Origin of the sequence: Tenacibaculum singaporense (assembly GCF_003867015.1) — a bacterium.
Taxonomy (GTDB): Bacteria; Bacteroidota; Bacteroidia; order Flavobacteriales; family Flavobacteriaceae; genus Polaribacter; species Polaribacter singaporensis.
This window is the reverse complement of the sequence record NZ_CP032548.1, coordinates 1,454,043-1,511,713: the sequence shown is the minus strand read 5'-3', so window position 1 is coordinate 1,511,713 and position 57,671 is coordinate 1,454,043. Positions and strand designations below refer to the sequence as shown.

Annotated in this window: 38 protein-coding genes and 3 tRNA genes (2 of these 41 cut by a window edge); 9 read left to right on the top strand and 32 right to left on the bottom strand. The window is 29.6% G+C overall.

Annotated elements, in window-relative coordinates:
- From D6T69_RS06910 to D6T69_RS06880, 7 genes are all read right to left on the bottom strand, one after another.
- Positions 1 to 7,486, bottom strand: the beginning of a protein-coding gene (locus D6T69_RS06910) for a non-ribosomal peptide synthetase (protein ID WP_164506699.1). It extends 7,676 nt beyond the left edge of the window; only the first 7,486 of its 15,162 coding nucleotides appear in the window; it begins with the start codon at positions 7,484 to 7,486; its stop codon lies off the left edge, out of view.
- 118 nt (positions 7,487 to 7,604) lie between these two features.
- A complete protein-coding gene (locus D6T69_RS06905) occupies positions 7,605 to 10,853 on the bottom strand; it encodes a condensation domain-containing protein (protein WP_125067046.1) in 3,249 nt (1,082 codons plus the stop codon).
- A gap of 28 nt (positions 10,854 to 10,881) precedes the next feature.
- Positions 10,882 to 12,198 (bottom strand): KamA family radical SAM protein, encoded by a 1,317-nt coding sequence (locus D6T69_RS06900; RefSeq protein ID WP_125067045.1) that lies wholly within the window; start codon positions 12,196 to 12,198, stop codon positions 10,882 to 10,884.
- A 46-nt stretch (positions 12,199 to 12,244) separates the two neighbouring features.
- Entirely contained in the window at positions 12,245 to 22,246 is a 10,002-nt protein-coding gene (locus D6T69_RS06895; protein ID WP_125067044.1) for a non-ribosomal peptide synthetase, read from the bottom strand.
- Between the two features lie 28 nt (positions 22,247 to 22,274).
- Positions 22,275 to 22,952: a 4'-phosphopantetheinyl transferase family protein gene (locus D6T69_RS06890; protein ID WP_125067043.1), complete on the bottom strand. Its 678-nt coding sequence runs from the start codon at positions 22,950 to 22,952 to the stop codon at positions 22,275 to 22,277.
- A 222-nt stretch (positions 22,953 to 23,174) separates the two neighbouring features.
- Entirely contained in the window at positions 23,175 to 23,684 is a 510-nt protein-coding gene (locus D6T69_RS06885; protein ID WP_240628384.1) for a UpxY family transcription antiterminator, read from the bottom strand.
- Positions 23,685 to 23,829: 145 nt separating this feature from the next.
- A complete protein-coding gene (locus D6T69_RS06880) occupies positions 23,830 to 24,435 on the bottom strand; it encodes a hypothetical protein (protein WP_125067042.1) in 606 nt (201 codons plus the stop codon).
- 179 nt (positions 24,436 to 24,614) lie between these two features.
- Here D6T69_RS06880 and D6T69_RS06875 point away from each other — a divergent pair, with 179 nt between their 5' ends.
- Positions 24,615 to 25,373, top strand: coding sequence for a response regulator transcription factor (locus tag D6T69_RS06875; RefSeq protein WP_125067041.1), 759 nt, complete (start codon positions 24,615 to 24,617; stop codon positions 25,371 to 25,373).
- 7 nt (positions 25,374 to 25,380) lie between these two features.
- On the opposite strand, the gene D6T69_RS06870 is transcribed toward D6T69_RS06875, so the two are convergent.
- The 5 genes from D6T69_RS06870 to D6T69_RS06850 form a co-directional block, all read right to left on the bottom strand.
- Positions 25,381 to 26,136 carry a ThiF family adenylyltransferase gene (locus D6T69_RS06870; protein WP_317125311.1) on the bottom strand — a complete coding sequence of 252 codons (756 nt, stop codon included), beginning with the start codon at positions 26,134 to 26,136 and terminating at the stop codon, positions 25,381 to 25,383.
- 511 nt (positions 26,137 to 26,647) lie between these two features.
- Positions 26,648 to 27,598: a hypothetical protein gene (locus D6T69_RS06865; RefSeq protein ID WP_125067040.1), complete on the bottom strand. Its 951-nt coding sequence runs from the start codon at positions 27,596 to 27,598 to the stop codon at positions 26,648 to 26,650.
- A 5-nt stretch (positions 27,599 to 27,603) separates the two neighbouring features.
- The gene (locus D6T69_RS06860; RefSeq protein ID WP_125067039.1) at positions 27,604 to 29,391 is read right to left on the bottom strand and encodes an ORC-CDC6 family AAA ATPase; all 1,788 of its coding nucleotides are present in this window, start codon (positions 29,389 to 29,391) and stop codon (positions 27,604 to 27,606) included.
- Positions 29,378 to 30,466, bottom strand: a complete 1,089-nt coding sequence (locus D6T69_RS06855) for an HD domain-containing protein (protein ID WP_125067038.1) — start codon at positions 30,464 to 30,466, stop codon at positions 29,378 to 29,380. The genes D6T69_RS06860 and D6T69_RS06855 overlap by 14 nt, the downstream gene beginning before the upstream one ends.
- Positions 30,467 to 30,468: 2 nt before the next feature.
- The gene (locus D6T69_RS06850) at positions 30,469 to 31,527 is read right to left on the bottom strand and encodes a DNA cytosine methyltransferase (protein ID WP_125067037.1); all 1,059 of its coding nucleotides are present in this window, start codon (positions 31,525 to 31,527) and stop codon (positions 30,469 to 30,471) included.
- A gap of 206 nt (positions 31,528 to 31,733) precedes the next feature.
- Between D6T69_RS06850 and D6T69_RS16165 the strand changes: the two genes are divergently transcribed.
- Positions 31,734 to 31,865 carry a hypothetical protein gene (locus D6T69_RS16165; protein WP_262706668.1) on the top strand — a complete coding sequence of 44 codons (132 nt, stop codon included), beginning with the start codon at positions 31,734 to 31,736 and terminating at the stop codon, positions 31,863 to 31,865.
- Positions 31,866 to 31,927: 62 nt separating this feature from the next.
- Here the strand turns inward: D6T69_RS16165 and D6T69_RS06845 are convergent, their stop codons facing one another.
- From D6T69_RS06845 to D6T69_RS06760, 18 genes are all read right to left on the bottom strand, one after another.
- Entirely contained in the window at positions 31,928 to 32,362 is a 435-nt protein-coding gene (locus tag D6T69_RS06845) for a GIY-YIG nuclease family protein (RefSeq protein WP_240628383.1), read from the bottom strand.
- On the bottom strand, positions 32,343 to 33,743 hold the full coding sequence (locus tag D6T69_RS06840; protein WP_125067036.1) for a primase-helicase family protein: 1,401 nt from the start codon (positions 33,741 to 33,743) through the stop codon (positions 32,343 to 32,345). Before D6T69_RS06840 ends, D6T69_RS06845 begins: the two co-directional genes overlap by 20 nt.
- A 170-nt stretch (positions 33,744 to 33,913) precedes the next feature.
- The gene (locus D6T69_RS06835) at positions 33,914 to 34,657 is read right to left on the bottom strand and encodes a hypothetical protein (RefSeq protein ID WP_125067035.1); all 744 of its coding nucleotides are present in this window, start codon (positions 34,655 to 34,657) and stop codon (positions 33,914 to 33,916) included.
- 148 nt (positions 34,658 to 34,805) lie between these two features.
- The gene (locus D6T69_RS06830; RefSeq protein ID WP_206197837.1) at positions 34,806 to 35,057 is read right to left on the bottom strand and encodes a hypothetical protein; all 252 of its coding nucleotides are present in this window, start codon (positions 35,055 to 35,057) and stop codon (positions 34,806 to 34,808) included.
- Positions 35,058 to 35,095: 38 nt separating this feature from the next.
- A complete protein-coding gene (locus D6T69_RS06825) occupies positions 35,096 to 36,094 on the bottom strand; it encodes a DUF3871 family protein (protein ID WP_125067034.1) in 999 nt (332 codons plus the stop codon).
- A complete protein-coding gene (locus D6T69_RS06820; protein ID WP_125067033.1) occupies positions 36,075 to 36,959 on the bottom strand; it encodes an AAA family ATPase in 885 nt (294 codons plus the stop codon). Before D6T69_RS06820 ends, D6T69_RS06825 begins: the two co-directional genes overlap by 20 nt.
- A 95-nt stretch (positions 36,960 to 37,054) precedes the next feature.
- On the bottom strand, positions 37,055 to 37,399 hold the full coding sequence (locus tag D6T69_RS06815; RefSeq protein WP_125067032.1) for a hypothetical protein: 345 nt from the start codon (positions 37,397 to 37,399) through the stop codon (positions 37,055 to 37,057).
- A 140-nt stretch (positions 37,400 to 37,539) separates the two neighbouring features.
- Positions 37,540 to 37,929: a lipocalin family protein gene (locus D6T69_RS06810; protein ID WP_125067031.1), complete on the bottom strand. Its 390-nt coding sequence runs from the start codon at positions 37,927 to 37,929 to the stop codon at positions 37,540 to 37,542.
- 19 nt (positions 37,930 to 37,948) lie between these two features.
- On the bottom strand, positions 37,949 to 38,425 hold the full coding sequence (locus tag D6T69_RS06805) for a hypothetical protein (protein ID WP_125067030.1): 477 nt from the start codon (positions 38,423 to 38,425) through the stop codon (positions 37,949 to 37,951).
- Positions 38,426 to 38,427: 2 nt separating this feature from the next.
- Positions 38,428 to 38,829, bottom strand: a complete 402-nt coding sequence (locus D6T69_RS06800; RefSeq protein WP_125067029.1) for a hypothetical protein — start codon at positions 38,827 to 38,829, stop codon at positions 38,428 to 38,430.
- A gap of 4 nt (positions 38,830 to 38,833) precedes the next feature.
- The gene (locus D6T69_RS06795; protein ID WP_125067028.1) at positions 38,834 to 39,127 is read right to left on the bottom strand and encodes a hypothetical protein; all 294 of its coding nucleotides are present in this window, start codon (positions 39,125 to 39,127) and stop codon (positions 38,834 to 38,836) included.
- A gap of 410 nt (positions 39,128 to 39,537) precedes the next feature.
- Positions 39,538 to 39,891 carry a hypothetical protein gene (locus tag D6T69_RS06790; protein WP_125067027.1) on the bottom strand — a complete coding sequence of 118 codons (354 nt, stop codon included), beginning with the start codon at positions 39,889 to 39,891 and terminating at the stop codon, positions 39,538 to 39,540.
- A 77-nt stretch (positions 39,892 to 39,968) separates the two neighbouring features.
- Positions 39,969 to 41,453 carry a hypothetical protein gene (locus tag D6T69_RS06785; RefSeq protein ID WP_125067026.1) on the bottom strand — a complete coding sequence of 495 codons (1,485 nt, stop codon included), beginning with the start codon at positions 41,451 to 41,453 and terminating at the stop codon, positions 39,969 to 39,971.
- 64 nt (positions 41,454 to 41,517) lie between these two features.
- On the bottom strand, positions 41,518 to 42,717 hold the full coding sequence (locus D6T69_RS06780) for a site-specific integrase (RefSeq protein WP_125067025.1): 1,200 nt from the start codon (positions 42,715 to 42,717) through the stop codon (positions 41,518 to 41,520).
- A gap of 190 nt (positions 42,718 to 42,907) precedes the next feature.
- Positions 42,908 to 42,981, bottom strand: a tRNA-Arg gene (locus D6T69_RS06775).
- A gap of 8 nt (positions 42,982 to 42,989) precedes the next feature.
- A tRNA-Pro gene (locus tag D6T69_RS06770) sits at positions 42,990 to 43,064 on the bottom strand.
- A gap of 24 nt (positions 43,065 to 43,088) precedes the next feature.
- Positions 43,089 to 43,170, bottom strand: a tRNA-Ser gene (locus D6T69_RS06765).
- A gap of 91 nt (positions 43,171 to 43,261) precedes the next feature.
- Complete coding sequence (locus tag D6T69_RS06760; protein WP_125067024.1) at positions 43,262 to 45,304, bottom strand: HD family phosphohydrolase; 2,043 nt, start codon at positions 45,302 to 45,304, stop codon at positions 43,262 to 43,264.
- Between the two features lie 208 nt (positions 45,305 to 45,512).
- Between D6T69_RS06760 and D6T69_RS06755 the strand changes: the two genes are divergently transcribed.
- Positions 45,513 to 46,688 carry an acetyl-CoA C-acyltransferase gene (locus D6T69_RS06755; RefSeq protein WP_125067023.1) on the top strand — a complete coding sequence of 392 codons (1,176 nt, stop codon included), beginning with the start codon at positions 45,513 to 45,515 and terminating at the stop codon, positions 46,686 to 46,688.
- Between the two features lie 24 nt (positions 46,689 to 46,712).
- The gene (locus D6T69_RS06750) at positions 46,713 to 47,486 is read left to right on the top strand and encodes a C40 family peptidase (RefSeq protein ID WP_125067022.1); all 774 of its coding nucleotides are present in this window, start codon (positions 46,713 to 46,715) and stop codon (positions 47,484 to 47,486) included.
- Positions 47,487 to 47,553: 67 nt separating this feature from the next.
- On the opposite strand, the gene D6T69_RS06745 is transcribed toward D6T69_RS06750, so the two are convergent.
- Together D6T69_RS06745 and gyrA are read right to left on the bottom strand one after the other, a co-directional pair.
- Positions 47,554 to 48,792, bottom strand: a complete 1,239-nt coding sequence (locus D6T69_RS06745) for a tetratricopeptide repeat protein (protein WP_125067021.1) — start codon at positions 48,790 to 48,792, stop codon at positions 47,554 to 47,556.
- 17 nt (positions 48,793 to 48,809) lie between these two features.
- The gene (gyrA, locus tag D6T69_RS06740) at positions 48,810 to 51,311 is read right to left on the bottom strand and encodes a DNA gyrase subunit A (protein ID WP_125067020.1); all 2,502 of its coding nucleotides are present in this window, start codon (positions 51,309 to 51,311) and stop codon (positions 48,810 to 48,812) included.
- A 307-nt stretch (positions 51,312 to 51,618) separates the two neighbouring features.
- Here gyrA and D6T69_RS06735 point away from each other — a divergent pair, with 307 nt between their 5' ends.
- The 5 genes from D6T69_RS06735 to D6T69_RS06715 form a co-directional block, all read left to right on the top strand.
- Positions 51,619 to 54,180, top strand: coding sequence for an ATP-dependent Clp protease ATP-binding subunit (locus tag D6T69_RS06735; protein WP_125067019.1), 2,562 nt, complete (start codon positions 51,619 to 51,621; stop codon positions 54,178 to 54,180).
- A gap of 141 nt (positions 54,181 to 54,321) precedes the next feature.
- Positions 54,322 to 55,359 (top strand): methyltransferase, encoded by a 1,038-nt coding sequence (locus D6T69_RS06730; protein ID WP_125067018.1) that lies wholly within the window; start codon positions 54,322 to 54,324, stop codon positions 55,357 to 55,359.
- 182 nt (positions 55,360 to 55,541) lie between these two features.
- Positions 55,542 to 56,516, top strand: coding sequence for an MBL fold metallo-hydrolase (locus D6T69_RS06725; RefSeq protein ID WP_125067017.1), 975 nt, complete (start codon positions 55,542 to 55,544; stop codon positions 56,514 to 56,516).
- Positions 56,517 to 56,567: 51 nt separating this feature from the next.
- A complete protein-coding gene (locus tag D6T69_RS06720; protein ID WP_125067016.1) occupies positions 56,568 to 57,128 on the top strand; it encodes a helix-turn-helix domain-containing protein in 561 nt (186 codons plus the stop codon).
- 86 nt (positions 57,129 to 57,214) lie between these two features.
- Positions 57,215 to 57,671 carry the 5' end (the start) of a heavy metal translocating P-type ATPase gene (locus D6T69_RS06715; protein ID WP_125067015.1) on the top strand. Its footprint extends 1,961 nt past the window's final position, so the window shows 457 of its 2,418 coding nt (coding positions 1-457); it begins with the start codon at positions 57,215 to 57,217; the stop codon falls past the right edge of the window.

The window sequence follows — 57,671 nt, the reverse complement described above, 5'->3', positions numbered from 1 at the left end:
GGGTTAAATGATGTCCTTCTGTTTCTTCTAATTGACTTATTAAATTCTTTAAACTTGATTCATAAGAGTCTACCAGCGCTTTTATCGTAGATTCCTCATATTGTAAAGAACTATAATGGACAGATAGCTGTAATTGCCCTGAAACTATTGCTCCTGAGATACGAAGTGGTATATTACTTGATTCTTCTGAAGAAACATCTTTGCCTAAACTTATATCACTAAAACTAAATAAACCTCCATCTTCCTTCTTAAATTCATTTCCAAATGTTCCTAAATAATTAAACTGAATTGTTGGGTGTATTTCTTGTAAAGTAGCTTCTGATAAATAGTGTAACATACCATAGCCCATACCATTGTTGGGTATGTTTCGTAAAGAGTCTTTTGTTGCTATTAAAACATTAGATAAATCTTCCGTTGAGTCTACATTTAATAAATAAGGATATAAACTTGTAAACCAACCTACTGTTCTTGTTACATCTACATCTTCTGTAAAAGACAACCTTCCATGTCCTTCTAATTCAAGTAACGTTTCTTTAACCCCAAATGTCTTGGATAAACTCACTCCTAAACATGCTAATAAAACGTCTTGAATATTGGTAGAATAGTGACTATGAATTTCTCCTTCTAGCAAGTTCGTATAAACTTCAGATAATCTAAAACCTTGCTTACTATCAATTACAATAGGTGTTTTTGTAGTATGATCTACTGGAAAAGTAGTTAATTCTTTTGCTAATAAATTCTCCCAATAAGATAACTCTTTTGCTACTAATGTCTCTTTACTGTACTTATACTGCTCCTTACTCCATTGCTGATAAGAACTTGTTTTTAAAGGCAATTCTTCTTTTATCCCTTTAACCAAATTGGTGTATAAACTTGATAAGTCTTCTAATAAAATTCGCCATGAAACACCATCTACAACCAAGTGATGGATAATGATACCCAAGTAATCTCCTTCTGATGTTGCTATATGAGCTACTTTTACTAAATCTCCTGTAAGGATATTTACACTACTTTGTAACTCTTCTCCTACACGCGTTATTTCTGAAGTTAAATCTTCTACTCCTGTTAAATCATAATATTGAACTATTGATGAATAGTCTAATTCCTCTCTATTATACTGACTCCATGAAGATTCTTTACTAAAAATCATACGTAAAGCATCATGATGAGTCAACAGTTTTGAAATACTCTCTCCTAAAAACTCTTTATCTATTGGTAATTTACTCTTTAGTAAAACTGATTGGTTATAATGGTTGGTATTAACGATACCTGAGTCTTTGAAAAAATGTTGTTGAATAGGTGATAAAACTACGTCTCCTTTTACAACCGATTGATCTTGAGATGTTACTTCTTTTTTTATGTATAATGATAAGTCTGATAAGACTGGATGTGATAAAATATCTGAAACTCCTAATTGATATCCCAATGCTTTTAATCGAGATACTACTTGAATTGATTTTATCGAATCGCCTCCTAAATTGTAAAAATTATCTAATACACTTATTCTTTCTCTTTGTAAAACCGATTCACAAACTTCTAGTAATACCTTTTCCTCTTCGTTTCGTGCTGATAAAAATTCTTCTCGAAGCATATCCGAATCACTCACCTCTGGTAATGATGATCGTGAAACCTTGCCATTTGAGGTTAACGGAATAACGTCTATAGAAACATAATAATGAGGAACCATATATGATGGCAATCGTGATTCCAACTCCTTACGTAAGGTAATTCCTTCTACTTCTCCTACAAAATAGGCTACTAATACATTCTCTCCTGATACTTCCTTAATCGATACTACACACGATTCTACTCCTGCTATATTATCTAACTCTCCTTCTATTTCCCCTAACTCTATACGATGTCCTCGTATTTTTACCTGATCGTCTACCCGTCCTACATATTCTAAAACTCCTCCTGGTAACCAGCGACAAACATCTCCTGTTTTATACAGTCGCTCTCCAGCTTTAAATGGATGTGGAATAAAACGCTCTGTTGTTAAATCTGGACGGTGTAAATATCCTCGTGATAATCCTGAACCTGATATATATAATTCTCCTAAAACTCCTTCTGCTACTAAACTCAACGAATCATCTAATACATAAACCGCTGTATTGCCTATGGGTTTTCCTATTAATATCTTTTCTTCTAAATTTATAGTATTCCAAACTACACATCCAACAGTAGCCTCAGTAGGACCATATTCATTAATAATCTTTGCTTTGGGATAATACTTTCGTAAAATATTTATATGACGATTTGTTAAAGCCTCCCCTCCAACAATTATTAATTCTTTTTTCCCTGGATTAAACTCCATACTTCCCAATAAAATGATATGGGCAGGAGTTAGCTTAATACAAGGTATATCACTTTCAAAATAATACTTTAATGAATCGGAAACTATTTCGTTGCCCGAAAACACATTTAAAGTAGCCCCTGAAATCAATGGCAAAAACAAACTAGTTATAGTAAGATCAAATGACAATGATGTAAATAAACCAAAATCTGTTTTCTCCTTTAATTCTTTCAAATAATAACCTTGTCCCCATTCTAAATAATTTAACAGAGCCCCATGCTCTATCATAACCCCTTTAGGTTTTCCTGTTGATCCTGAAGTATAAATAACGTAAGCTAAATCTGTCGCTAGGGGTTTAAGAAGTTGTTTTGATTCTGAAAAATTAGCTTTATTCTGATTAAATTCAACTAAAATAATTTCATCAACACTTAGTTTACATTTACTATTACTTTGAATATAATCTATTCTTGATTGAGGGTAATTCGAATCTAAAGGAAGATAAGCAGCTCCTATTTTTAAAATTCCTAAAATTACAACTATTGTATCTACACTTCTATCTATGTTTATTCCTACTAAATCTCCCCTTTTTATTTCATGATTATCAATTAAATAATGAGCAAACTTATTTGATAGAATATCTAACTCCCTATAATTTAATGATTTTCCATTAAAATCCTTTAAGGCTATGGCATCTGAATTTTCATTAACTTGTTTGGTAAACAAATCAATTACTGATGCGCTTTCTGAAAAATAAGCTTGAGTATTGTTATATGATTCTAATAACCTAGTTTCTTCCTCTTCAGAAAGGTATTCTATATTTTCAATTTCAATTTCAGGTTGAAAAATAACTATATCTAAAACCTGCTTAAAATGCTTTATTAATTGAGGTATTAATTCATTTTTATAAACATCTTTGTTGTAATTGATTTGAAACCATAATTGATCTTTTCTTTCCTGAAAAAATATTTCTAAATCAAACTTTGATATAATTTCTTCAGAGACTTCTATAGTTTCACTTAATACTTCTTTTTCTCTTGTTTCTTCCACTTCACTAGTATTTTGTAATACTAGCATTACATCAAACACAGGGCTTCTATCTAAACTTTTTTCTACATCTAGCTCGTCTATTAACCTATCAAATGGATACATTTGATTTTCAAGAGCTTCTAATGTATTTTCATCTATTTGCTGAAAAATGTCTTGATAGCTTTGTTTAGGATTAATATAATTTCTTAGTGCTATTGTGTTTACAAAAAAACCTATCTGATCCTTTAAATCTTCATGCTCTCTTCCTGCTACGGATGTTCCTATAACTATATCATTGTTCCCTGAATATTTATGAAGGATTAAATTCCAAACACTTACTAATCCAACAAACAATGTACTTTGATTCTTTTGAACAAATTCTTTTATTTTTTTTGTTTGTTCTAAATTCAAAGCTCCTTGATAAGCACCACCATTGTATGTTTTAATTTTAGGTCTGTTTTTTTGATATGGTAAATCAAGTAATGGTAATTCTCCTTTTAGTTTTTCTAACCAAAAATCTCTATACTTTTTGTAGTTTACTCCCCTTACTTGCTCCTGCTGCCACGACGCATAATCTTTATATTGGATTTTCAATGATGGTAAATCAAGCTCACTAGCTTTAGCCAAATTCTCGTAATATGCTAATACATCTCTTCTTAATATATCAATAGACCACCCATCACTAATTATGTGATGCATATTGTAATAAAAGACAGTTTTTTCATTAGAAAATTTAATAATACATCCTCTAAAAAGAGGCCCAGAACTTAAGTTAAATGGAGTATTCTTATCTTTTCTTATGAATTCTAAGAACTCTTCATAAGGATTATCAAAAGAACTAAAATCTTTGCGAGCTACTTTAAATTCAAAATCATCTTTTTTAAGTATCTTTTGTACTACTTCTCCTTTAGAATTTGTTTTAAAAACTGTCCTTAAAATTTCGTGTCTCTCTAAAACTAATTGAATAGCTTTTTCAAATTTTGACACATCATAATCACTATCTAATTCTAGATAAGACGCCATGTTATAAGCAACCGAACTCTCTTCAAATTGACTTAGAACCCATAATCTTTTCTGACCATCTGACACTGGATAAAACTCTTGCTGCTCTAATAGTTTTATTTCTGTAAAGTTATTTTTATCTGAAGCCTCAATCAATAAAGCCTGTTGTTCAAGAGTTGGATTTGCAAATATTTGCTTTAACTCTAATCTTACTTCAAACTCTTTATGAATGGCACTAATAAGCCTTGTTGCTTTTAAGCTATGCCCCCCTAGTTCGAAAAAATTATGCTCTATTCCAAATGACTCAGTATTCAGTACATTTTTCCAAATATTAAAAAGTTTAATTTGTACATCTGTAATTGGTTCTTTTATATCCTTTTCATTTTTTTCTATACTGTCAAATGGACTTGGTAAATTTACTTTATCAATTTTACCATTAGAGTTTATTGGAATTTGATCCATTTCAATAAAAAATGCAGGCACCATATATTCTGGCACTTTACTACCTAAATGAAGTTTTAAACTATTAATACTTTCATTTTTATCAAGAACCACATAAGCTGCTATTACTTTGTCTCCATCAGAAAGTTCTACTAAGGTAATTGCACTCTCCTTAATTCCTTTGTATGAATCAATTTGTTTTTTTATTTCGTCTAACTCAATTCTATACCCTCTAATTTTAACTTGGTCATCAATCCTACCCAAATATTCTAACTCTCCTGAAGGTAAAAATCTAGCTAAATCTCCAGTTCTATACATAGTACTGTATTCATCAAAAGGACAAGGTAAAAACTTCTCTTCTTGCTGATCTGGTCTATTTAAATATCCTCTCGCTACTCCATTCCCTGAAACATACAATTCACCAGGTCTTCCAAAAGGTACAATTTGACCATCTTGATCAACAATATAGCTATTCGCAAAAGATAAAGGCTTACCAATGTTACTTGTTGCTTTATCCATATCATCATTTGAAAGTTCTTTAAATGTAACATGTACAGTTGTTTCGGTTATTCCATACATATTTACTAAAGAAACTTCAGGATTTTCGTCCCTCCATTTTTTTAACTTGATAGGGTGTAAAGCTTCCCCTCCAAAAACTACATAGCGTAAAGTTGGCACTTTATAGTTTAATGCAATAAAATTATAGAATGCTGATGGTGTTTGACTAAAAACCGTAGAATTGTACTTATTCATTAATTTTACAAAGACCTCATGGTCTCTTACCTCATCATTATTTAAAATCAGCACGTTTGCCCCAGTAAGTAACGCCCCAAATATTTCCCAAATAGAAAAATCAAAACAATAAGAATGGAAAAAAGTCCAAGTGTCATTTTCTGAAAATTCAAATTTCTCATAACAAGAAGTCAACAAACTCAAAACATTCTTATGTTCTATCATTACTCCTTTAGGTTTTCCAGTTGTTCCTGAAGTGTAAATGATATATGCTAAATTTGAAGAACTTATTTGAGACTTTGATAGAACTATTGATTCTCGATTAATGTTCTCTTTGGTTTTATTAATAAAACTTTCATCTATTACTAATCTACATTCAGAATCTTCTATCATAAAGTTCTTTCGCTCATCAGGGTAATTAATATCTATAGGAACATAAGCTGCACCAGTTTTTAAAACACCTATAATTGCAACTATTAGTTCAATAGATTTAGGAATCATAATTGCTACTCGATCTTCAGGTAACACCTCACAACTATTAATCAAATAGTTCGCCAACTTAGTTGATTCATTATCTAAATCTTCATAGGTTACTTCTCCTAACGAACTACTAAGCGCTAACCTTGAACCAAACATTTTAACTTGTTTAGAAAATACATCTATTATTGAATCGGTTGAAACTTCCTGAATTGACGTACTTCCTACAGCCCTATTATATTCTTGTCCTGAAACAAGAGGTATTTCTTTTAAAATAACCTTATTATTTTTGACTATTCTATTTAGAATATCAATTGTTAAATTTAGTAATGAATTTGCAGTTTCTTCTTGAAAATATAGTTCATTATATGTTAGCCCTAAATGAAAAAAATCATTTCTTTCTGTAACTAAAAGGTTAAAATCATACTTACCAAAACCTTTATTTACTATACTTTCGGTAATAAAATTCCTTTCATAAGCTTCTTCTTTCTCATAGTTGAAAAATATATCAAACAATGCTGTTCTACTCATATCTTTCTTAGGGTTGAGCTCTAGAACCAATTTATCAAATGGCATTGTTTTATATTTTTCTGCTTCCTTTCTTCCTTCCTCGATTAAAAATAATAGCTCTTCTAAAGTTTTATTTTTATCAACTTTTGAACGTAAAACAACTAAGTTCTCTATAGGACCTACTAATTCTTTAATTTGGTCATTTCTCAAATCCATTAAAGTTCCTATAACAATATCGTTCAATCCTGTTAATTTTGCCAATGCCATTTTATAAGCACTTAAAAACAACGTTTCTGTATTTAGATTATGACTATGAGCAAATTGAGATATGTCTTGTCGATCTAGCAATCTTAAAGTTGACTTTGCTTTATAAATATGCACTTGCTCTCTTTCAAAATCTGTTGGATAATACAATACTTGTAAATCATTCAGTTTTGACCTCCAGTAAAATAACAGTGACTCTAAATCTTCCTTGCTTAAGTTATTTTGCCAATTAGAAAAATGTTGGAATTGAATTTTATTATCATCTTCTGAAGTAGAATTCTCTAAGATTGATATCAACTGATTTTTAATTAACCCAATACTTTTTCTATCAATTAATGCGTGATGAATTACAAAATAAATCAGGGTTTTATCTTTTAAATTTTCAAAATAACATTTTATTAGAAAATTATTATCGAAAGTAAAAGCTAACTCTTGTAAATCCTTTAGCTTAGATAACAAGTTTACTTCTTGTTTTAATATTTTATCTATTAAAACTTCATTTATGCTGTGAATTTCTTGAAAGATTGTTCCTTCAGACCTAGAAAAACTAGTTCTTAAAACTTCATTTTTTGATAATAGTTGATAAACAACTTTTTCAATATCTTCATATGACAGTTGTTTTTTAACACTAAATATTAATGGTATATTGTGATAAACTGGTCCATTAGGATATAAATCTCCTTTTTCAAAATAATCAATAAACCAAAGTCTTTGTTGATGGTAAGAACTTAATATTTTCATTTTTATTTTTTTACAACCATTCTTACCTAACATTTTAAATGTCAGGATAACGAAGGTGATAATATTGTATATGGATTTACAAGTACTACAGCAAAGAATAGTAACTTAGAATTGTTTTTTAAAAGCTAAAAGAAGGAATGGTCTCTTTATCTATTACATCAATTTTGCCAATCTTTTTATCTGGTGAGTAGGTAAACTCTTCTAGGCATTTAATAAATCGGTTGGCAATTTTTTCTATCTCTGTTTCACTAAATATACTTACTTGGTATTCTATTCTAAAGGAAATAGATTCCCCATAATTACTTATATAAAAACAGATAGGAAATTTACTTTTTTTGATTTTTCTAATCTCTGGATAAACTGTTAGATTTTCAATGTTTATATCAGAATCTTCATGATTGATGTAATTTACATAAACATCAATTCTATCAATTAAATTCTCTTTATACTGTTTTTCAAAATCATCTACAATTAAATCGAAAGGGTAAAAAGAATTGTCTATCATTTTTATCTGTTGTTGTAAAGTATCTTTTACTAAATCTTTAACAGAGTTTTCTTCTTTAATTGCTACATTTAATGGTAATAAGTTTAAATATAGCCCTACTTGGTTTAATAAATCAGGATGGTTTCTTAGATTTACTGGAACTCCAATAACTACATTTTTTTGAGAAGTAGTTTTATGAACTAATACTCCCAAAGCTGCTGACATTATTCCCATTAAATTATAATTATACTTTAAGCATAATTCTTTAATATCTACAACTAATTTTTCTGGTAATTGTCTTATAACATAGGCACCTTTGAAATTCTGTTCTTTAGAAATATTGTACCATTTAGATTGTCTCTTTATGTTTTTTAAACTACTACTCCAAAATTCCTTCTCCTTAATAAATTCATTTAATTGTATACGCTTCTTTATCCAACTAGCATAATCTTTATATTGAATTTTTAGAGGTGTTAAATCAATATTTTTGTTGTCTTTATAATTTATGTATAAACTAACAATTTCTTTAATTAGAATTTGATCCGAAGTATAATCACCTATAATGTGATGCATTACTGTACAAAGTTTAAACTTTGTTTCATCTAGTTGAATAAGCATTACTCTAAATAAAGGTGCTTGCTCAAAATTGAATAATGTCTCAGCGAAATCTGCTATAGTTTTATCTATAAGTGATGTATTTGTATCATCAGACCTATTATAAGAAAAAATAGAATTAACATCTATATCTTCATTTATTTTCTGCACTACATCTCCTTCTTTATTAAGTTCAAATGATGTTCTCAGTACCTCATGTCTGTTAACAACTTGTTGTAACGCCTTTTTAAATAGTTCTATATTTAATTCTCCTTCAATGTTATATGTATGAGGCATATTATGGGCTATTGATTCTTTTTCTGATTGAGACGTTACCCAAATTCTCATTTGTTCATTTGATACAATATACCCTTCTTCTCTATTTTCTTCTAATTTTGGAATACTCTTAACAACTTTTCCCTCATCTTTCTTTATTTTATTTTGCAAAAATTGTCCTAATTCATGTATAGTAGGATTAAGAAAGATTTCCTCTATTGAAATAGCAACACCTAACTCTTTTTTTATCCTTGTTCTTAAAAGTATTTGCTTAATGCTATTTCCTCCTAAAAAGAGAAAATTATCGTTAATTCCTACATTTTCTATCGCCAACACTTCTTTCCATAATTTTGCCAGAGCTTTTTCAATTTCAGTCTTAGGTCCAATCATTTCTCTTTTTATTATTCTTTCTGAAATGCTTTCATACAAACCTTGTCCATCAATCTTGCCATTAGCAGTCATTGGAAACTCATCTAGTTTAAAAATCATAGATGGCACCTCGTATAACGATAAAAACCTTGAACAATAATCTTTGACAATTCCTTCTTTTGTATAGTCAGATTTATAAAAACAAACTAAAGTTGCATCTATACTTCCTTCTTTAAAAACCATACATTTTACCATAGAAACATCTTCTATCTCAAGAATTATTTTTTCAATGGAGTTCACATCAATCCTAACCCCATTTAGTTTAACCATTCCGTCTTTTCTTCCTAAGATTACAATATCTCTTTCTTCATTATACATTCCATAATCTCCCGTATCATATACTATTTCCTTTTCTTTCGAAAGAGGGTTCTGAATAAACTTCTCTGATGTTTGCTTTTCATTATTGTAGTACCCTTTAGATAAAAAAGGAGTTCTAATGTAAACGCTTCCTTTTTCGTTAATTCTACATATTTCATTCTTACTATTCACTATCAACACCCTTGTGTTAGAAATAGGTTTACCAACACATAAAACATCAGACAATTTCCCTTTTAATTCATCTCCTATTTTATAATAAGTACTTAAAATTGTAGATTCTGTAGTTCCATAAAAATTATATATTCCTGTTTTATTTCCATGAAACTTTCTCCAGTTTAAAATATCTTTGTTATACAATTTTTCTCCTGCAAGTAATACATATTTTAAACTTGGAAACTCTTTTACTTGTCCTTCTTTTTCAATTCCTACTCCTGTAAGAAGCCTAAACATAGTAGGAACCATATGCATAAGAGTTATCTCTTCTTTCAACATCCACTCAATTAACCTTAATGTATCCTGTTTCGTATCTTCTGAAGGAATGCATAATGTTGCTCCATTTATTAAAGAAATAAAAACATCTTTTAAAGAAGCATCAAAAGAGTAAGATATAATTTGACCTAGTCTATCGTTTTCATTGACTTCTAATTCTTTTGACTCCCAATGAATATAATGACTTAAACTTTTATGTTTCCCTAAAACAGCTTTAGGTGTACCAGTTGAACCTGAAGTAAAGAAAACATAACTAGAATCCTCTCCATCAATATCAAAATCAGGGTTATAACATTTTTCTTCTACACACAGGTCTTCTTGATGATACTCATCATTTACTAGCTTAAATAATGTAATTTTTAATTCATTAGTTTCGTCTAAAGACAAATCAATAACAAATGGAATTTGATAATTTAATTTCTTATTAAAAGATTTTATTTTATCATGGTTTAAACTTGATGTAAGCATTACTCTAGGAGCTAGCTTATACATCTCCTCCCAATGTTTCTCATGGTATTTACTATCTAATGGTAGATATACTTTTCCACTTTTAAAAATTCCCAGAAGAGATATTAATTGATAAAGGCGTTCTTCAAACAAAACAGATATTATACCTTTATCATCAATATTCAGTGAATTTATAGTATGAGCTAATCTATTAGCTAACTCATTTAACTTTAAATATGAAAGTGATTTATTCTCTGTTTTAACCGCGATATTAGTAGGAAATTTAGCTACAGTATTTTCAAATACTGTATAAATTACTTTCTTATTCATTTTCTTATGTAATTTATTCTAAGGAGTATTAAATATTTTGAAATAACTGTTCCTTTTCAAAAAAGAAACTTTCTGCACCAAAAGCTGGAGTTAAATCATTTAACCAAACTGCTCCTTCATTATATTTTGAAAAGAAAGGTGCCCCCACCCAATTGGGGTTTCTTGCTTGATTGAAACGTAAAGTAAATAACTTTTCATTGTTGATTTCATTAACTCCTAATACTTGAACTTTCCCTTGGTTAGCTGACATAACTGGCCCTTTTACTGTTCTAGCAAGACCTCCTACTTTTCTATATGCATTTTGATAAATTTCTAGAGCATCACTTAGTGTAATTGCAAAATATGATTGGGCTCCAGTATCTCTTGCCAAAAACATATAATAAGGAATACATCCTAATTTTACTTGTTCTCTCCACATCTCCTCCCAAATCTCACTCGAATCATTTATATATTTCATAATAGGAGACTGAGTTCGTATCTGAGCCCCTGTTGAGAGTATTCTTTTAATAGCTTTTCTTACCGCTTCTGTTTTTAATTCATTAGGGTGATTAAAATGAGCCATAATAGTTAAATTATATCCTGATGCTATAATTTCTTCGAACAAGGCTATCATTTCATCGGCATCATCATCTGTCAAGAATTTGTATGGCCAATATCCTAGAGCTTTTGTACCAATTCTTATATTTTGTAAGTTCCCTACTTTATTATTCAGTATTGGTTCTAAATATCTTTTAAAAATTGATGTCTTCATTATCATCGGATCTCCTCCCGTAAATAATAAATCAGTCACCTCTTTATTATTTTCTATGTATTTAATTAGTAAATCAGTTTCCTTCATCGCAAATTTTACAGCATCAAGATTAACAAACTGCGGCCACCTGAAGCAAAATGTACAATATGCATGACATGTTTGACTATTACTTGGAAAAAACAATACTGTTTCTTTATACTTATGCTGAATACCCGTTAGAGGTACTCCATCTAAAAAAGGAATATTTTCTATTTGAGAACTTGAATGCGGGTTTAGTTCTCGTCTAATTCCATTAATAAGCTCAACCATTTCACGCTTATTCATATTACTATCAATAGCTTCAGAAACTGACCTATAATGCTTTTCAGAAAGCATTTCTTTTTGTGGAAACGTTAATTGAAAAATTGGATCGTTTGGAATGTTATTCCAATCTATTAATTCTTCAACCACATAATTATTTACTTTAAATGGTAATACACTTCCTACTGTTTTGATTGCTTTAATCTCTCCTTCAGAAAGGTATGTTTTTACCTGTGGAATCTTTAAAAAGTTTGGTAAACTCCATGCCTTGTACTTACGTATATTATTACTCATCTGTTAAAGTATGTTTTATTCAATTTCTTAATTTGATTGTTTTTTCCTAGAAGTCTTCTTCTAAAGCTTCATTAAGCAATTCTGAAAACTCATTTTGCTCTTTTTTTTCTGATGACCCTCTAATTTCATCTACATAACTACCTATAGTCTGGTTATCTTTTTCAGAAATGGTTATCAATAAAGTTTCAAATTCAGCATACAGTTTTTTTATAACAGAATTCGTATACAAGTCTGAATTATAAACTATTTGAGTTTCTATTCCCCCTTTACTTTCCTTAATAAAAAAGGTTAAATCTACTTTACTTCTTACCTTTTGGTTAGTAACCTGACCTAAAACTGAATTTTCTAAAGGAAATTTTTTCTCTGTAATATCACTTTGAACCATAACTAGCATTATATCAAACAATGAACTTCTAGATGGATCATTTTCATACTGAATATCATTCAGTAGTTTATAAAATGGATAGTCTTGATACTTTTGAGCTTTTAATACAGAGTTTTTTATTCGCTCTAAGCTAGTTCTGTAGAATTCATTTTCATCAAATCTTAATCTAATAGCCATCGTATTTATAAAACAACCTATTTGGTCTTTTAGATCTAAATGACCTCGACCAGCTGTTGGGCTACCAATTATGATATCATTTTGTAATGAATATTTATAAAGTAAAATTTGTAATACCCCAAGAGCATGCATGTATAAAGACACCCCTTTATTTGTTATAAAGTTCAATACTTTTTCAGAGTTTCTTGTATCTAAAACTCCTGAATAAATCCCTCCATTATATGTTTTTATCCTTGGGCGATCATTCGATATTGACAGTTTTATTTTAGGTAATTCTCCTTGAAATTGATTTGTCCAGAAATCCTTAAGTTCTTCTTCATAATTAATTTCTTGTTTTAATTTCCAACTAGAATAATCCTTAAACTGTATTGGTAATTCTTTTCTTTTTAAAATTGAATTGTCTTCTCCAGCCTTGTATTCATTCAATATTTCATTTATCAAGATTTCAATAGACCAAGCATCACAAATTATATGATGGATATTTACGTATAGTATATAATTAGAGTCACTTACCTTTAACATTGAAACTCTCATCAATGGACCTGATTCTAAACTAAATAATATTTCATTTTCTTTTGAAACATAATCATTTACACAACTTAAGATATCTGAAGAATACCTATAATCTTCATGATTTATTCCAAAGCTCAATTCCTCAAAGGTTAAAACTCTTTGATATATTTCACCTTCTTCTGATTCAACAAAAACAGTTCGTAAAATTTCGTATCGCTTTATTACTTCTTCTATAGACTTTTCAAGCTTTTCAGCATCCATTGTAACCTCAAAGTTAAAAGACATATGATAAGCCTTTGATCCTTCCTTATATTGACTTGCAATCCAAATATTTTTTTGGTTTGAAGTTACAGGGTACAATTTTGCATTAATTGCTTTAGGTATTTTTGTTTCAACAAGCTTAGGTGTATTTAGTATTAATTCAGCTTGTTCTCTAATACTGGTATGAGTAAAAATCAATTTCATAGATAATTTTACTTTGAAAACTCTCTTATACTCATTAATTAGTTTTGCAGCGTTTAAACTATGTCCTCCTAGTTCAAAAAAGTTATTATTAACACTAATATTTGCTACTCCTAAAACTGACTCCCATATGTTTTGAACTTTCCTTTCTGTTTCATTTTTGGGACTTTCATTAACACCATTACACTCAAACTCTTCGTCAATTGGAGGTAATACTTTTTTATCTACTTTTCCGTTTGGTGTTAAGGGTATTTCATTTATAAATATGAAGTAGTTAGGAATCATATAATCTGGAAGGATTTCTTTCAAATCTCTTCTTATTTTTGAAACCTCAATTTTATTAGGAGTCGTCAAATATGCCACAATAACTTTTTGATTTTTAAAATCATTTAACATGACAACGGCATTAGTTATATATGGAAAAGAAGACAATACATTCTCTATTTCTCCTAACTCAATTCTATGCCCCCTTACCTTAACTTGACTATCAATTCTACCTTCAAAACAGATACTTCCATCAGGTAGTCTTTTTCCTAAGTCTCCAGTTTTATATAATTTAGTTTTAGGATTGAATGGGCTTGTTACAAATTTTTCTTTTGTCAAACTGTCAAAATTTAAATAACCATTTGCAAGTCCATCTCCTCCTAAATATATTTCTCCTACACAGCCTTTTGGTAATAAATTACCTGATGCATCTAATATATATGCGGTACTATTACTAATTGGATAACCAATGGGAATATTCTCTTTTACATCAGTTATATCATAAGTTAATGAAAAAGTTGTGTTCTCTGTTGGTCCATACCCATTGATAATTTTTAAACTACTATACTTTGAACGTACTTTTTTAATATGCTCAAAAGATAATTTTTCCCCTCCCACAAGAACAGTTGAAAGTCCTTTAAACACATCAATATGATCATCCACTAATTGATTAAACCAACCAGATGTAAACCACATAACATTAACCTTATTATGAAGTATTAAAGTTTGTAATGTATTTGAATCTAATAATTTTTCTCTTGAACTGAGAATTAGTTTTCCGCCATTTAATAATGGCCCCCAGTACTCAAAAGTTGTTGCATCAAACGAAAAGGCCCCTGTTGAAAGTAATACATCACTTTCAGTAAAACAATAATAATTAGATTCTTTTACTAAACGCATAATACTTTTATGAGGGATCATAACTCCCTTTGGCTTACCTGTTGAGCCTGAAGTATACATAACATAAGCCAAATTTGACGAAGAAATATCTCTATATATTTTTTTGGAAACCTTGTCTGAAACTAAAAAACTTGATATTGTTTCTTCGTTAATTGTTAGTTTACAATTAGTATCCTTCTCTATATATTCAATTCTTTCCTGAGGATAGTTAACATCTATTGGTACGTAAGCTCCTCCTAATTTTAAGACTGCTAATATTGATATAATAGACCATTCACTTCTTTCTAGCTTAACCCCTATAAAATCTTCTCTTTCAATCTCATAATTCTGTAAGATATAATTTGATAATTGAGTGGATAACTCATCCAACTCTAAATAAGTAAGGGATTTATCTTCGAATATTAAAGCCGTATTATTGGGAGAGTTTGTAACCTGTTCTTCAAATAATAAAACGATATTTTTATTGTCCTGATAATCAGATTTCGTGTTATTAAACTCAGAAATTAGTTCATATTCTTCTTTTTCGGATAAATAATTTACTTCGTTAAGTTTAGTATTTGAGTTATTGATAATATATCTTAAAAAGGTATCTAAATGTTCGCCTAACTTCTTAATAAAATTCTCAGTATACAAGTCAGTATTGTATTCAATTACAACAGATAATCCCTTAATTGAATTAATAAAAGAAAATGTAATGTCAAATTGACTCGTATCTCTATAGTCTTTTACTACTGAGGATACTTTTACTCCTCCTCTTAAACTATCATAACCACCAATAGAACTTAACTCATCTTGTAAAACTACCATAACATCGAACAAAGCTGATCTTGCTGGGTCTCTTTTTAGTTTTAATTCATCTATTAATGTATCAAACGGGTAGAACTGATGCTCGTATGCCTCTATTAAAGTGTCCTTTTGAATTTTTAATAAATCTTCAAAGGTCTGATTCTTATCAAAACTTGTTCTAATAGCTAAAGTGTTTAGATATAAACCTATTTGATCCTCTAAGTCAGGATGCTCTCTACCGGCAACTGGAGTTCCTAAAACTATATCTGTTTGCCCTGTATACCTATATAATATACCATTCAATCCAGCCATTAGTAACATAAACAATGTTACTTCTTTCTTAGCTATATAGAACTCTAATTCATTGGAAACTTTCTCAGAAAAATCATAATGAATTCTTGCCCCATTATAAGTTTTAATTACGGGTCTTTTTTGATAAGTAGGCAAGTCTAATATTGGAATACTTCCTGCAAATTTACCTAACCAATATTCTTTTAAATTATCAAGTTTATTATTTAAAATTTGTTGGTTTAACCAATAAACATAATCTCTGTATTGAATATTTAAAGAATGTAATTCATTCTGATCTTCATTATAAAACTTAGTTATTTCCTTTATAAAAACCTCCATAGACCAACCATCTCCTATAATATGATGAAGGTTGAATATTAAATAATGTTCTTCTTCTGAAACTGAGGCTAGACACAATTTTAACAACGGAGCTTTTGAGAGCTCAAACCTATTAGAACTCACCTTTTCTATTAGGGTATTTATGCTTTTATTATCTTGAAAACATAAATAATCTATCTCAAATTTAATTTCATCATAAGGCATAACATTTTGATAAATATCATCATCATAATTAACAAAATAAGTTCTTAAACTCTCGTGCCTTTCAATTACTTTATAAATTGATCTTTTCAAAAAATCAACATTCAAAGGACCTTCTAACTTTAAAACCCCTGGAATATTATATGCTTCCGCCCCTTTATCAAACTGACTTAAAACCCAAAGTCTTTTTTGTGCTGGAGTAACTTTTACCAAAGAATCTGATGATACCTTCTCGATTGGTTCATAAGTCTTCTCTCTTAATCTGGTAACTAATTCTTTAATAGTTGGAAAAGCAAATATTTCCTTTATTTTAATGTGATAATTTAATTCCTTTTCTATTTTATTAATAAGCTTAACACTTTTTAAACTATGTCCTCCTAATTCAAAAAAATTATCAGTAATTCCAATGTTTTTTGTTTCTAGAATATCCTCCCAAATTTTTACTAGTTTAGTTTCTAACTCAGTAGTTGGAGCAATATATTCGGTTGTGCTTTTCTGAAGATTTTCAATACCCAACAATAGTTTTTTATCTATCTTTCCATTTGTAGTTAATGGAATTTCATCAATAAAAGCATAATAAGTTGGTAGCATATAGTTTGCCAACCTTTTATTTAAAAACTCTCTTATCTCATTTATTGGTAAAAAATCTCCTACAATAAAAGAAACAATATCTTTGATATCTCCCTGTTCTTTTACGAGAACAACTGCCTTTTTAATATTGGGATGCTTTAGCAAAGCATGTTCAATCTCTCCTAATTCAATTCTATACCCTCTAACTTTAACTTGATAATCTCGTCTTCCTATAAATTCAAGATTACCACTTGGAAGCCATCTTACTAAATCTCCTGTTCTATAAATCTTTTTATCTTCTGCAAAAGGGTGGTTTTGAAACTTCTTATTTGTTAGTTCTAAGTCGTTTAAATATCCTTTAGCCAAACCTATTCCAGATATACACAGTTCACCAATAACTCCTTTAGGAACTAACACATTTGTATTTTCTTCTAAAACTAATAACTGATAGTTTGGTAAAGGAATACCTATTGGTAAATTTGCTGTGATAATACTATCAATATCCTCCACTTCATAAAAACTAGAACAAATAGTTCCCTCTGTAGGGCCATAACCATTAATTATCCTAATATTTTTATCAAAATACCATTGTATTGCCTCCTTTTTAATTCCCTCTACTCCAATAAGTATTCTTTTTAAATATAACTTATCATATAAAGATAGGTTCACACTTATTTCCTCTAAATGCATAGGATGTATATAGCAATGATTTATTTCCTTTTCATAAAGAAAAGAAGCATACTCTCTTGGAGACATAACAATATGCTTCTCTGGAATAACAAGAGTACTTCCTGAAGTGATTGCTGAAAATATTTCCATTACTGATACATCAAAAACAAAATTGCATGTTAATGATGTTCTAGACTTCTCTAGGTTATAAAACTCTATAAAATTAGTTAAACTGGCATGGGTTACCATCACTCCTTTAGGTCTTCCAGTAGATCCTGAAGTAAAAATAACATATGCTAGATCTTGTGAAGTAATCCTATGATTTATGGCTGAACTAATCTTATCTTTAAATTCAAAAAAATCATTTAATAAGACCTCATCTAAGACTATTTTTGACTTTGTATTATCTTTTATGTAGGTTTTTCTTAAGTCTGGAAAATCTGGGTCAATAGGACAATATGCTCCTCCTGTTTTTAATACAGCTAAAATTGATATTATAAGCCATTCATTTCTTTCTAATGAAATCATTACAATATCGTTTGCACTGATATTTGTTTTACTTAACAAAAAATTAGCCAATTCATTAGATAAAACATCTAACTCATTATAACTTATTTTTCTTTCTTTATATTCTATTGCAATTTCACTTGGATTCGCTTGAACTTTGCCTTTAAATAGTTCTAGAACATTACAGTCAAAATTTTGTTTTATTACAGGGCTTTGACTCATAGAAAGTAACTCTTCTTTTTCTTCTCCTTCAACTAATAAAGAAATTGAATCAACAACTTCTTCAGCTTTATTTATAACCTCATTTAAAAGTGTATTAAAATGTGTGTGAATTCGTTGAATAAACTCTTGCTCATAAATATCTGTATTATAATCAATATCTAAAGACAATTTTTCTTCATTCTCTGAAAATATAAATGAGATATCGAATTGAGCTACGTCTCTATTGATATGGTAATTTTCTACAGTCAAGGAAGATTCCGATACCTCTCTCTTTAAACTCGAAAGTTGCTGTTGATTTTGCAATACCACCATAACATCAAACAAAGGTGATCTTGATAAATCTCTTTCTATATCTAACTTTTCTACCAATAAATCAAAAGGATAGTTTTGATTACTATAAGCTTCTAACAATTCTTTTTTCTCTATATCAAGTATTTCAAGAAAGCTCATTTGCCCATTAAAATTTGAACGAATTGCTAGTGTATTTACAAAAAGTCCCAACTGATTCTCTAAGGCAAGATGTTCTCTTCCTGCAATAGGAATGCCAACTGTTATATCTGACTGATTTGAATATTTATAAAGTAAAACCTTTATTGCTGACATTAAAGTCATAAATAAAGTAACCTTCTTATTGTTAGAAAACTCTTTTAAACTTCTTAATAAAGGCTCTTCAATTACAGAGTGAGTTTGTCTTCCCGAAAATGTTTTCTTTAAAGGTCTCTTTTTAAAACTTGGTAATTCAAGTATAGCCGAACTATTCTTAAATTTTTGAAGCCAATATTCTTCTTCTTTTTGAAAACCTGATAATATATTTTTATTCAACCATTCTGAATAATCTTTAAATTGAATTTCTAAAGATTTATTAACTGATTTTTTCTTTTGTTTGAAATCTTCATAATTGTTTAAAACTTTAGAAATAAGTAATTCCAAAGACCAACCATCTATAATAATATGGTGTGCTGAAAAATATAAAATGAACTCTGAGTCTTTCAATTTAAAAAGATAACAACTAAATAATTTTCCTAACTCAAAATTGTAATTTACATCTAAATTTTGGACATAGTTGTTTACCTCATTATCTTGATTATATTTTTTTGAAGAAAAATCAATTACATTTAAATTAAATTTTTTCTCCTTTAAAACATGTTGTTTTAATTGTCCTTCTTCATTAAGTATAAAAGCTGTTCTTAATATTTCATAATTGTCTATTAATTGTTGAAAAGCATTACTTAATTCTTGGATATTTAATTGCCCCGATAGCTTAACAGCTGCTGCTACATTATAAGCTTTTTCAGCATTATTTAGCTGACTTAACATCCAAATCCTTAATTGGGAAGCAGTTACATCATAATACTTTTTCTTAGATGCTCTCTCAATAGTTAAAAAATTCTGATGTTTCGAATTACTTATTAAACCTTGTATTGTAGGGTTCTCATAAAACAACTTGAAAGAAATAGTTAAGTTTAATTCTTTATGTATTTTATTTATAATTTGAGAAATCATTAAGCTATGCCCTCCCAAATCAAAAAACCTATCGTTTATTCCAATCTTTTCAACTCCGATAACGTCTTGCCAAATCTCCACTATTTTTAACTCTATAGTAGTTTTAGGAGCTATGTATTTTCTTTCTTTTCTGTATTCGATTAACAAATTTGAAAGAGCTTTCTTATCTATTTTACCATTAGAATTTAGCGGAATCTTCTCTAATTTCATAAAATTACTAGGAATCATATATGAAGGAAGCCTAGCTTCAAAATATCTTTTTAATTTAGCTTCCTCAAAAAGATCCTCACCAACATAATACCCAGTAAGAGTGCTCCCTGAATTTATCTGATTTATATCAACAACTACCTGAGTAATCTTATTAGAATATTTGACAAAAACATTCTCTATTTCCTCTAGCTCAATTCTATATCCATTAACTTTAACCTGATTATCTTTTCTTCCTACAAATTCTAAAACACCATCTTCTCTCCATCTCACTAAATCTCCAGTATCATACATCAAACTCCCTATTTTAAAAGGATTGTCAACAAACTTCTCATTAGTTAAATCTTCACGATACAAATACCCATTAGAAAGCCCATACCCAGAAAGATATAGTTTTCCATTTACTCCAATTGGAACTATTTCTAAATTATCGTCTAAAACATATGCCTCTGTATTTGCTATAGGTTTCCCAATAGGAATTGTTTTATATGTGCTTTTAAAAAGTTTATACACTGTACTGTAGGTAGTATCTTCTGACGGACCGTATAAATTCCTTATCTCAATATGATTAAATTGAAGTAATTCTTCAGCTATATCTACTGGAAACTTCTCTCCCGCCAAATTAATAACCCTCACATTACCTAAATCTGCTTCTTCTTTTATTAAACTTCTCATAACAGAAGGCACAGTATTTATTAAAATCTGTTCCGGTTCGTTCAAATATTCTTTAATATCTAAAGCATTGTTTAATAGTCTTATTTTTTTACCTATTGATAAAGTATAAAACATTTCAAATATTGATAAATCAAAACAATGCGATGTAGCAGCGAAAACTATTGAAAATTTAGAGCTATCAAACTCTAACTCTGCCCATTTAATTAAAGCTACCGCATTAAAATGAGCAATCATCACTCCTTTAGGATTACCTGTAGTTCCAGAAGTGTAAATAATATAAGCTAAAGAACGACAATCTAATTCAAAATTTAAATTCTCTGAAGACAACTCTTCTTCACATTTCTCAAACTGATTTAAAACAATACTATCTATTAGTAATTTAGATTTACTATCAGTTTGAATATATTCAATTCTACTCTTAGGATAATTAATGTCAATAGGCACATAAGTTCCTCCAGCTTTTAAAACTCCTAAAATTGTAATCAATAAATTTTCATTTCTTTCTAACTTTATTCCTACTAAATCTCCTTGTTGTATTCCCTTCTTTTGAAGAAGAAACCTAGCAAATCGGTTAGCTTCATTATTTAATGATTGATAACTTATCTCTTTATTTTTAAACTTAATTGCTATTTTTTCAGGATTTTTACGAACTTGATTTTCAAAAAGAGATACTAAATTGATATTTTCATTGTATTCTAAAGAAGTATTATTGAAGTCATTTAATATTTTATAACGGTCTTCATTTGAAACTAATGAAATGCTTCTTATTTCTTTATCAATGTAACTTTCTAAATTGATTAGCCAATTTTTGAAAGACTTAAGAAAACGATAAACTTTATTCTCGTCAACAAAATTTTTATCAAAGAAAATTCTTAATAATAAGCCTTGATCAGTCTTTTCAACATATAAATTGAATGGAATTCTCTCCAAATAAGAAGCTTTATTCCAATTGTTATAACTAAAAGAATAAAGAGACTTTTTTATTAACCCTTCAAAAAAATTATCTTTTTGATGGTTAGAGTATTTATTAACCTCTTGAATTTCTTTTTTAACTTCATGGAGATACTCTTTAAAAATTTTTGTATTATTTTCTTTTGGTGATATAAACAATAAATCACCATCTCTTAAGTTGGTTGTTGATATTAATCCTTGAACTTCAAAATAACGGTTTAACAAAGCGTTAAATAGGCTTTGCAAAATTGTATACTCAACAAGTTTATTTGCATTAGAAACTTTAAAAAAATATGGTATTCTCTCTAAATTTATAGTTTCCTCTATTTTAGAATCCGCTTTAAAATTTAAATCATTTATAACACCAATCTCTTCAATCTTTCGAGACCAATAATCTTGTATTATTTGTTGTTTGATAGTATCCAATGTGATGTGTATAACTTATTTATAATACTTATGGGGTAATAATATTTTTCATATTAAGGAACTCTTCAATACTAATTTTCCTTACTATAATTTCCTTGTTATTAAACTCTTCGCTTTTAGATATATGACAGATATATTCTTTTTCTAGGTCTATCTTTGAAACAAAAAATGCTCTATCATCAATATGTGTTATATTATTTTTTACTTCAAATGATTTTAACGGAATTGACAACCCTTTTCCCATTGCCTTTAAAACCGCTTCTTTTTGTGTCCAATATTTAAAAAACTCTTGTTGTGGATATTCTGAATTAAATATTTTCTGTTCTTCGTATGGAGTCATTTGACTCTTAAATTCAGCTACTTTTATATCATGTGATTTTTCTATATCAATACCTATATCCACTTGCTCATTTGTAAAAATAGCAGCAACTAGTTCCCCTGAATGGGATATATTAAATTGTATACTGTTATTTTGGAAATAGGGCTTGTCATATTCATTAAACATCAACTCACTAAAATCTACTTTCTTACCAAAATAAGACAACCCTTCTTTTACCAATAACCTCCCTAAAAGAGACAACTGGATATCTTGCCATCTCTGATATCTTAAAAGCCTTTCTTTATACGAATTTGGGAAAATACCTAAATAAATATCTAATAGAAATTCTTGTTTTGCTTCTTGTATTTCAGAATAAAGTAAAAGCAATATTGGATAATAAATTAAAACTGTTTTTAGCTGTTTTTACTAATTGAAAGAGCATTAATTATCATCACTAAAATTTCTTTTAGTAGTAATAATTAACAAAAACCTAGCTATTTATTTTCTTTAAACAAGCCTATGTTTGCTGTTTCATATTACAAATACAACTTGTTTTTATACCTTTAAAAAGGTAGTTTTTTTCTAGACTTCTAAATCTATATTTATGATTTATTCCTCAAGGACACATAAAGGAATTGTTGCCATAATATTCTGTTGCAATGAATCAATCCTCACAATAATTTTTTTATGATTATACGCTTTAATGATTTCACAACTTAACCCTTTTAAAGGCCCATAAGTTATTTTTTTTATTTCTCCTACTTTGGGGCGATGTGAAGTTATCTCTATTCCTTCAATACTTTCATCTCCAGTCAAAAGCTTTATTTGATTAATTTCTTTTTCTTGCACTCTAGCATATTCTTTTCCAAAACGAATGTAAGAGAAAGCTCCGTTTACAGATAATGCCTTATGAAAACCTAAAGATGAATTGATATATACAAACACATAAGAAGGAAATAATGGTTTCATTGTAACTTTTTTTCTATCGCTCCATTGCTTAACTGTTTTCACCTGAGGTAAAAATGACTCTAAAGAGATCTCCTTTAGAGATTCATGAACTTTTTTTTCCCAGCAAGATTTAACATACAGTACGTACCAACCACAATCAAATTTCATCATAACATATAAATGCGAAACACAGCTTCGCTACTCCCTGTCACAAGGGATTTCTTTTATTATTTCTCAATTAGAACGGGGTAAATATAGTATGGAAAAAAAAGGGGAAAGCTACACAAAAGGGTAGTTTTTAATTTTATATTCAGCTTTAGAGTAGCTTGTTATTTAAAATTAGATCTTTATTTCTTTCATAGAATTCAATGAGCCCTTCATAAGGTAAGCTTATAGGAATTGTCTCAGAACCTAAATAATTAATTGACTCTCCAACTATGTTTGGTTTTATTCCTAACAACATTAGTATTCGTAACAACTTACTATCACATTCAGCAAAAGCTATATTACCTTTATGTTTACAAATAGGTGAAATAGCACATACCATTAACTTTTTAAACAAGTTGGGGTCATTCACTCCTTTTTTAATTGCAAAACGACCTATATGCCATATTTCATGCAAATCTCTATCTTCAACAACCATTAAAGGATCTATTCCAAAAATACTCTCAATTGGTAACTTGTCAATATAATTCCACTTTAAAACTCGTATAGCACCTGTTATACCTTTATAATCATCTTTACAAACAAAAATCTTAGAATTTCCAATGTATTTTATTTCTTCTTGATAAACAGATAAAATATCTTTCTCTAACTTTTTTTTTTCAATATTTCCTAAATGATGATTAAAATTTTCTTCAACTACAAATTTTGATAAACTTAGCACTTCACTATTTGACAGTCTTTCTAAATAACTCTTCATAAGTATTATAATTTTTATTCTACGCTCAAAGCTAGTTAGTTAAAGCCATCAACTCACTACACAAAATAGTAGTAGATACAAGAATTTATGAGGTTAAACAGAAATGGATTTATATTTTAAAAAAGTATTGCTTATTACTAAATTATTTACTTAATTTGGGGTCAAAGCCCCCCTAATCTATGAATGACGTGAATGACTTTTTTTCATCACGAAACACTGTATATAATGTTTCTGATGAAGAGAAAAAACAGACTGAAAACTATGCAGAGGCCATAAAAGCCTTTGCAAGAACCACTTACAAGAGTATCTATGTAATTGATTATCAAAAAAAAGGTTTTGAATTCGTTTCTGAAAACCCTCTTTTTTTATGCGGGCATACCGCAGAAGAAGTTAAGGAAATGGGCTATCTTTTTTATTTTAATTATGTAATACCTGAAGACTTAGAGCTACTTTTAAAAATAAACACTGTCGGTTTTGATTTTTATGAGAAAATACCCATTCAGGAAAGAATATACCATTCCATTTCTTATGATTTTCATTTAAAAAACCAAGAAGGAAAAATACTTTTAATAAACCAGAAACTTACTCCTTTATTTCTTACCAATGAAGGAAAAATATGGAAAGCTATTTGTATAATATCAATTTCCAATGAGCAAAACTCTGGAAACATTAAAATATCTAAAAAAGGTGAGAATAAAATTTTTAGATATGATTTGAAGGGAAATTTCTGGAAAGTAGAAGAAAAAATAGAATTATCTAATAGAGAAAAGGAAATTTTAAGATTCTCTGTCAGAGGATTTACAATCAATGAAATGGCAGAAACAATGTATGTATCTCCTGATACTGTTAAATTTCATAGAAGAAAATTATTTGAAAAATTAGAAGTTGCAAATATTTCAGAAGCAATTGTATATGCCACCAACAATAAACTAATTTAGTTTTAACTTAATCTTGTAAAGAAGATAGGTAAAACTCAGGAAAACTCTTGACTTCCCTTTGTGTAGCTATATTAAAAAGTATGTGTGTACACATACCTGCTACAACCCAAGAGCCCACTGATAACTGAGGAGGAGATAATTTTTCTTTTTCATTTTTAAATTTATCTATTATATCTTCTAGCCACTCCTGAGGTTTTCCCCAAAATCTCATATAACTAGAAACATATTCCACTACATTTAATTCATTAAAATTCTCCCCTTTTCTTGCAATAGAGTTTAACGATAATCCTTTAGGAGAAATAATTGTTACTAAGCCTCCCCAGCCTAAGTTGTATGGATGTAAAACAGGAATATCCATTTTTTGACAAATTTCATCAAAAAGTAAAGGAACCTCAGATGAAAAATCTAAAGCATTAATTGCTATTTTATGCCCTTTAATATATCCTTTAACATTATCGTTTGTTAAAAAACAGTTATGTACTTTTATGTTTGCCTTACTATTTATAGATTTTAATCTTTCTTTTATAATATCAACTTTGTTGGCTGATACATCTTTTTCCGTATAGTTCTGTCTATTTAAATTAGACTCCTCTATTTGATCACCATCAATTATAGTTATATTTTCAAATCCGAAACGTAATGCACATTCAGCTATTATACTTCCAATACCAGCCCCACCCAATAAAATTGGAAAGTCTTTAATAAGCTTTTGTTCTTCTGGATTAACGTATAATCTATTTCTAGAATACTTATGTTTCATCATAGTTAATTTTATTACAAAAATAAGTTATCAGCCAAAAAAAAACCTAAACAAAAGGGTAGTTTTTTACTTTTTAACCAAAAGCTTACCACTAATTAAAAAACTAATAGTCAAAACCATAGCCATTCATTCCTACTAATTAACACAACATTAACAATTATGCTTTATGTTAGGTTCATAAATTAAGTTTTTGCTAATTCAAAAACTTCTATAATTACTCTAACTACAATGAAAAATTTTATAAATAAACTACATCTATTATATAGTTTTAAAATTACTTTGTAGAAGATTTATAAACCAATCAAAACTCTAACTAGAAATATACAATGTAAAATGCATATTTTATAAAACAAAAAAGCCTTACTATTTCTAGTAAGGCTTATTGTGATCGCGACAGGATTCGAACCTGTTTAAATAATATCAGTATTTATAGTATTTACTTCTATTCTATTATTAGTAGTATACCTTAAAGTATTCCTTTACAATCCTCTTAATTGATTATTTACCCAAAAAATCAATATTTAAGTAAATCGTTAAAGTTAAAAACTAAAAAATAATCACACCCTTTAGAATAAGAATTAATATTATATTGGTTTGCTGAGGCATAACAAATTTGAATATCTTCATTTTGAATCCCTAAAGATGCCACTCCTAATGTTGAAACCTTATTATTCAAGGGAGATATAACTATATTATAATCTTGACTATATTTTTTAACTAGCTCACTTAGTAAATTCTTTGTTTTTGATATATCTTGACAAGAAAAATCAAAGTTTTCAAGAATCAAAGATTCATATCTACTGTTGATATAATTGTATTTTTCATCCGATATAACACTTAACCCATCGTTAATTGAATCTATGCGTGTTGGCCTACCTAATAAAATACCATTTGGCTCAAAGGAGTTTATTATTTCTTCTGTCCTTTCATTCTCAAAACCGTTAAGAATTATTAAAAGTAATTCTTTTGATGGATAATGTAATCCTGAATAACCATAAACTGATCTAATCTCTCTTACTCCTTTAGTTAACCAATCTGGATAACTTTCAGCAGGTGTATAAACTAAATTGATTATAAAAGTATCCGCAAATTTTTGTAACGAAACTACTTTAAATATAATTAAAAGTACTTCTTTTGTAAAAGTGGTTATATCGATAACAACATTTACTTTTTCATCTTCATCAACATAATCCAAGAAAAAATTATAAAATATATCAAAAGTTAAAATAGACTCATTTTTAGGATATATAATTGTTCTTAAAGATTTCAAATTCTCTTTAATTAATTCAATATTCTTATTAGCAATGGCATAAGTTTCATCTAAATGAAAAACAACCGAATCTTTAACTTTAGAAGAATTTAATGATGAACCTAAAAAAGAAGACCTACTCTCAAATCCAGATGAGCAGACAAACAAATCAATATTACCTAAATGATCAATTATCTCTATTTTGTTTTTCTTCATAATTTTTAGTCTAATTCATCGAATAAACTTACTTGAACTGAATCTGAATTCTCTTCTGTATCAAAATACTTTGTTGTTTCCTTTATAAATCTCTGAGGCTCAACCAAAGACATTTTAAGTAAACTACTATTCATAAACTTATATCCTTTAAACCCATTAGGGTCTAATTTAAAATATGGCGCTAGTGTTCTACTTAGCACATACAACTTACTTCTTCCTGTACCATGTTTATTTCCAATAGAACTTTGATGTAGATACCCGTAGCTAATTGCTAAATCTATTACATCTTGTAATTCTTTATCTGGTTTATCATTTAGTGCTACTGAAAAAACTACTCTCTCTGTTCTATCTGAAACAAATATTTTACTGAACATACCTCCTAACCCCTCTATTAAATTATATAATTTATCAGCTTTACTCAAATTCTCCCCACCTTGTAACTTACCATGCTCCTCAAATATTTTTTTAAATTCATCTTCTAAAAATTTTTCAGAAAACTTTACAATTTCCTCATTTTGGATACTATTAGGTATATAACTGACATCTTGTATATCTCCTTCTTTTTGAGTTTCTAACTCAGAGAACATACGTGAAGCAGGCTCTAAAAAATATCTAATTACCCCTGATGAAATATTAACGAGATTATCAAAACCAGCATAACTATAGGTTCCTCCAGATCTTTTCTTCCTTAAATATTTAACATATTCAGAAGTTGCATATCTTCTAGCTGCATCTTTCCCCGCATAAGGTTTATCAGGATTAGTATGTTCTTCTTCTATTTTATCAAAAAATTCTTTGATTTTCTTATTTTGTTTTTCATCCGAAGGAAAAAATGCACTAGGCTCTATATCCTTACTTAAGTATTTTTTGATTCTTTTTCTTACAATACTTTCAATCCTATTATAGTATTTTCTATCTGAAGACGTATATATTGTAGCAATATTAATTTGTGAATAATCATGAGGAAAGTCAATTGTTTTATTCGTCACCGTTTTATAACTTTTATAATCCAATTGAGTCGATATTTTCAAACTAACCTCAGAAGAATTCCTATAAGAAACCCATGTGTTCAATATTTTAGTTTGAATATCATTTAAATAACCAGCATCATCCATTAATAAAAATATAGGCTTATTTTGAGGCATAAAAGGCAATTTTTTAAGCTCTAATAATAAAGGGTACAAAAAATCTAAATAATTACATAAAGCTCCTTTATATTCCTCTTTACTTTCTGGGTGACTGGCAACGCTTTTACAATATCTTTTACATAGAATCAGCATTTTTTCTAAAATCTTAATCATTTTATCCAAATACTCTTCACTAGATGCCAACTCAACTTTATAACTTGATACATCTTCTCCTGAAATTTCAACATACCATAAAAAGGCCTCGTTGTAAAAAGTTTTAAAAAAATCAACATAAGGTTCTAATTCATATGATTTTAAATCCTTAAAGCATTTTACCGCTATATAAGTTGTTAAAAAATGTTCATTTATGAATGTATTAGAATTATCTTTGAGTCTACCTAATTCTGGATAATTAATATCTGTTAATTTTATAGGAACATATAAAGAGAAAAAATCTAACTCATTTAAAGAACAACCTTTTTCTAAGATTTGACAATCTGGCATCATATATCTAAACATCATGCTCTTTCCAGAACCTCTTGGTCCATTTAAGAAAGTATGAAAAACCTCTTTAACTTGACCAAAATCAGTGAAAACATCAACAAATAATTCATGTATTTCTGACGCTTTTAAATTTTCAGGTGTCTTAACTTCAAACGGGTTCATTCTTTCCTTCTCTATTTTTCATAATTAACTCTAAAACATTTTGACCATCTATCATTTTACCTCCTTCGAACAGTGATTCATTCTTTGAAAAAATAGATTCTCTGTTTGAACCGGGATAAACACTATCTCTAAGTTCATAAGCAAGAGTTTTAAAATTTTGATCATCATTTTTATTAAATAAATTAACATCTACCTTCACCGAATTAATCCTACATTTTTCAGGCAAAAACCTGCTACAATATATACTTTCCGTAAATGTTTTATAAGTTCTATCGTATATTTCATCTAAAAGAAATTTTTCCTCTTCTCCATTTTTTGTAACGACTTTAAATTTCTTAACTAAAACCTCATCAGAAATATAGAATTTTAACTTTAATTCATTTCCATTAACCCTTACACTCTGTAAGCTAGCAGAATACAAATGATATATGACACTTGTAGGAACAATGCTTTTATTTTCTAATAAAAAGTTAGATGCCCTAGTTTGATCTTCAGCAAGTTCATCCCCTAATCTTAATAATGCAGCCAAAAATTGGGGTCTTATTGTCTTATGAGAAATATCATCCTCAGAAGGTAATTTTCCTATTGGATCATCTTTTCCTCCATGAGCTTTGGCAATATTTGATATCGTTTGACGCTCACCAGAACTAAGAATTTTTCCACTATCAAATTTAGTTAATAATTCTGCACCTTTTCTAGCATGATCTCTTCTTGAAGCAATTAAATGACCTGTATCATGTAATTGAATCGCCACCAATAATATAAACAACTCATAAGGGGATATATAAAATTTAGAATCCTCCTCCTCTTTTTTAAATGTTACATTTAAATCACCCAGAATCCACGAAACTCTTTGAATTACCATTTTAATATGGTCAACACCATGATCATTATAATACCCCTCTTTCTCTATTTCTAATATTTTAACCTTTACTTCGGGGTGAATCTCTTTATCAAATTTAGTTTTAAATCCCTTATAAATATGAACATAGTCATTTCCTAAAGGAAAATACCTTAAATCATCCTTAAATTTAAGAAACTCTGTTTCTATGTCTTCATTTAAATCAATTCTCACTTCTATAAATTATTTTTCTCATTCAACTCAATTATTTGTTCAAAAACAGCTTTTGCCAATAAAGGAGGTACTGCGTTACCTATTTGTTGTTGAATATGCATTAAACTTCCTTTAAAAATAAAATTATCTGGAAAACTTTGAAGCCTAGCTGCTTCTCTCACAGATAACCCTCTGTCTTCATAAGGATGAATTAACATATTCTTCCTATAATTTGCAATTACTACTGAAGGTCTATCAGGATGTAATCTTCTATAAATACCACTATGACAATTAGCCCTATTAGAATAATTTTTCATTAATTCTTCTGGAATTGATTTCCAATTTTCTCCTACTGAAATATGTTTATACCTCTCAATTACATAATCTTGATTCTTCGATACAAAATTTTGTCTAGATTTATTTGAATTTACTCTCATTAATTGAGCATACTCACTAACCTCTCCCATCTTGTATGGAAGCTCTTCAATAACATCACCATTATTTACATTTGGTAAATCACTAATAGCCTGTTTAACTGTAACTTTTATATTATTTGTTTCAGGAAATGAAAAATCAACACCTACATTATTTCCAACCATAAAAAACCTATTTCTATTTTGAGGAACTCCATAATCAGAAGCTTTTAAAATTTTATAAGATGTACTATACCCAAGTAGAGCAAATTCATCGCATAATTGTTTTAAAACACTTCCCTTTTGAAAAGTAACAAATCCTTCTACGTTTTCAAAAACAAACCATTTGGGCTTGCTTTCTTTTACCATCCTAACAAATTCCTTAAATAACGAATTATTAGAATTATTTATGTTCCTCGTTTTAGTATTAGAAATAGAAAATCCTTGGCAAGGCGGACCTCCAAAAAGTATAAATGGCCTTTTATAGGAATCTTTGATGTTAACTTCTCTAATATCTTCACAAATAACTTCTGTATCAGGATGATTAAATTTAAATGTATCAGCTGCTTGTGAATTAAATTCTATTGCTAAATCAATCTTTATACCAGCCATGCATGCTCCTATACTCATTCCTCCTGCTCCGCTAAATATATCGATTGCATTTTTCATATATAAAATATCGTACTTATTATCTGATAATAACAGTCATAGTTTTAAGTAAAAAGTTACTTTCTTTTCTAGAAAACTGTTTAAAGCTATTTTTTTTCAACAAAAACAAATATATAATTATTCCCTAAATGTTTTAAATATTTTTTCTGAAAAAAAGGTAGTATAAATACTACCCTTTTTTTGCTTAACCTTACAAATAACTCCAGATGAAATCACCAGAACTTTTCCTTTCTCCTCTACAAACTTTTGCTATGCTCGTTTTATTAAGACCTGTCATTATAGATGCTTCTGAAACTGAATTAAATTCATTAACAAACACTTTATCGAGTGTTAATTGAATTACTTTCTTTATTCTCTTATCATTTTTAACAATCTTAAATCTATCTAACAAATCATAACTTCAATAAAACCCTTTACAGTTTTTTTTATTTATACAAGCTCTACTAATTTGTTGTTTTTTCACTCCAACAGACTCTCCTGCTTTTTTTAAACAACAGAAACTATCAATATAATTACCATCTAAATTATATTTGTAAATAGTCTTCTTAATACCTCCTCCCTTATCAGAATTATAACCTGCTTCTTTTGAATTGTATTTCAAAATATAATTCTTTTCTTTTTTTGCTAATTCATCATTGGTAGATGCAGTATCTATCTGTTCCCAAGTAAAGGCATCGGGACTGTACGTCCCAATTGCCTTATAAAACTTCCTTTGTTGTTTTATCGATGATTTTTGATAGTGGTCTTTTTTTCTTTCTTCTACTGATTTTGTTGTAACTCCTATATAAACCTCATCAGTCTCTTTATTTGTAACCTTATAAACTATTTTTGTCATCTTTTACAACTTTTTCAATCATTTTAAACTTGTACTTACCTCCTGTCGAAACTAACTCTAGACTTGCGTCATTTTCTTGGCAAAACTCTTTTAACCATTTAGTAAACCTATGAGGAGTTACTTGATTATCTGGATAAAATTCATTGTAAAAACTTCCAACATCTCTCTTGTCATATTCTATATTAAACTTCAAATATTCATCAGCAAATTCTACAAATTCTCTTGATGTTTTTTCTATCAAGCTATTTTTTTTAATATTAATCTTTTTTGCCTCTAGTAAACCTTGATCCAAATATGACTGTAAACACCTCATAAGAAACTCGTAAAATTTATTCCATTCATCATTTCCCCAATACTTATCAAAAAATCTATTCTTAAAATCTGTTTCAGGGGTGAATTTTTCATTATAATAATTTGCTAATTCAAATTCATATCTTCTTCTTTTATCAGAAGAACCTCCAGGACCTTTTATAGGATAATTTGATGTAATCACAATTTTAGGTGATAGTTCGAAAGGAATATAAAAAGCATCTTTTCTTTTTTTCTCTATTTCTACTCCAGTTGTTAGCATTGAATAAAACATTTCCAAACTTACATTCTTGTTTAAATCATCATAAACTATAACATCTGTTGTAATGTTTATTCTTTGATTTTTGAACCAACTATCTGATTTTATCGATTTACCATCAAATTTTTCCAACTCTCTAATCATTGAAATAGCATCCATCAACAATGTCTTGCCTGTTCCTCCGTGTGTTTTCTCATTCAACAACATATTCTGGTCATATAGAATAACTGCTTTAGTTTCTCCTCTTTCTTTACTTCTATGGGCTAGGTAACCTAAAATTGTTTTCAGCACTTCAAATCTAACTTCATCTCTACCTGTAATATTCATACAGAACTGTTCAAATTGCCCTATTTTAGTTTTATCAGGTTTAGCATACTCAAAATCTACAAGTCTATTTTCCCAAATAACATGTGGTAGTTCACTATAATTTCTGATATTGATTTCATCTTTAGTTATTTCACAATAACAATTCTTGAAATACATAATACCTTTATCTCTACTATCTCTATCATTAGGTAAATCTTCAGTTGGTAAAAAGCATAATTTTTTACTTGAAATATAATTACCGATACCTTTAACTAACTGTTCTTGTACATCATAAAGCTTATGCATAATTAGATATGCATTTACAAAACTTATGATTTCACTTTCTGACGTTTGCCTAATTTTGTTATCATTTTTTCTAACCAACATAAAATTTGTCGCTGATAACCTTATCCTCATAAATCCATTTACTTCTAAAAACTTCAATAATTTTGCATTTGAAATACTTACTTTACCTTCTTCATTTTTCCAAAAACGGAATTCTTTCATCGTTTAAAAATTTAATTAATATTTATTTTTAAAATCCACTCACAATTGAGCAACTCTTTTAAATCAATATGTCAATGAACTTCAGATTATAATTCCTTTTTATAATCTGTTGCAAAGATGCAAATGAAGATTTGATGAAGTGGGGGTGTATTTTTTTACCCCTATAGTTATTAATTTAAAGTATTATAAAATTCTTCGCCTTGAAATAAGTTTTTCAATCTTTTTAAAGAATTATTTATTGGTCTATTCCCATTAAGTATATCACTAATTGTAGTAGGTTTTGTAGATATATCGTAATATGTTTTATCTTTTTCATTAAAATATAGAAAAGTTTTTTCTAGAATCAACCTAAACTCAGTATTAGTATAGTAAACAATTTTCTTATTCTCTCTTAATAATAAGAATAATACTATTATATCTGTTTTATTCATTTTAACTTTAATTTTTCTGTCTAAAGAAAAACTAGGTATTATATAATCATCTGATAAGAAATCGATTACATCTTTAATCTGTTTTATAAATAAATCTTTTGACACGTCGTTTAGATAATTAATTTCCTTAGCTTTAATTTCTATTTTAAAAAGTCTATTCAATTGATGCCTAGCAAATGATGCTATTTTTTCTTCCTCAAACATTTCGTTTTCAGTTTTATTTTTAAAATAGTTAATATATCTCCCGGCTAATGTTGATATTGAGGGGATTATAAAATCTTCATAAAACGATTTATAAACAAATATTTCTTCCTCTGTAATTGGGTTTATATCTTTTTCTAAAACTTTGAAATCTCCTTCAACAATTTTTTCATAAGTTTCATCATATGGATAAGAATTAACATCATAAGAAGCAAACTTATTTTGTAGTTTTAAAAATCTAGTTTCTTCGATAAAATCTAAAAAGGTAGTAGTATAAATCATAATTTAAAGTTGTAAAAGTTGACTGACAAGTTTGTCAAGTATTTTGAATAAAAATACACAACATTTCTAGAATTTTTCAGTGGTATTTTGTTAAAGCTGAACCGTCTCAAAAACTCCTTACGGATAAAAATACAGCACAACAGCTATCTTATTCAATTATAATATCAAAATGATGATAGTAGTAAGCTCTGTTTTTTATAATATAAACAGTCTTTAGTTCCGATGTTACTTTCACTTCATCAACCCATACAATCTGGTTCTTTTTAAAATCTCCAACATCATTCAATACACTTACTTTAAAAGGACAAAACAATATCTTTAGTAAGTTGTTCCAAGTAACAATATAAAGTTCTTTAGGATTGCTATATTTCAGCAATTCAGCCAATTCTTTATCATTCATTTTGATATTTTTATATATGAGGTTCTACGCTATTTTTTTTACGAAATAGCTATATTATAATTATGAAGAAACCAGTTGTAAGTTTCAGTTTCTATGGAATTACTGATGTTTTGCATAAACTCGTATGCATTGACATTTCGCTCTAAACAATTATCTATGTAGGATGATTTGTTAGCTCCTGTAAATAAATTGTAGACATTCCATAAGTCAATCATTTCATTTTTATTTCTACTGAAATTATCATCAGTAAAATAATCTTTGACAACTATTGATATTTGCGAATCTGTTAATTGCAAAGGAAACTTACCTTGCTTACCTCTTTTATTGAGAAAATGATACATTTTCATCTTACCAACCAAATGAGCAAACTCACTTTCTTTTAAATGATATTTAGAGAGTTTTTCTAAATTTCCAAGATGTGCTTCTTCATTATAGTTCATTATAAGGTGATGGATAGCTTCTTGTAATTCTGAAATACTACTTACTCTAATTTCTGATTTCAATCCGTCAGTACTGATACAAAGATTCGTGCATACCGTGTTTTTAAACCCAATGAAAACTTTGAATTTTTCAATAGATTTTTTACTGAATAAATTCTCTTGGTTGTAAGCTCTAACACCACCAATAGTGAGATTTAGGATTTGATTATTTACGACTACTTGCCGTTGAGGAACTTTCATCATAAAAGCCATTCTTTCGTAATAAATGGTTTTTTCGTGGTCTTTTAGTTCCTTGACTGGTTTACCAATAGCACTTGGAATTCTTCCTTTAATTTGATGAGAAACCCTTATTGCTGGTCTTGAAATTTCATTAGAAAATAAAGATTGTGCTACTTCTTTAGTTGCATCGATAAATTCATAATGTGAAATAGTAGTTTCATTATCCTTTGCAAAAACAGGAATAATACAATCCTTTTTAATGTGTTCTAATGTAACTTCTGATGTATTTGCTTCAATGAATTTACTTGATGGCTTCTGAATGATTTCTGATACGTTTTGTATCATTTGAGTTGGGTTGTTATTGGCTATTAATTTCATTTTCTGATGATTTTACAATTTGATTATCTTTTACTACTTGGCTACTTATATTTTCAATAGCTTCTTTGCGTTCAACTATGGTTTGATGTAGTTGTTTTTGCAATCCGCTATATTTTTGATAAAGGTGTCTTAAACCCTCAACTGTTGTGCATTCAGCAATTTCTTTTTTGGCTTGTTCTATTGAAATTCCTTGATTACACCATTGAATTAATCTTTTACCTGTTCCTGTACCAATGACAAATTCTGGTTTATTCATAAATAAGCCTGTTCTGTCTTTACTTGCCTTTGCTAAATGCTTATCATTTATCAATTCAAAATTTACGGTGAGTTCATATTCAAATCCTTCACGAGTAATCTCTTTAGTTCCGTGTTTTACTACTTTGGTTCTTCCGTTGTTACCTGTGTCTAAAGAATAATCTATCTTTCTTCTTGCTGTTGTAATGATGTGGCATTTTGATTGAAGAATTGCATCTATAAATGCGTTATGACGTGGGGTTATTTTTGCCCAATCTTGGAATCTTCCACCCAATTGTTCGTGTAGTTGTAAACAACCACCTTTTCCATTCCATTCGTGTGTAATACTATCAATAATAATTACTTCAATATTGGCATTTTCACATACTTTAATGGCTTGGATATATCTTTCTGGATTATAAGGTTCATTAAGGTTTAAGACATTGAAATTACCTAAATGAGAGTATAAACTTGCGCTGTTGTTTTCTGTATCAATAACTGCAATTTTGTTCCAATCTTCTGTAATTCCATAGGCTAACAATAAGGCACTCATAGTTTTTCCAAAACCTGATGCTCCTGACAATCCTAATCTTAATTTTACTTGGTGTCTTTGTGCTTGTTGTAGTTGCATAATTTTTATGATTATGTGTTATAATTAATTTAATAGACAGACATAAAAAAAGAGCCTCATTTCTGAAGCTCTTAACTATAATCTGATGAAGCAATTTATATTACCTCGTGTTCTCTTACCACATTGCTATTCACAATGCTTTCTTCTTCACTCACATACTGATAACTGTGTGTAAGCGTAATAATTTCGCCTGTTGATGGAACTGTATATTCATAAGGTTCTACTTCAACTTTTTTAATGCTACCACCAAAATCTGAACCAATCAAACTTTCGCAAGTAACAGCATCAAAAGTGCTTGGAACACTTGTTTTTCTTGCTGTGAAATAAGTTTTTCCTGTTTCCTTACTTTTCACAGCTTCAATTCCACCTTGTACAATTAGTACATTAAACTCTGACCCGTCTTGTCTTTCATAGGTCTTAAAATCTACAATTTTTACCATAGTCTTTTAAATTTTAAAGATTAAACATTTAACACGGGGGTGTCCCGCAATGGTAAAAAAGAGTGAGGGTTGATATTAGATTATGACGTTTTTACGATAGTGAAAGTGATTTGAAAATTTTGAAAAAAATATTTTTTTCTTTATTGTCTTTGATATCCTATAGTTCTTGTTGTTGTAGAGTTAGAAGATTTCATAGTCAAATTATTCCCATTAACTATTACTGTTACGTTTTCATTTGAACCAAAACTATCTGATTGTAGTGTATATTCATTAGTTCCTGTTTCACTATAATTTCCTGTTGAAATTTGTCTATCACAATTATCTCCATTTTTTTCATAAAAATTAATTGTAAAGTCACTATTAGAGCCAAAGTTTAGTGTTGATTGTTCAATACAATCATTCAATGTAGATAAATCAGAATGACTTGTTATTTTCCAATTTCCAACTATTGAATTTGTTAGGTTTTCATCACTTGATGAACATGATAATAATGAGATGATTGTTAATGTTAAAATAATTGTTTTTTTCATGATTAATTAAGGTTAAAATTTATTTTTTCATTAATAAAATTGAATCCATTTTTTTACTTTGAGAAACTGCAAATAAATAAGAGTTACCGTCTGTATATTGAAATTGGAAGTAAGCCCATCCATCTATTTTCTTTGTAAAAAATGGTTCTAATTCCTCTATGATATTGTCGAAAATATTTCTTTTGTAATCCCATTTATTAATTGGAAAGTTCATAATTTCCATATGGTCAAAATCTTTGGTTATTACATACAGTATACCGTCGTCATTTAAACCCACCCCAGAAGAATAATAAGGCGCTCCTTTATTAAATCCTGTGTCAGAAAAGTCATATCTATTCATTTCTTGTTTCCATTGACTTCTTGACATGTTATACCATTTTATAATATTCTCAACACATGTTTGAGGGTATGATTTCGTACTAAAAGTAACATCATCACACTGAGCTATTGATATATTTGATACTATTAAGAAAATAAAGGTAAAATATTTTTTCATAATTATTTGAGTTTGTTTTTTATAAGGTTAAAGAAAACTTGACTAGATTCTTTGTCTGATATCATTAGATTAAGTTTATTTTTACTATTGTAAAATGTAATGTTAGATTTTGAATTGTTTTCCATATGCTCATTATTACAACTTTCCTTTATAAAAATATTGAACAGTTTTTTTAATGGCTTTTTACATTTGTATATAAGAAGTTTTTTAGGTAGCCTAATATCTTGAATTACTATATATTCATTAGAAATTAAAAGATTAAATTCTGCTTTTTCCTTGTAGTTTCTTGTACTATCTATTTCACTTTTGAAACTTGTTAAAAGACTTTTGTATTCACCATTAAAACTCTGTGCCATTATTTGAGTAGAAAACATTAAATAGATTAATAATTGTTTGAATTTCATATACCTACCTAATAGAGTTAGCATTTAAATGATAAATAATCCCTTCATTATTTATGTAATAATTGGTAACCCAAGTTATAAAGCCATTGTATTTCCTATAACTGTATACTTCTCCATCACTACCATCGGAGTATGTTTCATAAGGTTTACCGAGGTTGAGAATTAAAGTTTTTTTTGTTTCTCCTACCCAAATTTTTCTGGCTTTTTCTATTTGTTGCTTATTATGATCAACGAGAGAAGTTGTTGCACATCCATACAAACTTAAAATTAGCACAACAGCTAAAAAGGTCTTTTTCATTTTTTAATTAATTAAAATATCTGTGGAAGAGCTAACAGAAAAGTTAGTTATATAAAAAAGGTGTGCTCTCCTACTTATTCAGCTAATCAGAGGCTCCGCCAAGAACCTAAACCACACCAAACAGCACAGAGATAACACACCCGAATTGAGTGTGTATCTACTTGTTGTACTGCTCCTGTGATTTCTAAAGAAATTTGGCGGATTCCTGATTAAGGAGCTTGTCTTAAGTAAACACCTAATATTTTTATGTTTCAATTGTAAAAATAATAAACTATTTGATTCTAAAAGGGAAATATGTAACTTTTACACAAAATTCAGAACAAAATAATTTTCACATAAAAAACCCTACAGCTAAATAACTATAGGGCTTGTTTGATATATAAACTTTTATCTGACTTTTTACAATCAATTTAGTTTACAACTCTTTTTTGCATATCTTTTACTAGCTCATTAATTCTATTTTTGAACTTTTCAGAGCTAATGCACATTTCAAATTCTGAAAAATGATGATCTTCAATATTTGAATATTTAAAGTATTCAGCATCTTTAATCATTAATAGACGTATAAACGATTTATACTTTTGATTAACAACATCTATTTCACTTTTGGGAATACTATCCCAAGTATAGAACATTGTTTTTGTTTCTGTAATTTCTAATAATCCAATCAAAGAGTTATTATCGTCTAGAAGAAGTAATTGATTCATTCCAAATACAGAAAGGTTACAATCTTCAATTTGAAAAATTGCTTTTTCTTCTTCCATTTTAATTTCAAGCTTTAATGTTGGGGGTAAAAAATTTATTGTTTTTATTTTAAATTAATTATTAAATGATTACGATTTTAGAATAACGCCTTTATAGGTATTCCAACTCTTATTCTGGCTATAAAGTCATCTGATATTTTAGAGTTATATATTGCATTTTCAAATCCAGCTTCAATACCAATAGTAACTTTATTCACACCATCTTTTTTTATATCTCTAAATACCGGGCCAAAAAGTAATGTAAAGTTTTTTTGAAAATAAGGATTATCATTTTTATTACCCATTAAAAAGTTATGAGAAAAATTTAAGCTTAACCCCATTTTATTATAACCTGAAAAAGCATATAATCCATAAAAATTAAAATTACCAAAATAACTATCATCGTTTAAGTTATTGTAATTTCCAATTTCGTTATCTTCTGTATCTGTTATTATTAGGTTTCCTGAATCATTTTTCAATCTAGGTGTTTTTAGTATGAGATTATTATCCAATAAATTCCCAGCAACAAGAGAAAAACCTGTCTGAATATAAACAAGAGAATTCCTTTTGCGTAAATAATTATAGTTTATTGAACTTTCCCATTTAAATTTATTATCAAATTCTTCAATATTCAAGTCTTTAAGAATATTTAAACTATCAATTTTATATACATGATTTGAAAATGAATTATCAAAAGCTATCCATTTAAAGGAATAACCTGAACCTTGAAACTTATTATCATATTCTTGAAATTCTTTACTAACAAGGTTTTTCTGATTACATTCACTAAAGTTCTTGTAATTAGAGTTAACAAGGCTTAAACTATCTTTTACAAATTTTGCTCCTTTTGAGTTTATTCTCTTTAATAAAGCGACAAAATCAGCTTCTTTAATATGGTTTTCATGCCCTTTCTCAACAATTGACTCAAACTTTTCGTAATTAACTACTCCCTTTCTACGTATAGACACTATAGTATCCAAAACGGCTATTTTTTTTGAAGGATTTACTTTATGATATAGTTTTACAAAACTTCTTTTTTGACTTAATATAGAATCAACAAAATATTTTCTATTATCAATATGCTTCGTTTTTGATGTACTATAGAAAGACATACTTCCTTTAAACTTATAAACAACACCTAGGTTTATACCAACATTATTAGACCAAGAACCTTCAGAATACAAATTAAAAAGAGAACTTTTTCCTTCTGTAAAAATTCCTGGTTTTAAAAACCATTGATTTTTTCCCGGGCTACTTAATGCTAAAATTGTATTAAGGTTTATTGAAGTCTCATTATTCTTAATGGCTAAACCTAAAGCAGATGAATTTGTAGAAATATCACTATTACCAAATATAGCTTGATTAAAATATTTATTTAGCTTCTTTCCCAATATGGTATTTGAAACAACTTTGTTTTTATCTTTATAATGGGTTTTAATGTAATCATCTATATGAGTTTGATATTTTGTTCTTTTATCATTCTCTTTATGATTTTTGATTATACTATCAACTTGTGTTTGGCTAATATTTTGAGAAAAGGTACTTATTGAAAATAGAAGGATTAAAAAAGTAATTTTTTTCATTAAAAAAGTTTTAAGGTTAGTGGCATAAAGTTAATATGATTTTTAAAACTAGAAATACCTAATACTAGGTATTTTCAATCTTATTTTTCAAGCTGTTAATTTCCTTACTTACCTTGACCTTTACAACTTTAGCATAATGTTCTTGCGTAACCTGTAATCTTGAATGTCCTAACAATTCTGATACAACCTCCATAGATACTCCATTTGATAATAAAATAGTAGTTGCAAAAGTTTTTCTTGCATTATGATGAGTAAGCTTCTTCTCTATTCCTAAAACTTCTAATATTTCTTTTAAATATGAGTTAAACCTTTGATTACTAATCTTAGGAAAAAAGTTGTCATACTTGTCAAGAATCTTTTGGGCTTTTGGTAGAATTGGAACTGAAATTTTAGACCCAGTTTTCTTTCTATACATTTCAATCCATTTATTGCCATCAAACCCTACTTTAATATGTTTTTCTGATAACATTGACATTTCTTGATACGCTAAACCTGTATAACAACAAAAAACAAATAAATCTTTTACTTGTTGTAATCTTGGTTGTATAAAAGTGTATTCCTCTATATCTTTTAGCTCCTCTGCAGTAAGATAAACTAGCTTGATTTTATATTTAGTAGGTTTATGTAGAATAAAAGGATTTCTATCTAAGTAATTTTCAGCGATACCATAATTAATAATCTTTTTTAATCTCTGTAAACTCCTATTAATTGTTGCTTGACTTAACTTCTTGTTAGTTTTAAAATAGTATTCTAAATCCTTTATAAACTTCAGTTCAAGCTGGTTTAATTTTATATCTGACCTCTTGTATTTATGTTTTATAAATTCAGCTACTTTGCGTTTGTTTTCGATATATCTCCCCCAAGAAGTTTCATTAAAATCTATACCTATTAATGCTTTGGTTGCATTGTTATGTAGGTCATACAACTCTAAAAGTGTCTTTTCAGTTCTGATGTTTTCTCCCTTATATTGACTATAAATATCATCTACGTCAAAATTATCTTGCTGAAGTTGCAGTAATAAAAAAGCCTCATTAATCTTTTGACTAATAAGGCTTAATTGTGTATTTACAATTTCTGAGTTTTCTGCTTTACTTAAAAGCTTCTGTTTTTTGCTATCCCAGTAATTGGGGTTTATAAATAATCCTGTAGAGAAATCTTTTCTCTGTTTATTATAAGTTATCCTACATCTCATAGGACTATTACCTCTTTTATTTATTCTGTTTTTCTGAATAAAAAATAGTATATGTATTTTACTGTTATTCATTATTTTAATATTTTAAAAAATGTGCACCTTAACAAAAAAGCATGTACTCCTAAATGTGCACCTCAAAAGGGCTATAAAAGGATATTATTGATAAAAATGAAGATGTGAGTAAAGGTATTGAAATACTCCTACAAGCACCATAAAACCTACAAAAACAAAAAAGCCTCACTATTTCTAGTAAGGCTTATTGTGATCGCGACAGGATTCGAACCTGTGACCGTCTGCTTAGAAGGCAGATGCTCTATCCAGCTGAGCTACGCGACCATTGTTTGTCGGGGTGGCAGGATTCGAACCTGCGACCTCCTGCTCCCAAAGCAGGCGCGATGACCGGGCTACGCTACACCCCGATGGTGTCATCTACAACTTTTTTGCGGAGAGACCGGGATTCGAACCCGGGCATCCCGAAGGATGACAGCTTAGCAGGCTGCTGCATTACCACTCTGCCACCTCTCCCTAATTCTTGCCGAAGCGTGAACTAAAAATTGCGAGTGCAAATGTATAACTATATATACGTTTCTACAAACTTTTTTGATAAAAAAATCACCTATTCTGGGTACTCAACTCGTAAGTGATAGATATTCATTAACTTATTCTTAATAATTTTTTTAATTTTTTCTATTTCTCTAAAAGTAATATCAGAATTTATGAACTGATTATCGTTTTTTTGCTTGTCTATAATTCTATCAATTAACACATCTATCGATTGTGCTGTCGGATTTTTTAAACTTTTAGAAGCAGCTTCTGCTGCATCACACATCATTAAAATGGCTGTTTCTTTTGAAAACGGAATTGGTCCTTGGTATTGAAACTTCTGAATATCAACATCTGGATTGTTTTCTTGTTCTTGTTTATAAAAGTAATAGGTAACGCTTGTTCCATGGTGTGTACGGATAAAGTCTATAATCCTATCTGGTAATTTATTCTTTTTAGCTATTTCAATTCCGTTAATTACGTGATCTAAAATAATACGTGCACTATCTACTGGTAATAAATCATTATGTGGGTTAACTCCTGTGGATTGATTTTCGGTGAAATACATTGGATTTACCATTTTACCAATATCGTGATATAAAGCTCCTGTTCTTACTAGCATAGAGTTCGCTCCTATTTCATTTGCTGCTGCTTCAGCTAAATTAGCCACCTGCATGGAATGTTGGAACGTTCCTGGTGCTTTCTCGTTTAAATCTCTTAATAGTTTTGAATTTGTATTAGAAAGCTCTAATAAAGTTACATCAGAAACCAACCCGAAAAGCTTTTCATAAAAATAGATAAAAAACACTGCTAAGAACGATAACAATCCGTTAGCTGCAAATAGACCAAAATACATCCAATTTATCTTATCTGCATTCCCTTCTTTTAAAATAGAAAAGGCAAAATAAGTAACCATATAAATTAGCGTTATTTGTCCAATAGACATAAACAAACTTGCTCTTTTATATAATTCAGAAACCGTTAATATGGTTACAATTCCCGCTATAATATGTAAATAAATAAACTCAAAACTATTTGGTACAATAAACCCTAATAACAATACGGTAAGTACATGAGTAAACAAACCTAATCTAGCATCAAAAAAAGCTTTTAGTACAATTGGTAAAATACTTAACGGAACAACATACAAATAATCAGAATTGTATTTTACCACCATCGTTTGTACAAAAATCATTAAAAAGATATTGAAGAAAATAAAGGTTACTTTATTATTATCATTAAAAGTTTCAAACCTATATCTTTCTAAAAACAATAATAACATCAATAATGCTAGGGCTACTAAAATTGTGTATCCAAATACAATCCAATAATAATTAGATTTTGTCCAAATTCTAGAGCTTGATGCTACTTCATACGACTTTAAAACATTATACTTTCTTCCTTCAACAATATCTCCTTTTAAAATAATTAATTCTCCTTTTGAAACTTTTCCTTTTGCATAAGAAATACCTTGTAAACGTTCATTTAACTCCTTTTCACTGTATTTATAATCGTAGGTTACGTTAGGGCGCAAATTATTTGACAAATAGTTTATTAGAAGACGTTGTTTATAGTACTGAAGTCCCTCTGTATTTGTTCTTAAAAAGCTTAAAATATCTTTTGATTGTACTAACCTTGAAAACGGAACATCATCAATAGAGTTTCCTTTTCGTAATATTATTACATCTCCTCTATTTGCTTTATCAATACTTGCATCATCTAGAAAACCATACAGATATATTTTATCAATAAGTTTTTCTCCTTCTCTAATTAAATCTCTAATAGCACTAGTTGATAAAGAGTCTATATTTGTAACTTGATTAGTAAATGAACGGAATACTTCTGTTTTTATCGATGTATCAACTACAAAATATTTTTTTGAACTATTTTCAAGTTCTTTTTTCTCAGCTTCAATCTCTTCTGGAGTCTTTTGAATGGCAAAATCAAATGGAGCATATAAATTATCATATTGCCAAGGTTTTCCTTGCGGAAAATCATACTTAAACTGTCCTCCTTTAGGAAACAAATACACAATAGCAATTACTGTAATTAAGAATAACAATACTTTGTAAATTATCGTGTTATTCTTGTACAGTCTGTTGATTAAATCGTTCATTTTTGATCTTTATAAAATGTAAATATAACCTTTCTCTATTATTTGAGTACTTGTTATAAAATGGTTATTTTCGCAAAACAAATCTTAATACAATTCACCCAATACATGAAATCAATAGTAGGAAAATAATTATTAAGCACTTAAAAGCTTTATTATTTTAGTCACTTTTGGTTATTGGGATAAATAAAAAATTAACAAATAGTAGCACATGAAAGAAGTAGTAATAGTATCGGTTGCAAGAACTCCAATTGGTAGTTTTTTAGGAACATTATCAACTACACCTGCGCCTAAATTAGGTGCTGTAGCCATTAAAGGAGCTTTAGATAAAATTAACTTAAAACCAGAAATGGTTGAAGAAGTTTTTATGGGTAATGTAGTTTCGGCAGGTTTAGGACAAGCCCCAGCTCGTCAAGCTGCAATTTTTGCAGGAATACCAGATACTGTGCCTTGTACTACTGTAAATAAAGTTTGTTCATCAGGAATGAAGTCTATTATGTTAGCTGCACAAACTATCGCTTTAGGTGATGCCGAAATAGTTGTTGCTGGTGGTATGGAGAACATGAGTATGATTCCTCACTACCAACATGCTAGAACTGGCAGTAAATTTGGTCCTATCAAAATGGAGGATGGAATGCAAAAAGATGGTTTAGTTGATGCTTACGAACAAGTAGCCATGGGAGTTTGTGCTGATGAATGTGCTGTTGAATATGAATTTTCAAGAGAAGATCAAGATGCTTTTGCTGTTGAATCATACAACCGTTCTGCTAAAGCGTGGAGCGAAGGAAAATTTGCAGATGAAGTTGTTCCAGTTGAAATACCTCAACGTCGTGGAGAGCCTATTGTCTTTTCTGAAGATGAAGAGTATAAGAATGTAAAAATGGAAAAAATTCCTGCGTTACGTCCTGCGTTTACGAAAGAGGGTACAGTAACTGCTGCTAATGCATCAACTATTAATGATGGTGGAGCTGCTTTAGTATTAATGTCTGCTGATAAAGCTGCTGAATTAGGCTTAACTCCATTAGCAAAAATTAAAGGATATGCTGATGCTGCTCATGAACCAAAATGGTTTACAACAGCTCCTGCTAAAGCATTACCTAAAGCTTTAGCTAAAGCTGGAGTTTCTATTGATGATGTTGATTATTTTGAATTAAACGAAGCTTTTTCTGTAGTTGGGTTAGCAAATATGAAAATCTTAGGATTATCTGCTGACAAAGTAAATGTTAATGGTGGTGCTGTTTCATTAGGACACCCATTAGGAGTTTCTGGAGCTAGAATTATTATTGCTTTAACTTCAATTTTAAAACAAAACAACGCTAAAATTGGTGCTGCTGGTATTTGTAATGGTGGTGGTGGTGCTAGTGCAATGGTTATTGAAAGAGTTTAATTGTTTTAAAGCCCCAACTAGTAGATGTCTTTCGGAATTTGTAATTTAAGTATTGTTCCTCTTCGATTAGAGCCTTCTGATGCTTCAGAAATGGTAAATCAAGTTGTTTTTGGTGAGCACTTTGAAGTCTTAGAAAAAACTAAAAAATGGAGTAAAATTCGTTTAGCTTTCGATGATTATGAGGGCTATATAGATAATAAACAATACGAAGAAATTTCTGAAGAAATACATATTCTTTTATCTAAAGAAAAAAAGCACTATGCTGGTGAATTAATTGATTTTATTACTGATAATAACAGTAATTTAACCACTATTCCTATGGGAGCTCGTCTTCCATTGTTTAAGAATAATAAAATCAATATTAACAATACCTCTTTTTTATATGAGGGCAAAGTATGCAATAACAAACTAGCTAAATCTGCAATTGTAGAAACCGCTTTCTTATTCTTAAATGTCCCTTATTTATGGGGAGGTAAATCGCCTTTTGGAATTGATTGTTCAGGATTTACCCAAACTGTATATAAACTATGTGGATACAATCTTCTACGCGATGCTAAACAACAAGCAACTCAAGGCGAAGTATTAAGTTTTATTGAAGAAAGTGAACCCGGTGATTTAGCGTTTTTTGATAATGAAGAAGGTATTATTACCCATGTTGGAATTATTATGAATGACTACAACATTATACATGCTCACGGAAAAGTTCGTATTGATAAATTAGACCATAGTGGTATTTATAATGTTGATACGCAGCAACACACTCATAAACTTAGAGTTATTAAACGTTTAGTTGAATAACCAACTTTTATAACACAAAAAAAACCGAAACTTAAAAGTTTCGGTTTTTTTATACTTGAATAACTTCTTATTTCATTGATTGATACAACTCTCTATATTCAGAAGCCTTATCGCTCATTTCTAAAACTTCATATAAGTTCATTAAAGTTTTAACAGTTTCTACATTTCTGTTTAAACTATCAGCTTTTTCTAAAAATGGAATAGCCTCTTTATAAACTTCTTTTTGCTTTGCAGCTAACTCATCATACTTTTTAAAGTTAGATAAGTTTTTATTCATCTCTTCTACAATCGCTTTTTCTTTATCTAAAACTACTACTGCTAAATTCATGTAAGCATCAGCATAATCTGGTTTTAACTCTACAGCTTTGGTATAATACTTTTTAGCATCATCCATTCTACCTTCGTTAAAGTTTACAACACCTAAATTATAGTATAAAGTTGGATTTTCTGGATCTAAAGCTACAGCTTCATTCATTAATTCTCCAAACTTATCCATTTTCCCCATCTCAACATATAACTGAGCTTCATTTAAGATTAAGTTTAAATCTTTAGGGTTAGAAGCACGAGCATCTTTAAAAGCTGCAATAGCTTCATCAGTTTTTCCTTGTTCTTTTAATATTAAAGCTACATTTTTAACAATTGTTGCTGATTTTGAATCAGAAGACTTTGTTTCTGGTTTTACATAATTTCCTGTTTTTACCATTAAATCTCTTCTAGCCTTGTCATTTCCAAAACTTTCAACTTTTCCAGTAGTTTTATCTGTAGCTACATATTGCTTTTCAACACCTGTATAACCTATTTTTTGTAACTCTCTGTAATACTCAATCGCCTTATCATAATCTTTAGCTTGAGTAGCTGAAACAGCCGCATTATATGCAAATGAAGTATCTGTAGGACTTAACACATATGTTAAATAGAAACCATCAGCAGCACCCTTATAGTCTTTTTTATTATTGTATAAATCAACTGCTTTTTTTGAAACTTCTTGAATCATTTGGTTTAAGATAGGCTTAGCCTCATCTGTATACTTATTCTCACCCATCGCTAATAAAGCGTTCAAAGCTTCTCCTGCTTTTTTATAATCTTTTTTAGCAGCTAATGCTTTACCTTTTAAGAAATAAAATTTAGATTTATATTTATCTTCACCATTCATCATTAAAGAGCCCTCAATCGCGTTAAGAGTGCTTAATGCAGTAGTAAAATCTTGTTTTTTTATCGCTTTTTCAGCATCTTTTAATTCCGATTTCTGAGCCACCGCCCCTAACGACATTAATCCTAAAGAAAGGGCTAAAATTTGATTTTTCATTTTTAGTTATGATTTATTTATTGTTGTTCTTGACTTTCGTTTGTTTCGTTTTCAATTTCCATGCCATTTTCATCTTCGTCTTTTTCATGCATAACTTTTGCTACTGCTGCAATATCATCATTATCTTTAATATTGATTAGTTTAACCCCCTGTGTCGCTCTACCCATAACTCGTAAATCTTCAACAGCCATTCTGATAGTTAACCCTGATTTATTAATAATCATTAGATCATTAGAGTCATCAACATTCTTGATAGCAACTAAATTACCAGTTTTTTCTGATATATTCAACGTTTTAACTCCTTTACCTCCACGATTCGTTATACGGTAATCTTCTAAATTAGAACGTTTTCCATATCCTTTTTCTGAAACTACTAAGATATTACTTTCCATATCATTAACAGCAACCATACCAATTACCTCATCATTTTCATGTGATAATGTAATACCGCGAACTCCTGAAGCTGTTCTTCCCATTGGACGTGTTTTAGCTTCTTCAAAACGAATTGCTTTCCCTGATTTAAGTGCAAGCATTACTTGGCTATCTCCAGTAGTTAGTTTCGCCTCTAGTAACTCATCACCTTCTTTAATGGTAATTGCATTAATACCATTAGTTCTTGGACGAGAGTATTGCTCTAAAGGAGTCTTCTTAACCTGACCACGTTTTGTTGCCATAATAACATAATGACTGTTGATGTAATCTTCATCTTTTAAATCACCTGTTACTAAGAACGCCTTTACCTTATCATCTTGTTCAATATTGATTAAATTTTGAATCGCTCTACCTTTTGTATTCTTACCTCCTTCTGGAACTTCGTACACACGCATCCAAAATACTTTTCCTTTTTGAGTAAAGAACAACATGTATTGGTGGTTAGTACCAACAAATAAATGTTCTAAGAAATCTTCGTTACGAGTAGTCGCTCCTTTTTGTCCACGTCCTCCTCTATTCTGAACCTTATATTCATCTAAGTTAGTACGCTTTACATAACCAGCATGCGAAATAGTAACTACTACTTTAGAGTTAGGAATCATATCTTCGATTCGCATATCTCCTCCTGCATACTCAATTACCGAACGACGATCATCTCCATACTTTTCTTTAATATGCAGTAATTCATCTTTAATTATTTGGTAACGTCTAGGTTCGTTAGCAAGAATATCTTTTAAATCTGCTATTGTTTTGATGATTTCATCATACTCAGCACGTAATTTATCTTGCTCCAGTCCTGTTAACTGACGTAAACGCATTTCTACAATAGCACGTGCTTGAATCTCTGTTAACTCAAAACGCTCTATTAATTTTTCACGTGCTTCATCTGCATTAGAAGAACCTCTAATAATAGCAATTACTTCATCAATATTATCAGAAGCTATAATTAATCCTTCTAAAATATGAGCACGAGCTTCTGCCTTCTTTAATTCAAATTCTGTTCTACGAACAATTACTTCGTGTCTATGCTCTACAAAGTAGTGAATTAACTGTTTTAAGTTTAATTGCTCAGGACGACCATTAACTAAAGCAATATTGTTTACACTAAACGAAGTTTGTAATTGTGTATACTTAAATAGCTTATTTAAAACAATATTAGGAATAGCATCACGCTTTAAAACATAAACAATACGCATTCCTTTACGGTCAGACTCATCACGAATACTTGCAATACCTTCTAGCTTCTTATCATTAACCAAGTCTGCAGTTTTCTTAATCATTTCTGCTTTATTCACTTGGTAAGGAATCTCAGTTACGACGATACACTCACGTCCTTTTACCTCTTCAATAGTAGCTTTAGCACGCATTACGATACGTCCACGACCTGTATGGAAAGCATCTCTTACACCATCATAACCATAAATAATTCCACCTGTAGGAAAATCAGGTGCTTTGATGTGTTGCATTAACTCATCAATCTCAATATCTCTATTATCAATATAGGCAATAGTACCATTAATAACTTCAGTTAAGTTATGCGGCGCCATGTTTGTTGCCATACCTACTGCAATCCCCGATGCTCCATTAACTAATAAGTTAGGAATACGTGTTGGTAGTACCGTAGGTTCTTGTAAGGTATCATCAAAGTTTAACTTGTGATCTACCGTATCTTTTTCAATATCAGATAACATTTCTTCTGATATTTTCTGCATACGCACCTCAGTATAACGCATTGCTGCTGGACTATCACCATCAACCGAACCAAAGTTCCCTTGTCCATCAACCATCATATAACGCACACTCCAGTCTTGTGCCATACGTACCATTGAGTCGTATACCGAAGTATCTCCGTGTGGGTGATACTTACCTAATACTTCCCCTACAACTCTTGCAGATTTTTTATATGCTCCAGTAGCTTTAATTCCTAATTCGTGCATACCAAACAACACTCTTCTATGCACTGGTTTTAAACCATCTCTTACATCGGGTAATGCTCTGGATACTATCACCGACATTGAATAATCGATGTATGCGGACTTCATTTGCTCTTCAATGTTGATAGGGATCAACTTTTCGCCATCTGCCATATATTTTCTTTTAAAATATTAGTATTTATTTTTGTCAAAAAAGTGAATTTTACACTTGATAAAACTCACTTTTAAAATGCTTTTTAGTTCTCTGCATTTTCTAAAACATTGCAAGATACTACAACCCTCAGTTTTACACAAAAAATATACCGACTGTTTTGTGTTATTTATTAACAATTTTATAAGGTTATTAAACATTAAAATACCTTATTTTACTCGTCAGAATGTCAGTTAAAAACTATTGGCATCTTTTTTGTAATTTTTAAGAAAAAAACTTACTAACTTTACAGAGATAGAAAATAAATTTATGGACGATAATTTTTCACCACAGGTTAGAGATGTGATTACTTTCAGTAAAGAGGAGGCCTTAAGACTAGGACATGACTTTATTGGAACGGAACATCTTTTGTTGGGTTTGATTAGAAAAGGTGATGGAAAAGCCATTGAAATATTAACAACTTTTGATGTTGATTTAGATTTAGTACGTAATAAACTAGAAAAACTAAATCCGACAACCCCATCTTTTTCAAGCCCTCAAAGGAAGAGCTTACACCTTACAAGACAAGCAGAGAAAGCTATAAAAACAACGTTTTTAGAAGCTAAATTATATCAAAGTAACGCAATAGATACTGCGCACTTATTATTATGCATCTTACGTAACGAGAATGATCCTACAACAAAACTACTTCAAAAATATGATGTAGATTATGAGCAGGCTAAAAACTTGTACAAAGAGCTACACGTAGATGATGACACATTTATTTCACCTATAGGAGAAACTCCATCAGACGATGAATTTGCTGACGAAAAGTCAAACCCTTACGGGCAACAACCTCAAAAAGGAAAGCAAGTTAAAAAATCTAAAACTCCTGTTTTAGATAACTTCGGACGTGATTTAACAGCATTAGCAGTTGCTGGAAAGTTAGACCCTGTTGTAGGCCGTTTAAAAGAAATTGAGCGTGTTTCTCAAATTTTAAGTAGACGAAAAAAGAACAACCCAATGCTTATTGGTGAACCTGGTGTTGGTAAATCTGCCATCGCTGAAGGATTAGCCTTACGTATTGTAGATAGAAAAGTATCTCGAATTTTATTCGATAAACGAATTGTTTCTCTTGACTTAGCTAGCTTAGTTGCTGGTACAAAATATAGAGGTCAATTTGAAGAACGTATGAAAGCGTTAATGAATGAGCTAGAAAAGAATGATGACATCATTTTATTTATTGATGAGATTCATACCATTGTGGGTGCTGGAGGAGCTACAGGTTCGTTAGATGCTTCTAACATGTTAAAACCTGCCTTAGCTAGAGGAGAAATTCAATGTATTGGTGCAACTACTTTAGATGAATACAGAACTAATATTGAAAAAGACGGTGCATTAGAACGTCGTTTTCAAAAAGTAATTGTAGACCCTACTTCTGTTGAAGAAACGATACAAATTTTACACAACATTAAAGGGAAATACGAATCACATCATCATGTTACTTTTACTGATGAAGCTATTGATGCTTGTGTAAAATTAACCAACCGTTATATGACTGATCGCTTTTTACCAGACAAAGCTATTGATGCTTTAGACGAAGCCGGGTCGAGAATTCATATTACAAATATTGTAGTTCCTCAACAAATTTTAGAATTAGAGGCGAAACTAGAAGAAATTAGAGGACGCAAAACTAAAGCAGTAAGCGGACAAAAGTACGAGGAAGCTGCTAAGCTTCGTGATGACGAAAAAAATATAGAAACAGCTTTAGAATCAGCTCAACACCAATGGGAAGAAGATTCTAAACTACATAGAGAAATTGTAACTGAAGATAATGTAGCTGAAGTAGTATCGATGATGACAGGAATTCCTGTAAATCGTGTTGCAGAAGCAGAAAGTAGCCGTTTAGCAGAATTACCTCAATTAATAAAAGGTAAAGTAATTGGTCAAGATGAAGCCGTTACCAAAGTAGTAAAAGCTATACAACGTAACCGTGTTGGACTAAAAGACCCTAATAAACCAATCGGTTCTTTTATTTTCTTAGGTTCAACTGGTGTTGGTAAAACACAGTTAGCTAAAGTATTAGCACGTGAGTTATTTGACTCTGAAGATTCTTTAATTAGAATTGATATGAGTGAATACATGGAGAAGTTTGCCATTTCTCGTTTAATTGGTGCACCTCCAGGATACGTTGGTTATGAAGAAGGTGGACAATTAACTGAAAAAGTACGTCGTAAGCCTTATTCTGTAATCTTATTAGACGAGATTGAAAAGGCGCATCCTGATGTATTTAACATGCTATTACAAGTGTTAGATGATGGACACATAACAGATAGTTTAGGTCGTAAAATAGATTTTAGAAACACCATTATTATTATGACTTCAAACATTGGAGCTCGTAAATTAAAAGATTTTGGTGGTGGTGTTGGTTTCGGAACTGCTTCTAAAAAAGAACAAGAAGATGCACATGCTAAAAGCATTATTGAAGGTGCTTTAAAGAAATCATTTGCACCTGAGTTTTTAAATCGTATTGATGATGTTGTAATCTTCAACTCTCTAGAGCGTGAAGACATTCATAAGATTATTGATATTGAATTAGATAAATTACTAAGACGTATTGATGACTTAGGTTACAAACTTACGTTAAGTGAAAAAGCCAAAGATTATATTGCTGACAAAGGTTTTGACAAACAATACGGTGCTCGTCCATTAAAAAGAGCCATTCAGAAATACATTGAAGATGCATTAGCTGAAGAAATTGTAAACTCTAAATTAAATGAAGGTGATGCTATCTTTATGGACTTAGATGAGAAAGACAAAAAGCTCATCATTAAAATAGAAAAAGGTGAAAAACCAAAAGAGTCTCGTACCGAAATAGACGAAGACCAATAAAAATAAAAATCCCAGGTAAATAACGCTTGGGATTTTTTTATCCTCTTGATTTTACCCGATTCATAAATTAGTTTCATTTATCCCTAATAATTGAACTTAATAAAACTAAAAAGATTAATTATTAACTATAACAACTAAACTATGAACTCAACAAACGAAAACCAAATTACCCCTTCAAGAATCATGGAAGTAGGTATGGGTTTTTGGGCTTCAAAAACCTTACTTACTGCTGTTAAAATGGGGTTATTTACACATTTAGCCAAAGGGGGATTATCAGGAAAAGAAATTCAAGATAAACTCAAACTTCATGATAGATCTCTTTTCGACTTTCTTGACACTTTAGTTGCTTTAGGTTTCTTACAACGTTCCGGATTAAAAGAAAGCGCTATATATAGCAATTCTGAAGATTCCAACTTGTTTTTAGATAAAAACAAACCTAGTTATATGGGAGGCATATTAGAAATGTCTAACAACAGATTGTATCCTTTTTGGAACGATTTAGAAGAAGCTTTAATAACTGGAAAACCACAAAATGAGACAAAAAATGGTGGCAAGCCAATATTTGAAGCAATTTATGCAGATGAAAATAAGCTCCGAGAATTTATACACGGAATGTCAGGTGTTCAGGCTGGAAATTTCATGAAATTAGCTCGTGATATTAATTTTTCTAAATACAATACGTTATGTGATATTGGTGGTTCTGGAGCAGATTTATCAATACAAATTGCAAAAAGTAATCCGCATATAAAATGTATTTCTTTTGACCTTCCTGCTGTTGAACCAATAGCAAAAGAAAATGTAACCCGTTTTGATTTAAACGACAGAATAGAAATTCACTCAGGTGATTTCTTTGTTGATGAATTACCAAAAGCAGACGTTATTACCATGGGAAACATTCTTCATGATTGGGGTACAAAAGATAAGTTAATGCTCATAAAAAAAGCCTATAACGCCCTACCTAAAGAAGGAGCACTAATCATTATTGAAAATATAATTGATAATGAAAGAAATAAAAATGCTTTTGGTTTAATGATGTCCCTAAACATGATTATTGAAACAGATGAAGGCTACGATTTTACTCTTTCAGATTTTAATAACTGGGCAAAAGAGGTAGGTTTTAGCAATACTAGAATGATGCATTTAACTGGTCCTTCGAGTGCCATTATCGCTGTTAAATAACTTTAAAAATCTCGTACTTAAATAAACGAAGACTAATAAAAATCCCAAGTAAATAACATTTGGGATTTTATTATTCTATATCTATCCCTCATCAAGAGTATTAAATCTCCCTTCTTCTTTCTAGTATTAAATTTGTACTTTTAACTAATAATCAAAACACATTAGTACCAACAAGTTATAATATGAATAAATACTGTATTCTTTTCATTGCTCTCCTTATCCTTTCATGTACTGGTAATACATCTTCAAAGAAAACATCAAAAACAAACACCCCTACAAAACAAAGTAAGAGCAATACCGCTATTGTTATTTTAGGAACTATTCAAGATGCAGGCTCTCCACAAATTGCATGTAAAAAAGAGTGTTGTGCTAACCTTTTTAAGAATCCTGATAAAAAAAGACAGGTAACCTCATTAGGAGTAATTGACAAGCAACACCATAAAACTTATTTGTTTGAAGCAACTCCTGATATTGCAACACAAATGAAAACACTTACCAAACTAGAAGATGGTAGTGACAAAGAAATTGCAGATGGAATCTTTTTAACACATGCTCATATAGGACACTACACTGGTTTAATGTATTTAGGTAAAGAAGCTATGGATGCTGACAATACACCTGTATATACAATGCCTAGAATGAAAGAGTTCTTATCTGAAAATGGACCTTGGAATCAATTAATCACACGAAAAAACATAGCGCTCTATCCAATAAAAAATGAAAAAACAATTGAACTAACCAAAAACATTAAGGTTACTCCACTTATGGTTCCTCATAGAGACGAATATTCAGAAACCGTGGGCTATCGCATAACTGGTCCTAATAAAAGTGCTTTGTTTATTCCTGATATTGACAAATGGGAAAAATGGGACAAAAACATTATTGATGAAATTAAAAAAGTAGACTATGCTTTTTTAGATGCTACTTTTTATAGTGGAAAAGAAATAAACAGTAGAGATATTAGCCAAATACCACATCCTTTTATTATTGAAAGCTTAGAAAAATTTAAAGATTTAAGTAAACAAGAAAAGAACAAAATTATCTTTATTCACTTCAACCATACAAACCCTGTTATAAACCCAACTAGTGAAGAAAGTGAGTTTGTAAAATCACAAGGGTATAGAATTGCAGAAATTGAAACCGTTTTTGATTTATAGCAAGCACTTATTCCTATCTTTGTAAACCTAACAAACTATAATAAAAATACTATGACGCTCACTATTAAAAATATGGTTTGCAATCGCTGTATCCTAGTCATTCAAAATGAATTAGATAAATTAGGTATTCGCGTAAAAAACATTAAATTAGGTGAGGTTATACTAGAAAAAGAACTTACTTCAGATGAAAAAGAAAGTCTGGACAAGATTTTACTTGATTTAGGCTTCGAGATTATTGATGATAAAAAAAGTCGCATTATTGAAAAGATAAAAAACTTAATCATCAATTTGGTACACCATCAAGACAGTGAAACAAAAATCAATCTATCTGAACTATTAAGCAACGAACTACATCACGATTATAATTACTTATCCAATCTTTTTTCTGAAGTAGAAGGTACTACTATTGAAAAGTATTTTATTGCTCAAAAAATAGAAAAGGTAAAAGAGTTACTCGTTTACGATGAATTATCCTTAAGTGAAATTGCCTTTCGTTTACACTATTCAAGCGTAGCATATTTAAGCAATCAGTTTAAAAAAGTTACAGGATTAACGCCAAGTCACTTTAAAAAAATCCGTAAAGACAGAAGAAAACCATTAGACGAGGTGTAAATCTTATAAATCAATTCCAAAATTCCACAATAAATTTCCTCTAACTTAATGCCAACTTTGTACTGTACAATTAATACAGTAAAAAAATGGCAACAAATAACAATAAAGATATCATTTACCTACCTCTAGAAGGTGTGGAAAGTGAACACTGTGCTTTAATCGTTGAAAAAGGATTAGCACATGTTGAGGGAATTGAAACCCACAAAGTAGAACTAAACAACCAAAGAGCTGCTATTACGGTTACTAACGAAGAAGTTCTTGCAAACGCCGTTACCGCTATAAAAGATTTGGGCTACGGTGTAACCACTGTTAAAAAAGTATTTCCAGTATTAGGTATGACTTGCGCCTCTTGTGCAGGAAGTGCTGAAAGTATTGTTAGCTACGAACCAGGTGTAGTAAATGCTTCGGTAAATTTTGCTAGTGGAAATTTAACGGTAGAATATCTTCCAAACATAACCAATGCTACAAAACTGCAAAAAGCAGTACAAGGTGCGGGTTATGATTTGCTAATTGAAGACGAAACCAAACAACAAGAAACCCTCG

What these genes read in the sequence shown, in the direction of transcription:
- D6T69_RS06905 (WP_125067046.1), bottom strand. Translation starts at nt 10,853, where the DNA reads ATGAATAAGAAAGTAATTTATACAGTATTTGAAAATACTGTAGCTAAA.
- D6T69_RS06900 (WP_125067045.1), bottom strand. Translation starts at nt 12,198, where the DNA reads ATGAGTAATAATATACGTAAGTACAAGGCATGGAGTTTACCAAACTTT.
- D6T69_RS06885 (WP_240628384.1), bottom strand. Translation starts at nt 23,684, where the DNA reads ATGATGAAATTTGATTGTGGTTGGTACGTACTGTATGTTAAATCTTGC.
- D6T69_RS06880 (WP_125067042.1), bottom strand. Translation starts at nt 24,435, where the DNA reads ATGAAGAGTTATTTAGAAAGACTGTCAAATAGTGAAGTGCTAAGTTTA.
- D6T69_RS06875 (WP_125067041.1), top strand. Translation starts at nt 24,615, where the DNA reads ATGAATGACGTGAATGACTTTTTTTCATCACGAAACACTGTATATAAT.
- D6T69_RS06870 (WP_317125311.1), bottom strand. Translation starts at nt 26,136, where the DNA reads ATGATGAAACATAAGTATTCTAGAAATAGATTATACGTTAATCCAGAA.
- D6T69_RS06865 (WP_125067040.1), bottom strand. Translation starts at nt 27,598, where the DNA reads ATGAAGAAAAACAAAATAGAGATAATTGATCATTTAGGTAATATTGAT.
- D6T69_RS06860 (WP_125067039.1), bottom strand. Translation starts at nt 29,391, where the DNA reads ATGAACCCGTTTGAAGTTAAGACACCTGAAAATTTAAAAGCGTCAGAA.
- D6T69_RS06850 (WP_125067037.1), bottom strand. Translation starts at nt 31,527, where the DNA reads ATGAAAAATGCAATCGATATATTTAGCGGAGCAGGAGGAATGAGTATA.
- D6T69_RS16165 (WP_262706668.1), top strand. Translation starts at nt 31,734, where the DNA reads ATGAAATCACCAGAACTTTTCCTTTCTCCTCTACAAACTTTTGCTATG.
- D6T69_RS06845 (WP_240628383.1), bottom strand. Translation starts at nt 32,362, where the DNA reads ATGACAAAAATAGTTTATAAGGTTACAAATAAAGAGACTGATGAGGTT.
- D6T69_RS06840 (WP_125067036.1), bottom strand. Translation starts at nt 33,743, where the DNA reads ATGAAAGAATTCCGTTTTTGGAAAAATGAAGAAGGTAAAGTAAGTATT.
- D6T69_RS06835 (WP_125067035.1), bottom strand. Translation starts at nt 34,657, where the DNA reads ATGATTTATACTACTACCTTTTTAGATTTTATCGAAGAAACTAGATTT.
- D6T69_RS06830 (WP_206197837.1), bottom strand. Translation starts at nt 35,057, where the DNA reads ATGAATGATAAAGAATTGGCTGAATTGCTGAAATATAGCAATCCTAAA.
- D6T69_RS06825 (WP_125067034.1), bottom strand. Translation starts at nt 36,094, where the DNA reads ATGAAATTAATAGCCAATAACAACCCAACTCAAATGATACAAAACGTA.
- D6T69_RS06820 (WP_125067033.1), bottom strand. Translation starts at nt 36,959, where the DNA reads ATGCAACTACAACAAGCACAAAGACACCAAGTAAAATTAAGATTAGGA.
- D6T69_RS06815 (WP_125067032.1), bottom strand. Translation starts at nt 37,399, where the DNA reads ATGGTAAAAATTGTAGATTTTAAGACCTATGAAAGACAAGACGGGTCA.
- D6T69_RS06810 (WP_125067031.1), bottom strand. Translation starts at nt 37,929, where the DNA reads ATGAAAAAAACAATTATTTTAACATTAACAATCATCTCATTATTATCA.
- D6T69_RS06805 (WP_125067030.1), bottom strand. Translation starts at nt 38,425, where the DNA reads ATGAAAAAATATTTTACCTTTATTTTCTTAATAGTATCAAATATATCA.
- D6T69_RS06800 (WP_125067029.1), bottom strand. Translation starts at nt 38,829, where the DNA reads ATGAAATTCAAACAATTATTAATCTATTTAATGTTTTCTACTCAAATA.
- D6T69_RS06795 (WP_125067028.1), bottom strand. Translation starts at nt 39,127, where the DNA reads ATGAAAAAGACCTTTTTAGCTGTTGTGCTAATTTTAAGTTTGTATGGA.
- D6T69_RS06790 (WP_125067027.1), bottom strand. Translation starts at nt 39,891, where the DNA reads ATGGAAGAAGAAAAAGCAATTTTTCAAATTGAAGATTGTAACCTTTCT.
- D6T69_RS06785 (WP_125067026.1), bottom strand. Translation starts at nt 41,453, where the DNA reads ATGAAAAAAATTACTTTTTTAATCCTTCTATTTTCAATAAGTACCTTT.
- D6T69_RS06780 (WP_125067025.1), bottom strand. Translation starts at nt 42,717, where the DNA reads ATGAATAACAGTAAAATACATATACTATTTTTTATTCAGAAAAACAGA.
- D6T69_RS06760 (WP_125067024.1), bottom strand. Translation starts at nt 45,304, where the DNA reads ATGAACGATTTAATCAACAGACTGTACAAGAATAACACGATAATTTAC.
- D6T69_RS06755 (WP_125067023.1), top strand. Translation starts at nt 45,513, where the DNA reads ATGAAAGAAGTAGTAATAGTATCGGTTGCAAGAACTCCAATTGGTAGT.
- D6T69_RS06750 (WP_125067022.1), top strand. Translation starts at nt 46,713, where the DNA reads ATGTCTTTCGGAATTTGTAATTTAAGTATTGTTCCTCTTCGATTAGAG.
- D6T69_RS06745 (WP_125067021.1), bottom strand. Translation starts at nt 48,792, where the DNA reads ATGAAAAATCAAATTTTAGCCCTTTCTTTAGGATTAATGTCGTTAGGG.
- gyrA (WP_125067020.1), bottom strand. Translation starts at nt 51,311, where the DNA reads ATGGCAGATGGCGAAAAGTTGATCCCTATCAACATTGAAGAGCAAATG.
- D6T69_RS06735 (WP_125067019.1), top strand. Translation starts at nt 51,619, where the DNA reads ATGGACGATAATTTTTCACCACAGGTTAGAGATGTGATTACTTTCAGT.
- D6T69_RS06730 (WP_125067018.1), top strand. Translation starts at nt 54,322, where the DNA reads ATGAACTCAACAAACGAAAACCAAATTACCCCTTCAAGAATCATGGAA.
- D6T69_RS06725 (WP_125067017.1), top strand. Translation starts at nt 55,542, where the DNA reads ATGAATAAATACTGTATTCTTTTCATTGCTCTCCTTATCCTTTCATGT.
- D6T69_RS06720 (WP_125067016.1), top strand. Translation starts at nt 56,568, where the DNA reads ATGACGCTCACTATTAAAAATATGGTTTGCAATCGCTGTATCCTAGTC.